At 68.9% G+C, this 57,671-nt stretch carries 40 protein-coding genes (1 of these 40 running past the window's edge); 35 read left to right on the top strand and 5 right to left on the bottom strand.

Annotation, left to right across the window (positions count from 1 at the left end; genetic code table 11):
• The 17 genes from BM252_RS02795 to mbnC form a co-directional block, all read left to right on the top strand.
• A protein-coding gene (locus BM252_RS02795) for a TIGR03087 family PEP-CTERM/XrtA system glycosyltransferase (protein ID WP_342742454.1) crosses the window boundary here: on the top strand, positions 1 to 397 show its end. It extends 893 nt beyond the left edge of the window; only the last 397 of its 1,290 coding nucleotides appear in the window; its start codon lies beyond the left edge, outside the window; its stop codon occupies positions 395 to 397.
• Positions 394 to 1,638, top strand: coding sequence for a TIGR03088 family PEP-CTERM/XrtA system glycosyltransferase (locus BM252_RS02790; protein WP_093383402.1), 1,245 nt, complete (start codon positions 394 to 396; stop codon positions 1,636 to 1,638). The genes BM252_RS02795 and BM252_RS02790 overlap by 4 nt, the downstream gene beginning before the upstream one ends.
• Positions 1,626 to 3,521, top strand: a complete 1,896-nt coding sequence (locus BM252_RS02785) for an XrtA/PEP-CTERM system amidotransferase (RefSeq protein WP_093383400.1) — start codon at positions 1,626 to 1,628, stop codon at positions 3,519 to 3,521. The genes BM252_RS02790 and BM252_RS02785 overlap by 13 nt, the downstream gene beginning before the upstream one ends.
• Positions 3,522 to 3,565: 44 nt before the next feature.
• Positions 3,566 to 4,783 carry a TIGR04063 family PEP-CTERM/XrtA system glycosyltransferase gene (locus BM252_RS02780; protein WP_093384177.1) on the top strand — a complete coding sequence of 406 codons (1,218 nt, stop codon included), beginning with the start codon at positions 3,566 to 3,568 and terminating at the stop codon, positions 4,781 to 4,783.
• Positions 4,780 to 5,889 (top strand): glycosyltransferase family 4 protein, encoded by a 1,110-nt coding sequence (locus BM252_RS31560; protein ID WP_245774058.1) that lies wholly within the window; start codon positions 4,780 to 4,782, stop codon positions 5,887 to 5,889. Before BM252_RS02780 ends, BM252_RS31560 begins: the two co-directional genes overlap by 4 nt.
• Entirely contained in the window at positions 5,886 to 7,304 is a 1,419-nt protein-coding gene (locus BM252_RS31555) for a phenylacetate--CoA ligase family protein (protein ID WP_093383397.1), read from the top strand. The genes BM252_RS31560 and BM252_RS31555 overlap by 4 nt, the downstream gene beginning before the upstream one ends.
• Positions 7,301 to 8,713 carry a putative O-glycosylation ligase, exosortase A system-associated gene (locus BM252_RS02765; protein ID WP_093383394.1) on the top strand — a complete coding sequence of 471 codons (1,413 nt, stop codon included), beginning with the start codon at positions 7,301 to 7,303 and terminating at the stop codon, positions 8,711 to 8,713. Before BM252_RS31555 ends, BM252_RS02765 begins: the two co-directional genes overlap by 4 nt.
• Positions 8,710 to 9,735, top strand: coding sequence for a polysaccharide deacetylase family protein (locus BM252_RS02760; protein ID WP_245774057.1), 1,026 nt, complete (start codon positions 8,710 to 8,712; stop codon positions 9,733 to 9,735). Before BM252_RS02765 ends, BM252_RS02760 begins: the two co-directional genes overlap by 4 nt.
• Positions 9,732 to 11,198, top strand: coding sequence for a lipopolysaccharide biosynthesis protein (locus tag BM252_RS02755; RefSeq protein ID WP_174900397.1), 1,467 nt, complete (start codon positions 9,732 to 9,734; stop codon positions 11,196 to 11,198). The genes BM252_RS02760 and BM252_RS02755 overlap by 4 nt, the downstream gene beginning before the upstream one ends.
• Before the next feature lie 37 nt (positions 11,199 to 11,235).
• Complete coding sequence (locus BM252_RS02750; protein WP_093383388.1) at positions 11,236 to 12,978, top strand: asparagine synthase-related protein; 1,743 nt, start codon at positions 11,236 to 11,238, stop codon at positions 12,976 to 12,978.
• Between the two features lie 64 nt (positions 12,979 to 13,042).
• Positions 13,043 to 13,441 (top strand): DUF2946 domain-containing protein, encoded by a 399-nt coding sequence (locus BM252_RS02745; protein ID WP_093384170.1) that lies wholly within the window; start codon positions 13,043 to 13,045, stop codon positions 13,439 to 13,441.
• 189 nt (positions 13,442 to 13,630) lie between these two features.
• Positions 13,631 to 15,697: a TonB-dependent receptor domain-containing protein gene (locus BM252_RS02740; protein ID WP_093383385.1), complete on the top strand. Its 2,067-nt coding sequence runs from the start codon at positions 13,631 to 13,633 to the stop codon at positions 15,695 to 15,697.
• Between the two features lie 13 nt (positions 15,698 to 15,710).
• Positions 15,711 to 16,556 carry an MbnP family copper-binding protein gene (locus BM252_RS02735; protein ID WP_093383382.1) on the top strand — a complete coding sequence of 282 codons (846 nt, stop codon included), beginning with the start codon at positions 15,711 to 15,713 and terminating at the stop codon, positions 16,554 to 16,556.
• Positions 16,553 to 17,812, top strand: a complete 1,260-nt coding sequence (locus BM252_RS02730) for a methanobactin export MATE transporter MbnM (RefSeq protein ID WP_217429864.1) — start codon at positions 16,553 to 16,555, stop codon at positions 17,810 to 17,812. The genes BM252_RS02735 and BM252_RS02730 overlap by 4 nt, the downstream gene beginning before the upstream one ends.
• Positions 17,813 to 17,873: 61 nt before the next feature.
• Positions 17,874 to 17,963 (top strand): methanobactin, encoded by a 90-nt coding sequence (gene mbnA / locus BM252_RS02725; protein ID WP_093383380.1) that lies wholly within the window; start codon positions 17,874 to 17,876, stop codon positions 17,961 to 17,963.
• Positions 17,964 to 18,044: 81 nt separating this feature from the next.
• Complete coding sequence (gene mbnB / locus BM252_RS02720; RefSeq protein ID WP_093383377.1) at positions 18,045 to 18,878, top strand: methanobactin biosynthesis protein MbnB; 834 nt, start codon at positions 18,045 to 18,047, stop codon at positions 18,876 to 18,878.
• On the top strand, positions 18,875 to 19,474 hold the full coding sequence (gene mbnC / locus BM252_RS02715; RefSeq protein ID WP_093383375.1) for a methanobactin biosynthesis protein MbnC: 600 nt from the start codon (positions 18,875 to 18,877) through the stop codon (positions 19,472 to 19,474). The genes mbnB and mbnC overlap by 4 nt, the downstream gene beginning before the upstream one ends.
• A gap of 10 nt (positions 19,475 to 19,484) precedes the next feature.
• Here mbnC and BM252_RS02710 read toward each other — a convergent pair whose 3' ends face one another.
• From BM252_RS02710 to BM252_RS02700, 3 genes are all read right to left on the bottom strand, one after another.
• A complete protein-coding gene (locus BM252_RS02710) occupies positions 19,485 to 20,843 on the bottom strand; it encodes a 3-oxoacyl-ACP reductase (protein ID WP_093383372.1) in 1,359 nt (452 codons plus the stop codon).
• A 67-nt stretch (positions 20,844 to 20,910) separates the two neighbouring features.
• A complete protein-coding gene (locus BM252_RS02705) occupies positions 20,911 to 22,455 on the bottom strand; it encodes a carboxylesterase/lipase family protein (protein ID WP_093383370.1) in 1,545 nt (514 codons plus the stop codon).
• A gap of 84 nt (positions 22,456 to 22,539) precedes the next feature.
• Positions 22,540 to 23,340, bottom strand: coding sequence for a TetR/AcrR family transcriptional regulator (locus BM252_RS02700; protein ID WP_093383368.1), 801 nt, complete (start codon positions 23,338 to 23,340; stop codon positions 22,540 to 22,542).
• Positions 23,341 to 23,722: 382 nt separating this feature from the next.
• Here BM252_RS02700 and BM252_RS02695 point away from each other — a divergent pair, with 382 nt between their 5' ends.
• Positions 23,723 to 26,602 carry a TonB-dependent receptor domain-containing protein gene (locus BM252_RS02695; protein WP_093383366.1) on the top strand — a complete coding sequence of 960 codons (2,880 nt, stop codon included), beginning with the start codon at positions 23,723 to 23,725 and terminating at the stop codon, positions 26,600 to 26,602.
• A 117-nt stretch (positions 26,603 to 26,719) separates the two neighbouring features.
• Here the strand turns inward: BM252_RS02695 and BM252_RS02690 are convergent, their stop codons facing one another.
• The gene (locus BM252_RS02690) at positions 26,720 to 27,796 is read right to left on the bottom strand and encodes a hypothetical protein (RefSeq protein ID WP_093383364.1); all 1,077 of its coding nucleotides are present in this window, start codon (positions 27,794 to 27,796) and stop codon (positions 26,720 to 26,722) included.
• Positions 27,797 to 27,852: 56 nt separating this feature from the next.
• Positions 27,853 to 29,235, bottom strand: a complete 1,383-nt coding sequence (locus tag BM252_RS02685; RefSeq protein WP_093383361.1) for an amino acid permease — start codon at positions 29,233 to 29,235, stop codon at positions 27,853 to 27,855.
• Positions 29,236 to 29,569: 334 nt separating this feature from the next.
• Here BM252_RS02685 and BM252_RS02680 point away from each other — a divergent pair, with 334 nt between their 5' ends.
• From BM252_RS02680 to BM252_RS02600, 17 genes are all read left to right on the top strand, one after another.
• The gene (locus BM252_RS02680) at positions 29,570 to 30,343 is read left to right on the top strand and encodes a ferredoxin--NADP reductase (protein ID WP_093383359.1); all 774 of its coding nucleotides are present in this window, start codon (positions 29,570 to 29,572) and stop codon (positions 30,341 to 30,343) included.
• 430 nt (positions 30,344 to 30,773) lie between these two features.
• Positions 30,774 to 31,409, top strand: a complete 636-nt coding sequence (locus tag BM252_RS02675) for a Pvc16 family protein (protein WP_093383356.1) — start codon at positions 30,774 to 30,776, stop codon at positions 31,407 to 31,409.
• Positions 31,410 to 31,422: 13 nt separating this feature from the next.
• Positions 31,423 to 32,841, top strand: coding sequence for a phage tail sheath family protein (locus BM252_RS02670; protein WP_093383353.1), 1,419 nt, complete (start codon positions 31,423 to 31,425; stop codon positions 32,839 to 32,841).
• Between the two features lie 38 nt (positions 32,842 to 32,879).
• Positions 32,880 to 33,317, top strand: a complete 438-nt coding sequence (locus BM252_RS02665; RefSeq protein ID WP_093383350.1) for a phage tail protein — start codon at positions 32,880 to 32,882, stop codon at positions 33,315 to 33,317.
• A 13-nt stretch (positions 33,318 to 33,330) separates the two neighbouring features.
• Positions 33,331 to 33,768, top strand: coding sequence for a phage tail protein (locus BM252_RS02660; RefSeq protein WP_093383347.1), 438 nt, complete (start codon positions 33,331 to 33,333; stop codon positions 33,766 to 33,768).
• A gap of 52 nt (positions 33,769 to 33,820) precedes the next feature.
• Positions 33,821 to 34,009 (top strand): DUF5908 family protein, encoded by a 189-nt coding sequence (locus BM252_RS02655; RefSeq protein ID WP_093383344.1) that lies wholly within the window; start codon positions 33,821 to 33,823, stop codon positions 34,007 to 34,009.
• The gene (locus tag BM252_RS02650; protein ID WP_093383341.1) at positions 34,009 to 34,716 is read left to right on the top strand and encodes a CIS tube protein; all 708 of its coding nucleotides are present in this window, start codon (positions 34,009 to 34,011) and stop codon (positions 34,714 to 34,716) included. Before BM252_RS02655 ends, BM252_RS02650 begins: the two co-directional genes overlap by 1 nt.
• Positions 34,713 to 36,479, top strand: coding sequence for a type VI secretion system tip protein VgrG (gene vgrG / locus BM252_RS02645; RefSeq protein ID WP_093383338.1), 1,767 nt, complete (start codon positions 34,713 to 34,715; stop codon positions 36,477 to 36,479). The genes BM252_RS02650 and vgrG overlap by 4 nt, the downstream gene beginning before the upstream one ends.
• 19 nt (positions 36,480 to 36,498) lie before the next feature.
• The gene (locus BM252_RS02640) at positions 36,499 to 36,768 is read left to right on the top strand and encodes a PAAR domain-containing protein (protein ID WP_093383335.1); all 270 of its coding nucleotides are present in this window, start codon (positions 36,499 to 36,501) and stop codon (positions 36,766 to 36,768) included.
• A 2-nt stretch (positions 36,769 to 36,770) separates the two neighbouring features.
• Entirely contained in the window at positions 36,771 to 37,205 is a 435-nt protein-coding gene (locus tag BM252_RS02635) for a GPW/gp25 family protein (RefSeq protein WP_093383332.1), read from the top strand.
• A 13-nt stretch (positions 37,206 to 37,218) separates the two neighbouring features.
• Entirely contained in the window at positions 37,219 to 40,899 is a 3,681-nt protein-coding gene (locus tag BM252_RS02630; protein ID WP_093383329.1) for a baseplate J/gp47 family protein, read from the top strand.
• Entirely contained in the window at positions 40,896 to 44,804 is a 3,909-nt protein-coding gene (locus BM252_RS02625) for a hypothetical protein (protein ID WP_174900396.1), read from the top strand. Before BM252_RS02630 ends, BM252_RS02625 begins: the two co-directional genes overlap by 4 nt.
• Before the next feature lie 62 nt (positions 44,805 to 44,866).
• Positions 44,867 to 48,829 carry a hypothetical protein gene (locus BM252_RS02620; RefSeq protein ID WP_139236254.1) on the top strand — a complete coding sequence of 1,321 codons (3,963 nt, stop codon included), beginning with the start codon at positions 44,867 to 44,869 and terminating at the stop codon, positions 48,827 to 48,829.
• Between the two features lie 6 nt (positions 48,830 to 48,835).
• A complete protein-coding gene (locus BM252_RS02615; protein ID WP_093383324.1) occupies positions 48,836 to 50,362 on the top strand; it encodes a contractile injection system tape measure protein in 1,527 nt (508 codons plus the stop codon).
• 9 nt (positions 50,363 to 50,371) lie between these two features.
• Positions 50,372 to 53,887 carry an eCIS core domain-containing protein gene (locus tag BM252_RS02610; RefSeq protein WP_093383321.1) on the top strand — a complete coding sequence of 1,172 codons (3,516 nt, stop codon included), beginning with the start codon at positions 50,372 to 50,374 and terminating at the stop codon, positions 53,885 to 53,887.
• A gap of 3 nt (positions 53,888 to 53,890) precedes the next feature.
• Positions 53,891 to 55,210 carry an ATP-binding protein gene (locus tag BM252_RS02605; RefSeq protein WP_093383318.1) on the top strand — a complete coding sequence of 440 codons (1,320 nt, stop codon included), beginning with the start codon at positions 53,891 to 53,893 and terminating at the stop codon, positions 55,208 to 55,210.
• A 138-nt stretch (positions 55,211 to 55,348) separates the two neighbouring features.
• Positions 55,349 to 57,424, top strand: coding sequence for a sensor histidine kinase (locus BM252_RS02600; protein ID WP_093383315.1), 2,076 nt, complete (start codon positions 55,349 to 55,351; stop codon positions 57,422 to 57,424).
• Positions 57,425 to 57,671 lie beyond the last annotated feature (247 nt).

Genomic DNA, 57,671 nt, shown 5'->3' with positions numbered 1-57,671 from the left:
CTACCTGCAGCACGCCGAGCTGGCGGTGGCGCCGCTGCGGGTGGCGCGCGGCATCCAGAACAAGGTCCTCGAGGCGATGGCGATGGCGCGCACCGTGGTCGTCACGCCGCAGGCGCTGGAGGGCATCGCCGCGACGCCGGGCAGCGAATTGCTGTTGGCGAGCGACGCGGCGGCCTTCGCCAGCGCCGTCTGCCAGGCGCTGGCCCATCCCCAGGCGGGACTGGGCCGCGCCGCCCGCGCTCGCGTCGAGGCCGACTACGGCTGGAGCGCCAAGCTGGCGCCCCTGCTGGCTCTGCTGGCTGAGGCACCGGCCGCGCCGGCCGCCGCGCGCGATTCTCCCGGCGCCAAAGCGGCTTCGCCCGCTACCACCTTCGCCCTCAGCAAGGAGCCACGATGACGCAGTCCGAGATGCCCGCCGTGCCGCTGGTGGTGCACCTGATCTACCGTTTCGACTGCGGTGGCATGGAGACGCTGCTGGTCGAGCGCATCAACCGCATGCCGGCGGCCAGCTACCGCCACGCCGTCGTCTGCCTGAGCGACTACAGCCCGGCCTTCGCGCAAAGGATCACCCGGCCCGGCGTCGGCCTGCACGCGCTGCACAAGCGGCCCGGCCTGTCGCCGGCCACCCACTTGCATCTGTGGCGTTTGCTGCGCCGGCTGCGCCCGGCCGTGTTCCACAGCTACAACCTGTCGGCCATCGAGTACGCCCCGGTGGCGCTGCTGGCCGGCGTGCCGGTGCGCGTCAACGGCGCCCACGGCCGCGAGCTGGGCGACCTGGACGGCAGCAACCGCAAGCACAACTTCCTGCGCCGCCTGATGCGGCCGTTCTACCACTGCTGCTACGCCAACTCGGCCGCCATGCTGGCCTGGAGCCGCCAAGTGATCGGCGTGCGGCCGGCGCGCAGCCGCCTGCTGGCCAACGGCATCGACACCGAGCGCTTCCGCTCCCGGGCCGTCGCCGCCGGCGAGCCGGTGCTGCGCCAGTTCGACGCCGACTGCATCGTCATCGGCACGGTCGGCCGCATCCAGGACATCAAGGACCATTTCGGCCTGCTGGCCGCCTTCGTGCTGCTGCGCCAGCGCGCGCCGGAACTGGCGCCCCGGCTGCGCCTGGCCATCGTCGGCGACGGCCCGCTGCTGGCGGCGCTGCGCGGCCGCGTCGACGCCGCCGGCCTGGCCGACGTGGTCTGGCTGCCCGGTGCGCGCACCGACGTGCCGGCGCTGTTGCGCGGCTTCGACCTGTTCGCCATCTCATCTTTGGCCGAGGGCACGCCCGGCGCCGCGCTGGAGGCAATGGCCTGCGGCCTGGCAGTGGTCGGCACCCGGGTCGGCGGCATCCCCGAGGTGGTGGAGGAGGGTGTCACCGGCGCGCTGGTGCCGGCCGGCGACCCGATCGCCATGGCGGCCGCGCTGCAACGCTACGCGCTGGCGCCCGAGCTGGCGGCCGCGCACGGCGCCGCCGGCCGCGAGCGCGTGCTGCGCCACTACAGCATGGGCGCGATGGTCTCCGCCTACCAGCAACTCTACGATCAACTGCTACACGTAAAAGGCCACGTTGAAGCTCATACCGACGTCGCGGCCCTTGCCGCCGCCGACCCGGCCGAGAAGAAAAAAGGAATCGAATCATGTGCGGAATAGTAGGCATACTGGACACCCGTGGCAGCCGCAGCATCGACCCGGCGCTGCTGCGCCGGATGAACGAGACGCAGCACCATCGCGGCCCGGACGAGGGCAACGTCTACGTCGAGCCGGGCCTGGGCTTCGGCCACCGCCGCCTGTCGGTGATCGACTTGAGCAGCGGCCTGCAACCGATGGGCAACGAGGACGGCAGCGTCATGGTCTGCTACAACGGCGAGATCTACAACTACCAGGAGCTGATGGCCGAGCTGCAGGGCCTGGGCCACGTCTTCCGCACGCGTTGCGACACCGAGGTCATCGTCCACGCCTGGGAAGAGTGGGGCGCCGCCTGCGTCGACCGCTTCCGTGGCATGTTCGCCTTCGGCCTGTGGGACCGCAACAAGCGCCAGCTGTTCCTGGCGCGCGACCGGCTCGGCGTCAAGCCGCTGTTCTACGCCATGCTGCCGGACGGTATGCTGGCCTTCAGCTCCGAGCTGAAGGCACTGCGCAGCCTGCCCGGCCTGCCGCGCGCCATCGACCCCTGCGCCGTCGAGGAATACTTCGCCTTCGGCTACGTGCCCGAGCCGCGCACCATCTACCAGGGCGCGCTCAAGCTGGCGCCCGGCCACACGCTGCTGCAGCAGGTCGGCGCGCCGCTGGCCCAGCCGCACCGCTACTGGGACGTGCCGTTCAAGCCGCACCACGGCATGACCGCGCGCGACGCCCAGGGCGAGTTGATCGAGCGCCTGCGCGAGGCGGTGCGCATCCGCCTGGTGGCCGAAGTGCCGCTGGGCGCCTTCCTGTCCGGCGGCGTCGACTCCAGCGCCATCGTGGCGATGATGGCCGGCCTCAGCGACCAACCCGTCAACACCTGCTCGATCGCCTTCAACGACAAGGCCTTCGACGAGTCGGCCCACGCCGCCCAGGTGGCCCAGTTGTACCGCACCGCCCACCACGCCGACACCGTCGACACCGACGACTACGGCCTGCTCGACACCCTGGCCGACCTGTACGACGAGCCCTTCGCCGACAGCTCGGCGATTCCCACCTACCGGGTCTGCCAGCTGGCGCGGCGCCGCGTCACGGTGGCGCTGTCGGGCGACGGCGGCGACGAGAACTTCGCCGGCTACCGGCGCTACCGCTATGCCATGGCCGAGCAGGCGGTGCGCGGCCGCATTCCGCTGGCGCTGCGCCGCTCGGTGTTCGGCACCTTGGGGAAATACTATCCGAAGGCCGACTGGGCACCGCGCGTGTTCCGCGCCAAGACCACCTTCGAAGGCTTGGCGCGCGGCCTGGTGGAGGCCTATTTCCACGGCGTCTCGCTGATGAGCGACCAGATGCGCGCCCAGTTGTTCAGCAAGCCCTTCCAACAGAAGCTGCAGGGCTACCGCGCCGTCGAGGTGATGCAGGCCCACGCGCGCCGCTCGCCGACCCAGGACCCGCTGTCGCTGTTGCAGTACCTCGATCTGAAGACCTATCTGCCGGGCGACATCCTGACCAAGGTGGACCGCGCCAGCATGGCCCACGCGCTCGAGGTGCGCGTGCCGCTGCTCGACCACAAGCTGGTCGAATGGGTCTCCGGCCTGCCGCCGGAGATGAAGCTGCACGGCGGCGAGGGCAAGTATGTGTTCAAGAAGAGCCTTGAGGCGCACCTGCCGCAGGAGATCCTGTACCGCAAAAAAATGGGCTTCTCGGTGCCGCTGGCGGCCTGGTTCCGTGGCCCGCTGCGCGAGCGCATGCGCAGCGCGCTGCTCGGCCCGGTGCTGGCCGACGCCGGCATCTTCAACCGCGCCTACCTGAGCGAGATGGTCGAGCACCACGAGTCCGGCCGGCGCGACTACAGCGCGCCGATCTGGAGCCTGCTGATGTTCGAGGCCTTCCTGCGCAAGGAGGCGGCGGCATGAACGCCCATACCACCGCCGCCGTCGGCACCACGGCGCGCGCGCCGCTGCGCATCCTGCACGTGCTCGACCATTCGATCCCGCTGCACAGCGGCTACACCTTCCGCAGCCGCTCCATCCTGCTCGGCCAGCGCGCCCGGGGCTGGGACACCCACCACGTCACCGGCGCCAAGCAGGGCGTCTCGCCGCACGAGTACGAGCTGGTCGAGGGCCTCGGCTTCCACCGCACCGCGCCGGCGCGCGGCTGGCTGGCGCGCCTGCCGGTGCTGCGCCAACTGGCCGTCATCACGGGCCTGGTCGGCAGCCTGCTGCGGGTCGCCCGCGAGGTCAAGCCGGACATCCTGCACGCCCATTCGCCGGCGCTGAACGCGGTGGCGGCGCTGCTGGTCGGCCGCCGCCTCGGCATCCCGGTGGTGTACGAGGTGCGCGGCTTTTGGGAGGACGCCGCCGTCGACCACGGCACCAGCAGCGAATGGGGCCTGCGCTACCGCCTGACCCGCGCCATGGAGACCTGGGCGCTGAAACGGGCGCAGGCCGCCACCACCATCTGCGAGGGCCTGCGCGCCGAGATCGTCGGCCGTGGCATCGCCAGCGCCAAGGTGTCGGTGATCCCCAACGCGGTCGACCTGGGCGACTTCGCCGTCGCCGGCACGGCCGACCAGGCGCTGGCCGCCAGCCTCGGCCTGGACGGCAAGACGGTGCTCGGCTTCATCGGCTCCTTCTATTCCTACGAGGGCCTGGCGCTGCTGCTGCAGGCGCTGCCGGCGCTGCTGCGCGCCCGTCCGGACATCCGCGTGCTGCTGGTCGGCGGCGGCCCGCAGGAGTCGGCGCTGAAGGCGCAGACCCGGGAGCTGGGCCTGGCCGGGCAGGTGGTGTTCACCGGCCGCGTGCCGCACGAGCAGGTCAAGCGCTACTACGATTTGATCGACGTGCTGGTCTACCCGCGCCTGAAGATGCGCCTGACCGACCTGGTCACGCCGCTCAAGCCGCTCGAGGCGATGGCCCAGGGCCGCCTGCTGGTGGCCTCCGACGTCGGCGGCCACCGCGAGTTGATCGAACACGGCCGCACCGGCCTGCTGTTCGCCGCCGGCGACGCCGCCGCGTTGGCGCAGCAGGTGCTGGCGCTGCTGGACAACCCCGGCCAGTGGCCGGAACTGCGCCGGCGCGGCCGGGTGTTCGTCGAGGCGGAGCGCAACTGGGCCGCCAGCGTGGCGCGCTACCAGGCGGTATACGCGCCGCTGTCGCCTGCGGCGGTGGCGCCGTGAACGGCCTGCGCGTCGGCCTGGTCGGGCCGCTGCCGCCGCCCTCGGGCGGCATGGCCAACCAAACCCTGCAACTGGCCGCGCTGTTGCAGGCGGCCGGGCTGGAGGTCGAGACCATCCAGGTCAACGCGCCGTATGTGCCGGCCTGGAGCGCGCGCTTGAAGGGCGTGCGCGCCGTGTTCCGCCTGCTGCCCTACCTGCTGCGCCTGTGGCGCGCGGCCGGCCGGGTCGACTTGTTCCATGTGATGGCCAACTCCGGCTGGTCCTGGCACCTGTACGCCGCGCCGGCCATCTGCATCGCCCGCCTGCGCGGCACGGCGGTGGTGGTCAACTACCGGGGCGGCGAGGCCGAACCCTTCCTGCGCGCCTCGGCCGCCGTGGTGGCGCTGACCCTGCACCGCGCCCAGGCGCTGATCGTCCCGTCCGGCTACCTGGCGGCGGTGTTCGGCGCGCGCGGCTACCAGGCGCTGGTGGTCCCCAACATCATCGACCTGGCGCGCTTCCGCGGCGCGCCCGTGCCGTCGCGGACGGCGGTCAACCGTCTGCACCTGCTGGTGGCGCGCAACCTGGAGGCGATCTACGACAACGCCGGCGCGCTGCGCGCCTTCGCCCTTGTATTGGCGGTCCGGCCCGAGGCGCGCCTGACCATCGCCGGCAGCGGCCCGCTGCGCGCCGAACTGGAGGCGCTGGCGGCCGGGCTGGGCGTGGCCCACGCGGTGCGCTTCAGCGGCCGCGTCGAGCACGCGCAAATGGCGGCGCTGTACCGCCAGGCCGGCGTCCTGCTCAATCCCAGCCTGGTCGACAACATGCCCAACTGCCTGCTCGAGGCGCTGGCCAGCGGCGTGCCCATCGTCAGCACCAACGTCGGCGGCGTCTCCTTCATGGTCGAGGCGGAACGCACCGCGCTGCTGGTGCCGCCGGCCGATCCGCGCGCGCTGGCCGACGCCGTGCTGCGCCTGGCGGCCGAGCCGGCGCTGGCCGAACGCTTGATCCAGAACGGCCTCGACCAGGTGCAGCAGTACTGCTGGCCCAGCGTCAAGCCGGTGCTGTCCCAGGTCTACCGCGACGCGCTGGCCGCGCCGGTCGGCACGCTGGCGGCCAAGTCATGAGCGCGCCCCTGCACCCGCACCTGCCGGCGCCGGCGCGCCGCACCATCTACACCCGGCTGGTGTCCGGCCTGCTGTTTCCGCTGCACGAGCGGCTCAAGCGGCACAGCAGCGTGCGCGTGCGCCGGCAGCTGGAGCAGACCCAGTACTGCACGCCGGAGCAGCTGCGCCAACTACAGCTCGAGCGCCTGCGCCGCCTGCTGCTGCGCGCCGCCAGCCAGGTGCCTTACTACCGCGAGCTGTTCGCCACGCTGGGCTTCGAGCCGCAGCGCGACCTGCGCAGCCTGGACGACCTGGCGCGCCTGCCGCTGAGCGACAAGGCGGTGATGCGCAGCCAGTCGGCCCGCCTGCGCGCCGACGACGCCGGCCCGCTGGCCCGCTTCAACACCGGCGGCTCCAGCGGCGAGCCGCTGGTCTTCTACATCGGCAAGGAGCGGGTCAGCCACGACGTCGGCGCCAAGTGGCGCGCCACGCGCTGGTGGGCGGTCGACATCGGCGACCCCGAGATCGTGGTGTGGGGCTCGCCGATCGAGCTGGGCGCGCAGGACCGCGTGCGCGCGGCGCGCGACGCCGTGCTGCGCACCGAGCTGCTGCCGGCCTTCGACATGTCCGAGGCCAAGCTCGACGGCTTCATCGCCAGCATCCGCCGGCGCCGGCCGCGCATGGTGTTCGGCTACCCGTCGGCGCTGTCGCACATCGCCCGCCACGCCGCCGCCCGTGGCCAGCGCCTGGACGACCTGGGCGTCCGCGTCGCCTTCGTCACCTCCGAGCTGTTGTACGCCGAGCAGCGCGAGCAGATCAGCGCCGCCTTCGGCTGCCCGGTGGCCAACGGCTATGGCGGCCGCGACGCCGGCTTCATCGCCCACCAGTGTCCCGAGGGCGGCATGCACCTGACCGCCGAGGACATCATCGTCGAGATCATCGCGCCGGACGGCCGGCCGCTGCCGGCCGGCCAGTCCGGCGAGATCGTCGTCACCCACCTGGCCAGCGGCGACTACCCCTTCATCCGCTACCGCACCGGCGACGTCGGCACCTTGTCGGACCAGCCCTGCGCCTGCGGCCGGGGCCTGCCGCTGCTCAACGACATCCAGGGCCGCAGCACCGACTTCGTGGTCGCCGCCGACGGCACCGTGATGCACGGCCTGGCGCTGGTCTACGTGCTGCGCGACCAGCCGGAGGTGAAGGCCTTCAAGATCGTCCAGGAGAGCCTGCAACTGACCCGCGTCCAACTGGTGCTGGAGGAAGCGCTGACGCCGGCGCTGCGCGCGCTGCTCGAGCAGGGCCTGCGGCGCCGCCTCGGCGCCGGCGTCAGCATCGAATTGGAGCAGGTCGAGCGCATCCTGCCGGAGAAGTCGGGCAAATTCCGCTACGTCTCCAGCAAGGTCGACGCGGCCCGGGCGGGCGGGGCGGCGCCATGAGGGACTTGCTGGTGACGCTGCTGGTGTTCGGCAGCCTGCCCTATGTGTTCAAGAAGCCCTGGTTCGGCATGGTGCTGTGGGTGTGGATCAGCGTGATGAACCCGCACTCGCAGGGCTGGGGCTTCGCCCGTTCCTTCCCCTTCGCCGCCATCATCGCCGCCACCTGCATGGCCAGCATCGTCATGAGCAAGGAGCGCTTCCGCGTGCCGGTCACGCCGGTGTCGACGGTGTTCATGCTGTTCATCTTCTGGATGTGCGTCAGTTCGCTGTTCGCCATCCACTTCGACCAGGTCGGCACGCAATGGGTCAAGGTGATGAAGATCACCGGCATGACCCTGGTCATGTTCATGCTGGTCAGGGAGCGGCGCCACATCGAATGGATGATCTGGACCATCGTCGTCTCGATCGGCTACTACGGCGTCAAGGGCGGCCTGTTCACGCTGCGCAGCGGCGGCAACTACCGCGTCTGGGGCCCGGCCGGCACCTTCATCGACGACAACAACGCCTTCGCGCTGGCGCTGATCATGGTGATCCCGCTGATGTACTACCTGCTGTCGCTGTTGAAGAACAAGTACGGCCGCTACGCCATGATGGGCGCCATGCTGCTGTGCACCCTGGCCTCGCTGGGCTCCTATTCGCGCGGCGCGGCGGTGGCGATGGCGGCGATGATCCTGTTCTTTTGGGCCAAGAGTAACAACCGCGTCGTCATCGGCGTGCTGTTGGTGTGTGTGATGCCGATCCTGGTGCTGAGCATGCCGAGCCAGTGGCACGAGCGCATCGACACCATCAAGACCTACGAGGAGGACGGCTCGGCCATGGGCCGCATCAACGCCTGGCGCATGGCCACCAACCTGGCGCTGGACCGGCCGCTGGTCGGCGGCGGCTTCGAGATCTACGACCCCGGCGTGTTCCTCATGTACGCGCCGGTGCCGGAGGACGTCCACGCCGCCCACAGCATCTACTTCCAGATCCTCGGCGAGCACGGCTTCGTCGGCCTGCTGCTGTATCTGACGCTGGGCGCGCTGAGTTGGCGCGAAGGCAGCCGCGTCGTGCGCCTGGCGCGCACGCTGCCGCAGCTGGCCTGGGCCAGCAACGCGGCCCGCATGCTGCAGGTCAGCCTGCTCGGCTTCGCCGTCGGCGGCGCCTTCCTCAGCCTGGCCTACTTCGACGTGCCTTACTACCTGATGGTGGCGCTGGCCGCCACCCGCGCCATCGCCGAGCGCGAGAGCCGCGCCGCCATCGCGCTCGAAAACGCCAAGTTGCTCGGCGACGCCGCCGCCGCCGATACTTTACCCCTGCCCGAATCGAGCCCCATGACCACTCCAGCATCCCCGCAGTCGTCGCCTTTGCCCGCGGCGCTCCGCGACGGCGGCCCGGCCTTCGCCTTGTTCCGAAAGACACGCTCATGAGCGGCCTGCGACCGGGCCACATGGCCGGCGCGCTGCTCGGCCGCGCGCTGCTCTCGCCGCTGGCGCGCGGCGGCCAGCAGGGCCTTTCCATCCTGATCTACCACCGCGTGCTGGCGCAGCGCGACGCCCTGTTCCCCGAGCAGATGGAGCAGCAAGAGTTCGATCGCCAACTGGTGCTGCTCAAGTCCTGCTTCAAGGTGCTGCCGCTGATCGACGCCGTGCGCCACCTGCGCGCCGGCACGCTGCCGGCGCGCGCCGCCTGCATCACCTTCGACGACGGCTACGCCGACAACGCCGAGGTGGCGCTGCCGCTGCTGCAGAAGCACCAGATGCCGGCCACCTTCTTCGTCGCCAGCGGCTTCATCGACGGCGGCCGCATGTGGAACGACAGCATCATCGAATTGGTGCGCAACGCGCGCGGCGCCAGCATCGACGCCAGGCCGCTGGGCCTGGCCGACTACGCCATCGCCACGCCGCAGGACCGGCGCGACAGCATCGCCGCCCTGATCGGCAAGCTCAAATACCTGCCGATGGCGCAGCGCCAGGAGCAGGTCGACTGGCTGATCGCCCTGTGCGGCCTGCGACTGCGCGACGATCTGATGATGAGCTCGGCCCAGCTGCGCCAGCTGCACGCCGCCGGCATGGAGATCGGCGCGCACACCGTCAACCATCCGATCCTGGCGCGCCTGCCGACCATGCAGGCGCACGCCGAGATCGAGCAGGGTAAGCTGGCGCTGGAGGCGATGACGGGCGCGCCGGTGCGCCTGCTGGCCTACCCGAACGGCAAACCGGGCGAGGACTACACCGCCGAACACGTCGCCATCGCGCGCGATCTCGGCTTCGAGGGCGCCGTCAGCACCGCCTGGGGCGCCAGCCAGGGCGCGCCGGACCTGTTCCAGCTGCCGCGCTTCACGCCATGGGACCGGCGCGCCGCGCCCTTCCTGTTGCGCCTGGCGCGCAACCTGACGGCGCCGGCCGAGCAGCTGGCCATGCCCTTGTCGGCGCGCCGGGAGCGCGCATGAGTCTCAAGGCGGACGTCCTGCGCGGCCTGAAGTGGACCGCCGGCGCCAAGTTCGGCGGCCAGCTGGTCACCTGGGGCATCACCATCTTCATCATGCGCCTGTTGGCGCCGGCCGACTACGGCCTGCTGGCCATGGCCTCGGTGCTGATCGTCTTCATGAACATGGTGGCCGAGGTCGGCCTGGGGCCGGCGCTGGTGCAGGCCCACGAGGTCGACACGCGCCAACTGCGCCAGGCCTTCGGCATCTTCCTGCTGGTGAACTGGGCGCTGTGCCTGCTGCTCAACCTGCTGGCGCCGGCCATGGCGGTGTTCTACGACGAGCCCCGGCTCGAACTGGTGCTGCGCGTGCTGTCGGTGCAGTTCCTCTTCACGCCGCTGGCGGTGGTGCCGGAGGTGCTGCTGCAACGCCAGCTCGACTACAAGAAGCGCTCGCTGATCGACCTGAGCACCGCCATCTTCACCAGCGTGGCCACGCTGCTGCTGGCGCTGGGCCACTACGGCGTCTGGGCCCTGGTGCTGGGCAACGTCGGCGCCACGGTGTGGCGCACCGTGCTGGTCAACAGCATCGCGCCTTTCCCCCACTGGCCCAGCTTCGCCGTCGGCGGCATGCGCAAACTGCTGTCCTTCGGCGGCAAGGTGACGGTGTCGCGCTTCCTGTGGATGTTCTTCACCCAGATCGACGTGGTCATCGTCGGCCGCGTGCTGGGCAGCGAGGTGCTGGGCATGTACTCGGTGGCGATGCACCTGGCCTCGATGCCGGTGCAGCGCGTCTCCTCCATCCTCAACCAGGTGGCGTTTCCCGCCTTCGCCCGCCACCAGCACGACCGCAGCCTGATCGCCGTCCAGCTGTTGAAGGTGCTGCGCATGCTCGGCTTCGTCGCCTTCCCGGTCCTGTGGGGCATCGCCAGCGTGGCGCCGGAGCTGGTCGCCGTGCTGCTCGGGCCGGGCTGGAGCGGCGCCGTGATGCCGCTGCAGGTGCTGGCCCTGGTCATGCCGCTGCGCGCCATCGTCGGCTTCCTGCCCAGCGTGACCGACGCCGTCGGCCGCCCCGAGGTGGCCATGCACAACGTGCTGGTCGGCTGCGCCGTCATGCCGCTGGCGTTCTGGCTGGGCACGCAGTGGGGCATGGTCGGCGTGGCCTACGCCTGGCTGCTGGCCTACCCGGTGGTCCTGCTGATCAACACGCGGCGCATGGTGGCGGTGGTCGGCCTGACGCTGGCCCAGGTCAGCCGCCATGTCGCGCCGTCGATGCTGTGCGGCGCCGCCATGTTCGGCGCCGTCTGGGCGGTGCAATTGGCGCTGCGCGCCTACCCGGACCGCCGCGTCGTGCTGGCCGTCGAGGTGCTGGTCGGCACCGCCAGCTATCTGCTCAGCGCGTTGGCGCTGAACCGCGCCACCTTGCAGGAGATCGGCGGCGCCATGTTCGGCAAGGCCGGCGTGCCGCAACAGGCCCACGCCGATTAGGCCGCAACCATTCAATCAGGGATCAAGGAACCGCCACATGTCATTTTTCGCCGGAGCGTTTAGTCTCGACCGCAACAAGCCCTTGTCGCCGCAGTTGTGCGCCGATTTGCGCAGCCATATTTCGCGCCATCCGGGCGAGCCGATCGCGCAGGTCGACAGCGGCGCCTTTTTCCTGCTCAAGGGCGACGTCGGCGCCTTCGCCGCGCCGGCCCTGCTGCAGGACGCCGCCGGCAACGTCGACGCCGTCGCCGGCGAGCCGTTGCTGCGCGAGGGCGAGTCGGCGCCGGATTGGAACAGGGCGCGCGACCTGGCCCTGCTGCAGCGCCAGCTTGGCGCCAGCAACTGGGACGCCCTGGCGCAAAGCCGTGGCACCTTCTGCGGCGTCCACTACGAGCGGGAGCGCCATCTGCTGCTGCTGTTCGTCGACAAGGTCGGCGTGCGCCCGCTGTACGTTTGGCACGACGAGCACGTGGTGGTGTTTTCCACCGCTTTGCGGGTGCTGGAGGCGTTGCCGCAGGTCGACAAGACCTTCGACGTGCGCGGCGTGACCGAGATCGCCGCCTTCGGCTACCCGCTTGGCACGCGCACCGGCTACAGCGGCATCCGCATGCTGGCCGGCGCCGAGGTGACGCGCTGCCTGGACGGCGCCGTCAGCCACCACAACTATTGGGATTGGCAGGCCGGCAGCCTGGAGGACGGCGGCGCGCAGGCTGTCGAGCAGTGCCACGGCGCCTTCATGGACGCGTTGCGGCGGCGCCAGCGCGGCAGCCCCAGCGCCACCTGCTTCCTCAGCGGCGGCCTCGACTCGCGCGCCATCGTCGGCGGCCTGGCGCTGATCGTCGGCGAGCTCCACACCGTCAACTTCGCGCCCGACCACACCCAGGACCAGGTGTTCGCCACGCTGGTGGCGGAAAAGCTCAACACCCGCCACGCCCAACTGGTCACCAACGCCGACAACATCGACCAGGGCTACCGCAAGGCCACGCTGACCCGCTGGCTGACGGAGCGCTTCGGCGCCGGCAGCGCCGCACTGATCTGGTCCGGCGACGGCGGCAGCGTCGCGCTCGGCCACGTCTACCTGAGCCGGCCGATAGTGGAGGCGATGCGGCGCGGCGACCGGCGCGAGGCGGTTGGGCTGTTCAACAACGGCCTGCCCAGCGGCGTGGTACGGCCGGCCATGCGCGAGGCCTTGACGGCGCTGTCCTTCCAGGGCGCCGAGGAGGAGCTGGCCGCCATCGCCAGCGCCGATCCGGGCCGCGCCTTCCACCTGTTCCTGCTGCAGAACGACCAGCGCCGCCACCTGGCGCAGCACTTCGAGAACCTCGACAGCGAGCGCATCGAGTTCCAGCTGCCGTTCTTCGACGCCGACTTCCTCGCCACCATCCTGCGCCACCCGTGCGAGCCCTACCTGCAGCACCGCTTCTACATCGACTGGCTGCGCGCCTTCCCCAACGGCCTGGCGACGCTGCCGTGGCAGGCCTATCCCGGCCACGTGCCCTGCGACGTGGCGGCGCCGGCCGGCTTGAAGTACCAGTGGGAGGACTACTTCGACTCCGCCACCGTGCGCCAGATGCGGCGCAACGCGGCGGCGCGCGGCAAGCGCGTGCTGGGCAGCCGCAGCTTCCCGCGCCACCTGATCAGCCGCAACGCGCTGCGCGCGGCGGTGTGGATGACCCGCCTCGGCGTGCGCGACTACGGCTACCTGATCAACACCGCCTATGTCTACGACAAGTACTGGTCGATGTGCGACGGCGGGGCGGGGCGGACGCCGGGCCCCTAGCCGGCAGGGGAGTTCCGCGACACAATAGATGACGCGCGGAAATGTCTTTGTTATAATGTTGATTATGAGTAAATTCCTGAGGCGTACTCGGCTGCATATCTGGATCGCGTGTTTCGCGCTCCTGCTCAATGCGCTCGCCCCCTCGGTATCCCATGCGCTGGCCGCGCTGCGCGGCGCGCCGACCTTGGTGGAGGTTTGCTCTGTGGCCGGCAGCAAGATGGTCGCCGTCGACCAGGCCGCGCCCGACGGCGGCCCGAGCTCGTCCGACTCGGTGCTGCACCACCTCGAACACTGCCCCTTCTGCATGAGCCACGCCGGCTCGGCCATGCCGCCGCCGGCCCTGCCGACGCCGTTCGCGGTGCAGGGTGGCCACGACGTTTTCCCCTCGCTGTTCTACCACGCGCCGACCCCGCTGTTCTCCTGGTCCGCCGCCAACCCGCGCGCCCCTCCCGCCGTCTGCTGATCCATCCCCCGCGCGCAGGCCGCCACACAAGGCGAGTCCGCGCCGACCTTACCGACAACCCAGCCACAACTTGAAGGATTGACGCCGCCGCACGCGCCACGGCAGCCGCACCGGCGCCGTGCCCGATTGCGCGCCTGCGGCCGAGCCGCGCGCGCCCGTCATCACTGAAACAACCGAATTGGATACACCATGGAACAGAACAACTCCGTCGCCGCGATGGGCGCCGCCTTGCGCCTCCACCCGCTCGCCAGCAGCGTCGCTCTGGCGCTCGCGCTGGGCGGCGGCCACGCACCGGCCCGCGCCGGCGAGGACGCCGGCACCGTCGAGACCATCGTCGTCAGCGCGACGCGCACGCCACAGTTGCTGAAGGACGCCGCCGCGCCGGTCAGCAAGATCGACGCCGGCGCCTTCGCCGAGCGCCAGGCGCGCGGCATCGGCGACGCGCTGCAGGACCTGCCCAACGTCGACTTCGGCGGCGGCCCGCGCGGCGCCGGCCGCCAGCCCACGCTGCGCGGCTACAGCGGCAAGGAGGTCACGCTGCTGGTCGACGGCGCCCGCATGAACAGCGCCTCGGGCCTGGGCGCGCCCATCTTCATCGACCCCTGGCTGTTGTCCGGCGCCGAGGTGCTGCGCGGCGCCAGTTCCGCCTTGTACGGCAGCGGCGGCCTGGGCGGCGTGCTGGCGCTGAACACCGTGGCGGCGCGCGATCTGCTGGCGCCCGGCCGCAACTGGGGCGCCGACGCGCGCCTCGGCCGCGACCTCGGCGAGGCCGGCCGCTCGCAGCAGGCCCGCGCCTACACGCGGCAGGGCGGCTTCGACGCGCTGCTGGCGCTGGGCCGGCGCGACTGGGGCGCGATCCGCGAGGGCGGCGGCGGCGAGCTGGCGCCGAACGACGGCCACGCCGGCCAGGGCCTGCTCAAGCTCGGCTACACGCTGCGGCCGGACCTGCGCCTGACCCTGAGCCACCGCGCCTACCAGGAGAGCGCGCTGCGCCCGAACAACCCGCAGTCCGACGCATCCCTCGGCCAGCTCGGCGCCGTGCCGGTGCAGCGCAACTTGATCGACCAGTCGCAAACCACTATCGGGATCGAACACACCGAGGCCGGCGGCGCGCCCACCTTGAGCGCCCAGCTGTACCGCACGCGGCTGGACACCAGCGCCGAGGCCAACCCGGCCCAAAGCCTGGCCGCCAGCAGCAGCTTCACCCGCACCGTGGGCGGCGGCGTGCAGCGCACCACGCGCTGGGGCCGGCACCGCCTCAGCTACGGCATCGACGGCTACCGCGACGAGCAGGACGCGCGCAACGGCGGCCAGCCCAATCCGGTCACGCCGCCCGGCCGGCAGACGGTGGCCGGCGTCTTCGTGCAGGACGAATGGCGCCTGGGCGACGCCTGGCTGCTGACGCCGGCCGCGCGCTACGACCGCTACAGCACCCATGTCGACGGCGGCGCCGGTCCGGACGCGCGGCAGGGCCACCTGTCGCCCAAGCTGACGGCGGCGCTGCGCTTCACGCCGCAATGGCAGGCCTGGGCCAGCGCCGGCGAGTCCTACCGCGCGCCGTCGCTGAGCGAAACGTATATGAACCTGAGCTGCACCGGCTGCCTGTTCAACTTCGCGCCCAACCCGGCGCTGCGCCCCGAGACCGACCGCACGCTGGAGCTCGGCGCCAATTACGACGGGCGCGGCTGGTTCGCCGCCGGCGACCGCGTGCAGATGAAGGGCAGCGTGTTCTACTCCACCGTCGACGACCTGATCGCCACCGCCGTGGTCGGCGCCTACCAGCGCAGCTTCCCCTTCAAGGGACGCGGCCTGGTGTTCCAGAGCCAGAACAAGAGCAACGCGCGGCGCCAAGGCGTCGAGTTGGAATGGGGCTGGCGCAACGGCGCCTGGCGCGCCGACCTGGCCTACAGCCGCTTGCGCGTGCGCGACGCCGACACCGACCAGAACTTGTTCGCCCCGCCCGACAAGCTGGTCGCCAACCTGGGCTGGAAATGGCAGGCGTGGCGCTTGAACTGGCGCAGCCGCCTGGTCGCCGCGCAGTCGCGCGACAGCACGCTGGAGCGCCGCACCGCCGGCTACGCCAGCCACGACCTGTTCGTCAACTGGCGTCCCGATGCCGCGCCGCAGCTGGAACTGTCGGCCGGCATCAGCAACCTGGGCGACCACCGCTACATCGTCTACCAGAGCGAGAACCCGACTTCGCGCGTGGTTGAAATGGGCCGCGCCCTGCAGGCCACGCTGGGTTGGACATTCTAAACAAGGAGAGAACATGAAACGAAGCATACACACCCTGGCCTGCGCCGCCGCGCTGCTCGCCAACACCGCCTGGGCGGCGGAGGTCGCCGAGCAGCGCGTCAGCATTCAATTCGAGCCGCAGCTGGCCGGCCAGCCGGTGCGCTGCGGCCAGCGCTACGAGGGGCAGGGCGCGGCCCAGTCCGGCGTGCTGTTCGGCGACTTGCGCCTGTTCGTCTCCTCGCTCGAGCTGGTCGACGAGGACGGGCGCGGCGTCGCCGTCAAGCTGGAGCAGGACGGCCGCTGGCAGCATCGCGACGTCGCCATGCTCGACTTCGAGAACGGCCAGGCGAGCTGCCGCAACGGCACGCCGGCCACCCACACCGCCTTGACCGGGCAGCTGCCGGCCGGACGCTATCGCGGCCTGCGCTTCACGCTGGGCGTGCCGGCGGCCTTGAACCACGCCGACTCGACCCTGGCCAGCGCGCCGTTGAACCAGACGGCGATGTTTTGGAGCTGGCAGTCCGGCTACCGCTTCATGAAGTTCGAACTGGAGGTGCAGAACGGCGACAAGAAGACCGGCTTCCCCATCCACATCGGCAGCAGCGCCTGCCAGGCGGCGAACCTGCGCACGCCGGCCACCCATTGCCTGCAAGCGAACCGGGTGGCGGTGGCCTTGGAGCAGTTCGACCCGGCCACCGACCGTGTGCTGCTCGACCTGTCGGCGCTGATCGCCCAGACCCGCTTGGACATGCAAACGCCGGGCAGCGCGCCGGGATGCATGGCGGCGTCCGATGATCCCGACTGTTCCGGCGTGTTCGAGGCGCTCGGTTTAAGCGGCGGCGACCGGCAGCGCGTGTTCAGCGTGCTGCGCAAGCCATGAGCGGCGGCCGTCAAGCCATGGCGAGCGCGCTGCTCGTCGCCTGCCTGCTCAGCGGCGGCGCGTTCGACGCGCTTGCGGCGGGGGCGCCGGGAGCGGCGGCGGGAACCACGGCCGGCGGCGGCGCCCACGCCGCCGCCTCGGCCTCCGGGCACGCGGCAGTTGGTACGCCGGCAAGCTACCGTTGGCGCCTGCCGGCATGGGCGCCCGAGCCGCTGGTCCCGGACGACAATCCGATGAGCGAGGCCAAGGTGGCACTCGGACGTGCCCTTTTCTACGACAAGGCCCTGTCGGCCAACCGCACGCAGTCCTGCGCCGGGTGCCACGAGCAGGCGCGCGGCTTCAGCGACGGCCGCAAGCTGGCCCTGGGCAGCACCGGCGTGGTCGGCGCGCGCAACGCCATGCCGCTGGCGAACGTCGCCTATCTGCCCACGCTGACCTGGGCCAACCCCAACCTGACCACGCTGGAGCAGCAGGCGCTGGTGCCGCTGTTCGGCGACCACCCGGTGGAAATGGGCATGGCCGGCCGCGAGGACCTGCTGCTGGGCCGTCTGAAGGCCAAGCCCAGCTATCGGCGCCAGTTCGCCCGTGCCTTCCCCGAGCGCGGCGGCGAGATCTCGCTCTGGTCGGTGACGCGCGCCATCGCCGCCTACGAGCGCAGCCTGTTGTCGATGAACTCGCCCTACGACCGCTACCGCTACGAAGGCAAGGGCGGCGCCATCTCCGCCTCGGCCAAGCGCGGCGAGACGCTGTTCTTCGGCGACCGGCTCGAGTGCTACCACTGCCACGGCGGCCTGCACTTCACCGACAACCAGATCCACCGCCGCCTGCCCGAGGGTGAAACCGGCTACCACAACACCGGCCTGTACAACCTCGATGGCGGGGGCGCCTACCCACCCGGCCAGCAGGGGCTGCGCGAGTTCAGCGGCGAGCCGCAGGACGAGGGCCGCTTCCGTACCCCGAGCCTGCGCAACGTGGCGCAGACCGCGCCGTATATGCACGACGGCTCGGTCGCCACCTTGGACCAGGCGATCCGGAGACACTACGCCGTCAAGGGCCGCGCCGCGCTGGGTGGAACCGGGGCGAACCCCTTGCGCAGCCAGTTCATCGAAGGCTTCGAGCTGAGCGAGCAGGAGGTGGACGATTTGAAGGCCTTCCTGGCCTCGCTCAGCGATGCGGAGTTCTTGCGCGCCAGCCGCCATGCCGATCCGACCGGCGCCGGACGCAAACCAGATTCTTCACAGCGGAAGGGGAGGTGAGCCAACGCGGCACATGTTCAACGCAATCCTGTAGTCCAACTTTCAATCAATAGGAATCAATATGAAAATCGTCATCGTCAAAAAAGTAGAGATCCAAGTGGCAGGTCGTACCGGCATGCGTTGCGCCAGCAGCTGCGGCGCCAAGTCCTAAGCCGGCCTATTCGGCATGACTGCGGCGGTGCTTGCGCCCGCGCCATGGCAAGCGCCGCCGCCCGTTTTGAAGGGAGTATGTATGCGCATTGGATTCAACTTCACACTGGGCGAAACGCTGCCCCTGGTCAGACAGTTGGCGCAAGAGGGCGCCATCGATTACTGCGAACTGCTGATCGATAACTTCATGCAGGTGCCGCCGCAGGAACTGGCCGAGGCCTTCGACGTTCCAGTCGGCTTCCATATCATGTTCTCCCGCTTCATCGAAAGCGACGAGGAGCAACTGCGCGACTTCGCGGCGCGCCTGCGGCCCTACATCGAGGCGCTGCGGCCGCTGTACGTGTCCGACCACATCGCCTACTTCAGCCACCAGGGCCGCGCCCTGTACCATCTCGGCGAGATCGACTACGCCGCCGACTACGAGCGCGTGCGCGCGCGTGCCGCGCTGTGGCAGTCGCTGCTGGGACAAACCATCCACTTCGAGAACTACCCGTCCATCGTCGACGGCGGCCACGCCGCGCCGGCCTTCTTCCAACGCCTGGCCCGGGACACCGGCGCCGGCGTGCTGTTCGACGTCTCCAACGCGGTCTGCGCCTGGCGCAACGACGGCCCGGAGGTGGCGGCGTGGCGCGGTGTGATGGCCGGCGCCAGCCACTTCCACGTGGGCGGATATGCCGGCGCCTTCATCGACGAGGGCGTCACCGTCGACACCCACGACCGCGCGCTGGCGCAGGACACGCTCGACAGCCTGCGGCGCCACCGCGACGTGCTGGACAAGCCCGGCGCCACCATCACCTACGAGCGCGACGAGAACATCGACATCGACGGCGTGCGCGCCGATCTGCTGGCCTTGCGCGCCATCTTCCCGCGTGGCCAGGCGCGCCAGCCTGCGCCGGCGGAAGCGGTGGCGTCATGAACGCGCCGACGACGGCGGCCGCCGGCGCGGCGCCCGGCCGCCAAGTCAAGGACAGCGAGCTGCTGGCGCGCCTGGCCGACCCCGCCGCGCGCGGCGACTTCCCGCCCGGCTGCCGCGCCCACGTGCGCATCGACATCAGCATCCGCGCCTACTGGCACACGCTGTTCGACATCTGCCCCGGTCTGCTCGACATCGCCGACCCCGACGGCATGGCGATCTTCGCGCCCTTCATGGACTGGGCGCGGCGCGAAAACCTCACCATGGGCTGGTCGTTCTATATATGGGTTGGACGCTGGCTAGCGCAATCGCCATGGCGCGAACGCCTCGACGAGGAGTTGACGCAGGCGCTGCTGTCCGCCTCGGCCGCGCGCTGGGCGGTGCTCGACCGCAGCGCCGACGTCGGCGTGGTGCTCGGCCGGCGCGGCAGCGACGATTGGATTATCGGCTGGAAGCCCAACACCTTGGCCGCCGGCCGGCGCGTCGAGCTGGTCTCGCTGGACGGCCAGCTGCCGCGTCCCGCCGAGGACGTGGGCGTGTTCCACCTCGCCGGCTACGAGTTGGACAGCTTCCCAGGCTGGCTGGCGCTGCCGCGCTAGCCGGCAGCGCTCAGGCGCCGATCAGGCCCTGGCCGCAGACCCGGATGGTCTCGCCGCTGACGCCGTAGCAGCCCGGCGTGCAGAGGAAGGCGATCAGCTCGGCGGCGTCGCGCGGCTGGCCGCCCTGTTGCAGGGAGTTGGCGCGGCGCCCGATCTCGCGGCTCAGGAAGGGCATCTGCGCCGTCATCGCCGTTTCGATGAAGCCCGGCGCGATGGCGTTGATGGCGATGCCGCGCGGCGCCAGCAACGGCGCCTGCGCCGCCACATAGCCGATCAGCGCGGCCTTGCTGGTGGCGTAGTTGGTCTGGCCATAGTTGCCGGCCACGCCGCTGATCGACGACAGACAGACCACACGGCCCTCGTCGCGCAGCGCGCCGCCCGCCAGCAGCTCGGCGTCGATCGCCACGATGGCGGCGAAGTTGATGCCGACCACCATGTCCCAGTAGTGTTCCTTCATGTTCGCCAGCGTGCGGTCGCGGGTGATGCCGGCGTTGTGCACGACGATGTCGACGCCGCCGAACTTCTCCTTGAGGAAGGCGGCCAACCGCGCCGGCGCCTCGGCCGTGGCGATATCCAGCGGCAGCGCCGTGGCGCCCATCGCGCCGCACACGCGCGCCAGTTCCTCGGCCGCCGCCGGCACGTCCAGGCAAACCACGTGGGCGCCTTCCTGCGCCAGGCGCTGCGCCGTCGCCAGGCCGATGCCGCGCGCCGCGCCGGTGACCAGCGCCACCTTGCCGGCCAACGCGGCGGTGTGGGGCAGCGCCGCCGGTGCGGCCACGCGCGCCGTCAGCCGCAGCGTCTGGCCGGACACGTAGGTGGTCTGCACGCCGCCGAAGAAGCGCAGCACGCCGGCCAGCCGGTCCACCGCGTCCGGCGCCACATAGGCCAGGTTGACGGTGATGCCTTGTTTGCCCAGCTCCTTGCCCAGCGAGCGGTTGAAGCCCTCGACGCCGCGCGCGGCGGCCGCCGCCACCGGCTCGGCGGCCAGCTCCGGCGGCGCCGCGACGATCAGCACGCGGCCGTTGCGGGCGACGCGGCGCATCAGCGGGTGGAAGCTGTCGTACAGCGCGCGCAGCGCGGCCGGCGTGGCGCAGCCTGTGGCGTCGAGCAGCACGACGTCGATGCGCGCGGCGGCGTCGGCCGGCGCCTGTCGCAGCGGCGTGGCGCCGGCCGCGCCGGCGGCGCCGCTCAGCGCCTCGGCCGCGTAGCCGCCGGCTGCGCCGGCCAGCAGCACCGTTTTGCCGGTGAAGGGCAGGGCGACATAGCCGCCCTCGGCGCGCGCCAGTTCGACCGGGTTGGGCAGGCCGAGCGCCTTGATGAGGGCTGCGCCGGCGCGGTTGCGGCTCATTTTGATGAGTACATCGGACATAGTTTGGCCTTGTCGGTATAGATTTCGTGCTTATGATACTTGGGATGCGGCGCCGCCGTGGCGGCGTTTAGCGCGGCCGGCCGCGCCCGCCACCGACGGCGCGCGCCAGCGTCGCCAACGTGGTCGTCAGCCGACTCTTCAGGGTGAACAGGGCGATGATCCAGCGCATGCGCCGCTCGTGCCAATCCAGTCCCTTGCGCGGCACCGGGCTGATGCGCCCGTGCGGCGCCTGGAACAACATCCATTCGTCGCTGCCGGCGCGATAGCGCGGCCAGCCCTCGCCGGGCACGCCGTGGTGGGCGAAGGCGACCCAGCGGCGGTGCATGTCGAGCGCCAGTTGCCGGTCCGGCGCGCGCGGCGCCACGCCGTCCGGCCGGCTATCCAGGGTCTGGAACACGAAGCCGATCTCGCTGCCGTGGCCGGCACGCGGCGAATCGCCGCCGGCGTCGGCCTGGTCGAACAGGTAGAGGTAGGCCGGGCTGCGCCGGCGCCGGCGCGCCACCCAGCGCGCCGGCGCGACGAAGAGCATGTCGCGGAACAGCAGCCGGGCCGAGCCCTCCGGCGCCAAGCCGTAGCAGGCGCCGGCCTTGGCCAGCAGCGCCGGCTTCAAGCCCTTCAGGTAGCGCTCGAACCCGCCGGGATAGTTGAGTAGCGAGTCCTCGCCGCTGTTGGCGCCGATGATCAGCGGGATATGCGCCGCCGCCTCGCGCGCCAGGGCCGGCGTCAAGTCCTGCGGCAGCAGCCGGCCGTCGATCACCGGCTGGAACTCGCCGGGCACGGCGGCCACCAGCTCGGCCGGCAGGGCACGCAACTGCTCCAGCGTGGCCTGCGCGCCGGGCAGGCCGAGCGTGCTGGCCAGGGCCGCGCCGCGCGCCTCCACCTTCTTGAGTGGATTGGGCGGGAACCAGCCGCCGCCCGATTGCACGATCGCCTGCTGGAACAAGCCTTGGGCGGACGGGCAGGCCATGAGGGCGAGCACGTGGAAGCCGCCCATCGATTCGCCGAACAGGGTGACGCGCCGCGGGTCGCCGCCGAACGCGGCGATGTTGTCGCGCACCCAGCGCAGCGCGGCGATCTGGTCCATGATGCCGAACGAGGCCAGCGGCTCGTCCGGCGCCGCCGCGCGGCGCAGCGCCGGGTGGCCGAAAAAGCCCAGCTGTCCCAGGCGGTAGTTCAGGGTGACCAGCACCACGCCGTCGGCGGCGAAGGCGCCGCCGTCGTAGAACGGCAGGGAGCCGGCGCCCATGCGGCCGGAGCCGCCGTGCAGCCAGACCATGACCGGCGCGCCATGGCGGCACGCCGCCGGCGCGTCGGCACCGCCACCGAGCGCCGGCGCCCAGACGTTGAGCGTCAGGCAGTCCTCGCTGAACGGCGCGCCGGCGCCGCCGATTGTGCGCAGGTCGGCGATGCCTTCCGGGCCGGCCTGGTGGGCCGAGGGGCCGAACTCCAACGCCGCGCGCTCGCCGCTCCACGCTGCCACCGGCTGCGGCGGTCGCCAGCGCAGCTCGCCGACCGGTGGCGCCGCATAGGGAATGCCCTTGTAGACCTGGACACGTCCATCCGACCGGCCGACCAGCGCGCCGTCGGCCGTCATCACTCGAGAGATTTGCATATGCCTTCGCCCGTGGGCGGTGTGGGAGTAGAGGGGGGGGGGCGGGCGGCGCGTCCGGCCTGGCCGGAACGGCCGCCACCCGGCTTAGCCGCGCACGCGGCTCTTGACGCGCTTGCGCGGCAGGGCGTTGAAGCCGGCCGTGTAGACGCCAATGAGGTGTTTGCCGATCGAGCGCATGTCGGTGGACTTGCACAGTCCGCCGGAGAAGCGGTCGATTAGTCCGGTCTGCGCCAGCGACATCGACAGCGCGCCCGACAGCAAATGGTAGTACCAGTACAGGTCCTCCTCGCCGACCCCGGTAGCCAGCCGGCGCAGCATCGGCAGGAACACGCGGATCACCGGGTCGAAGTAGTCGCGCAGGATGTCGCCGCCGCCGCCCCAGGCCGGCAACGTGCCGATCTGCGCCACCAGTGTGCCGAAGGTGCGCCAGCCTTCGCCGCCGTTGCTCATGATGTCGACCACCGGGTCGAGGTAGGCCCCCAGCAGTCCTTCGATCGTCATGTTGTCGCCGGCCGCCGCCTCGTAGTCGCGCAGCACGCGCAGGCGGATCTCGTTGATGACCACCGAGCGGCGCGTCAGCACCGCGTCGAGCAGCGCGCGCTTGTCGTCGTAGTAGTAGCGGATCAGCGCCGTTTGCACCTCGCACTGCTGGGCGATGTCGTTCAGCGTCACACCGTAGAAGCCCAGTTTGGCGAAGTTGGTCTCGGCGCAGTCGAGGATCTTCTGCATCGATTCGGCGCGGCGTTCGGCCTGCTTGCGGCGGGTGCCGCCGGCATCCTTGTCCTTCGCCTCGAGGTCCTTGCTTGGCGCCGCCGCCAGCTTGCCGTCCTTCTTGGTGCCGGTCTTTGTCGCGACTTTCGTGCTTACCTTGCTCGTCGTTGCCATCGTGTTGCCTAGTGTGTGGGTCGAAGTGAAAAATATTTGTATGGATTCTACTTACTTCTTGCCTTGGGAGGAAAGGTTTTTCTAATTCTTGCTTATTTGGCCCATTGAATGCGTAATTCTATGTGTATTTCTTTCTTTTGTAGGAAAGAAGTATTTTTTGACGAGGTATTGACGAGACCGTATATTCGACTCACACGGAAAACATAATTTCCGGCCCCCACTCAAGGAATGCTCGTTGCCGTGCGGTCCGGCCGGCCGTCACGCAGAGCGTGACAGGCGCGGGCGGCGGGGGACCGGACCAGACAAACGACGTCCACGACGACGTCACAAGGAGACCAGCATGCGCAAGGCCGACTCACGTTTCAAAACCAGATTGCGAGTTGTGGCGGGTAACGCCATCGGCGTGGTGTTCGCCACCGCCGCCAGCGCCGCCGGCGCCCAAGGCGCGCCGCCCGGCGGCGAGGGCGAGGGCGGTGCCACCGCCAATACCAAGACGAATGCCGCCAGCGCCAGCGCCAGCGCCGCCGGCAGCATGGCGGTGGTCGAGATCAGCGGCACCCGCACCATGCGCGACGGTTCGCTGGCGCCGACCCCGGTCACCGTGGTGACGGCCGAGCAGCTCAACGCCGCCTCGCCGGGCACCATCGCCAGCGCCTTGTCGATGCTGCCGGTGTTCCGTGGCTCGACCACCCCGGCCAGCGGCAACGTCTCGTCGACCGGCCCCAACTCCGGCGCCTTCCTCAACCTGCGCAACCTGGGCGCGCAGCGCACGTTGGTGCTGATCGACGGCCGCCGCGCCGCACCGTCCGCCGTCAGCGGCGCCACCGACACCAATCTGCTGCCGCAGGAGCTGGTCAAGCGCGTCGACATCGTCACCGGCGGCGCCTCCGCCGCCTACGGTTCGGACGCGGTGGCCGGCGTGGTCAACTTCATCCTCGACACACGCTTCAAGGGTATCAAGGGCAGCGTGCAGGGGGGGCAGTCGAACTACGACGACAACCGCTCGCGCAAATTCACCCTGACCGGCGGCAGTGACTTCAACGGCGGCCGTGGCCGCGTCGTCGCCAGCGCCGCCTACTACCGCGCCGACGGCGTCGACAGCACCTTGTCGCGGCCCTTCGGTGCGCGCGCCGGCGTGGTGCTGCCCGATCCGGCCAATCCCGCCCAAAACATCCTGGTCACCAACTACCACAACACCGTGCTCAGCCCGGGCGGCCTGCTGTTCGGCGGCGCCGGCATCGGCATGGGCACAAGCCAGTTCGGCCCGGCCGGCGCGGTGCGCCCGTTCAGCCCCGGCAGCATCGTCGACGGCGTGCAGGTCGGCGGCGAGGGCCTGACCGGCCAAACCAACCTGATCGCCGGCGTCAAGTCGCACAGCGCCTTCACCCACGTCGAGTACGACCTGGGCGCCGACCTGACGGTGTTCGCCGAGGGCTCGCTCGGCGGCGTCAACAACCGCTACCCGCAAACCTCCAACTTCCAGCTGCCCGGCTATAACTCGCCGACCTTCATGCTCGGCAATCCCTTCATTCCGGCGGCGTTGCAGGCGACCATGCTGGCGAACAAGCAGCCCGGCTTCCAGATCGGCCGCTTCGACCAGGATATGCCGACCAGCACGGCGGACGCCACCAACCGGACCAGCAACTTCGTCACCGGCTTCCGCTGGCGCGCGCCGAACAACTGGAAGGTGGACGGCTACTGGGAGCACGGCAAGAACCGCCAGACCATCAACACCGAGAACAACCTGAACTACGCCCGCTTCTTCGCCGCCACCGACGTGGTGTCCGATCCCGTCGGCGGCGCGCCCGTCTGCCGCGTCGCCTTGACCCATCCCGGCCTGTATCCGGGCTGCGCGCCGCTCAACTTGTTCGGCGCCGGCGCACCGTCGGCCGCCGCCACCGCCTACGTCCAGGGCGTTTCCACGTACACCGCCACGCTCAAGCAGGACGTCGCCGCCTTGACCGTGCGCGGCGCGCCGTTCGAACTGCCGGCCGGCGACGTGCGCGTCGCCAGCGGCGTGGAGTACCGCAAGGAGTCGGTGGCGCAGACCACCGACGCCACCTCGGTGACGCCGGTGGCGCCGACCGGCCTGCGCCAGGTGCCGTCGGCGGTGCTGGGGGGCGCCGGCGGCTGGCAGTTGACCAACCCGCAGCCACTGGGCGGCAGCTACCAGATCCGCGAGGGCTTTGTCGAAGTGGACGCGCCGCTGCTGGCCGAGCGCGCCTTCGCCAAGGAGTTGAACGTCAACGCCGCGCTGCGCTATGCCGACTACAGCACCAGCGGCGGCGTCACCACCAGTAAGATCGGCCTGACCTGGGCGCCGGTGAACGAGCTGCGCCTGCGCGCCGCCAAGTCGCGCGACATCCGCGCGCCCAACGTCTCCGAGCTGTTCTCCGGCTCGGTGCAGGGCCAGGCGACGGTGCGCGACACGATCAACAACGTCGCCGCCAATGCCGTTGTCAGCCAGTTGGGCAATCCCGACCTGCGGCCGGAAAAGGCCAACACCGTCACCTACGGCCTGGTGTATCAGCCATCCTTCGTGTCCGGCCTGTCGCTGGCGCTCGACCATTTCAGCATCGACCTGGGCGGCGTGATCGGCGCGCTGACCCCGCAGGAGACCATCAACAAGTGCGCGGCCGGCGTGCCGGAGCAGTGCGCCAATCTGATCTGGACCAATCCGGCGGCGCGCACGGGACTGATCCGCGTGCTGATGCCGCAGCGGAACCTGTCCTCGCTGAAGACCTCCGGTTACGACGTCGAGTTGAGCTACCGTGCCAAGGCGTCGAAGCTGTGGCCGGCGCTGAACGGCGAACTGACGCTGCGCGCCTTCGCCACCTATCTGGACGCCTACACCACCACCTCGCCGGGCAGCGCCCCGCTGGAGTATGCCGGCGTGGTCGGCACCTCGAACAACCCGCGCCTGACCGCCACCCTCAGCGCCGACTACCGCAACGGCCCGCTCGGCGTGTATCTACAGTTGCGCCACATCGGCCGCGCCAAGTTCCAGGCGGCGACCGAGTACTTCAATCCCGCGCTGGCCGACAATTCGGTGCCGTCGATCCGTTATGTGGACGCGACCTTGAACTACCAACTGCCCGGCAGGCGCGGTGTGCAGCTGTTCGCCACGGTGAACAATCTGTTCAACAAGCAGCCGCCGCTGCTGCCGGTGTATGGCTCGTTCAACCTGATGTACCCGACCAATCCCAGCGTGTATGACGTGGTCGGGCGCTACATCTCGGCCGGCGTGCGCTTCCAGTTCTGATGTCGGCGTCCCGCTGGTGCGTGCTTTTCCATCCTGTAGCCGCGCGGGATGGCGCATGTGGAGGGGCGCGATGTCAGCGCCGCCCACGCCGTCCCCGGCGACAACGGGCTGATCGTGCTATTTCTTCAGCACATTCGTTTTGGCGGCGGTTTGGCGCGCAACAGCCGGTAGAGGCGCCGGTTTTTTCAGGTTCAACGCAGTCGTCAAGGTGTTCCCCAAGCCGCTGTTGCTTAAGTCGAGGATGAGCGTCGCGGAGCAAAACTGATCGACGGCGGCGAGCGCGGTCGTGGCTTGCTCCAACGTCATTGTGCCGGCTCCCCCGACGCTCGCTGTCGTCAATAGCCATTCCCGCAATAGCGCGCCGGTGTTGATGTCGATTGACTGGGTGATTTTGGCCGACTGCTTGCCTGGCGCTGGAGCGGGGTTCCCCAAGTTGGTTTTGACAACATCCAAAATCGCCTGCTGCAAGGTGCAATAGTAGGGTTCCGCCCGGCTGCTGGGCCAGATGGAATAGAGAATGTCCGGCATTTGCGATATGCGTGTTTCTGCCACAAGCCGCTGAAACCGGTTGCGCAATTCGATGAGCTTGCTGAGTTGGAAATGCGGCTCCTGCTTGACGTCGATGGAGTATCCCTCGACCTTGTCCAGAAGCTTCTGCAGGCTTTGTTCGGCGAATTCGGCGACGTCGTTGCGCGTATTGGCGTCGATTTTCTTTCCCCAGTCGGCGGACTGTTCAACTGACAACCTAGCCACGTCGCTTTTATGTTGCAACTTGGCCTGCACGACGATCAGACGGTAGCCTGCCGCTGTTCCGCCCGGTAGGCCCGGCGTGGCGAGGAGCAGCGCGAAATCGGCGCCGATGAGTGATTCGCTTTTCTTGCTGTAGTGAATCCAGCAGAGATCGCCGGGCGGCGGCCCGTCCCACACCCAGCAAGCCGACCACATGCGGGCGGCTCCCGCCAGCGCCGACATGAAGGCGGCCGTGATGGCCTCCTCGTCCAGGCCGCTGCCGAATACGCTGGTTTGCAGTAGGGCGAAGGCTTCCTCCAGGACGACGGTGGCGCGCGGCGCCGGCGCGGGCAGCGGTACAGCTTTGGATTTTTGTACCGCGCCGGCGACGATTTCCGCCAGCGTCTGGCAGGCCAGCGAATACGCCGACGGGGTCTGTGTCGCGTCGCCGGGGTTCGGGCTCATGATGTCCTCGTTAAATCTGCAGAAATGAAAACCCCTCCGTACGGAGGGGCGGTGGTCTAACGTTGCGAACCGGCCAGCGGCGCGGCCGAGCCGGCTCCCTTGCGCTGGCGCACCCAGTAGCCGACGCCCAGCAGGCCCAGCCAAGCCGGGATCAGGTAGACCGACAGGCGCAGGTCCGGCGTCAGGAACATCACCACCAGGATGCCGGCCAGGAAGGCCAGGCACAGGTAGTTGGTCAGCGGATAGCCCAGGCTGCGGAAGGCCGTGCTCTGGCCGGCGGCGCTCTTGGCGGCGCGGAAGCGCAGGTGGATCCAGCTGATCATCGCCCAGTTGATGATCAGGGCGGACACCACCAGGCCCATCAGCATTTCAAACGCCTTGCCCGGCATGAAATAGTTGACCAGCACGCAGATGCCGGTGGCGGTGGCCGACACCGCCAGCGCCGTCAGCGGCACGCCGCGGCCGTTGACCTTGAGCAGCGAACGCGGCGCGTTGCCCTGCATGGCCAGGCCGTACAGCATGCGCGTGTTGCAATAGACGCAGCTGTTGTAGACCGACAACGCGGCCGTCAACACCACCACGTTGAGCACGTTGGCGACCATGTTGCTGTTCAAGGCGTGGAAGATCAGCACGAAGGGGCTGCCGCCGGTGACCACGTTTTGCCACGGATACAAGGACAGCAGGATGCCCAGCGCGCCGATGTAGAAGATCAGAATGCGGTAGATCGCCTGGTTGGTGGCGCTGGGAATGGTTTTGGACGGGTCGTCCGCCTCGGCGGCGGTGATGCCGACCAGTTCCAGCCCGCCGAAGGAGAACATGATGACGGCCATCGCCATCACCAGGCCGCCGAAGCCGTTGGGGAAGAAACCGCCGTGCCGCCACAGGTTGGCGACGCTGGCCTGTGGCCCGGCCTCGCCGGACACCAGCAGGTAGGCGCCGAAACCGATCATGCCGACGATGGCCACCACCTTGATGATGGCAAACCAGAACTCCATCTCGCCGAAGGCCTTGACGTTGCACAGGCTGATGGCGTTGATGACGACGAAAAAGCCCAGCGCCGACACCCACGAGGGGATCGCCGGCCACCAATACTGCACGTAGATGCCGACCGCCGACAGCTCGGCCATGCTGACGAGCACATACAGCACCCAGTAGTTCCAGCCCGACATGAAGCCGGCCAGGTGGCCGCAATACTTGTTGGCGAAGTAGCTGAACGAGCCGGCGACCGGCTCGTCGACCACCATCTCGCCGAGCTGGCGCATGATCAGGAAGGCGATCACGCCGGCCAGCGCGTAGCCCAGCAGCACCGAGGGGCCGGCCATCTTGATCGTCTGCGCGATGCCCAGGAACAGGCCCGTGCCGATCGCCCCGCCCAGCGCAATGAGCTGGATGTGGCGGCTTTTCAAGCCCCGTTTGAGTTCGTTCTTACCATCTACCATCGTGTCCCCTGGATTGTTTGCAGGTTTTTAGGTCAACGCATCGTATGCGCGCCGTGCTTTGAAAGCAGGTGATTTTAATCCATAGTCAAGAAGTAAAGGGGCGAAACCTTGCTTGGTCGGCATCGTTGTGGGCGTGGGGCGACGAATGCAGCCGGCGCGGCGTTCTTGATCGAGCTCAAGAAACTAAATGCCGGCGAGAAATATGTGCAAGTTCCGCCTGCCCTCATCCCCCCTAAAACCCTTGCAGCCAGCATGGTTTGCCCCAGGCCGGCTATGCTGCGGACGGCAGGTCTGGTATGCTTACGCCTTCTAAAATTCTTATGACGACCACACCGTGAGTAATATGAATGAGGAGCGCGTCTTAAGCGTTCACCACTGGACCGACCGTTTGTTCTCTTTCACCACGACGCGCGATCCGGCGTTGCGGTTCTCCAACGGCCACTTTACGATGATCGGCCTGCGCGTCGACGGCAAGCCGCTGCTGCGCGCCTATTCCATCGTCAGCGCCAACTACGAAGACCATCTGGAATTTCTGAGCATCAAGGTGCCGGAAGGTCCGCTGACCTCGCGCCTGCAACACATCAAGGTGGGCGACACCGTCATCGTCGGCCGCAAGCCGACCGGCACCCTGGTGGCCGACTACCTGCTGCCGGGCAAGCGCCTGTACCTGCTGTCGACCGGCACCGGCCTGGCGCCGTTCATGAGCATCGTGCGCGACCCGGAAGTGTATGAAAAGTTCGACCAGATCATCCTGGTGCACGGCGTGCGTCAAGTCGACGAGCTGGCCTACCACGACCTGCTGGTCGAGCACCTGCCGAACCACGAGTTCCTCGGCGACATGGTCACCAGCAAGCTGCGCTACTACCCGACCGTCACCCGCGAAGCCTACCGCAACACCGGCCGTATCACCGACCTGATGGCCAGCGGCAAGCTGTTCGAGGACCTCGGCGTGCCGCCGCTGGACCCGGCCGTCGACCGTATGATGATCTGCGGCAGCGCCTCGATGCTCAAGGAACTGAAGGACATGTTCGAAGAGCGCGGCTTCAAGGAAGGCAACACCTCGACCCCTGGCGACTTCGTCATCGAGCGCGCCTTCGCCGAGAAGTAATCCGCCTGCGCGGTACTGCAATGCCCAGCCCGGCGGCCGCGCCGCCGGGTCTATTCCTCCCCATCCCCCCATCACATAGCGGAACAGCAATTCCTCTTATGTTGCGGTAATAATCCTTTCCCTAGCAATTTATTCTTTCCCGCAACTGGAATTAAATCGAAGAAATTGGATTTTTGGAAATTGAATTGCTCCTCCGTTGCAGTTGGAAACAGCCGGCAAATGTATTGCGCAAACAAGCGCCATTTGGCATGGTTTTTTTCTTGACGCGATAAACATTCCGTTGTAACTTGGTCGCATCGACAACGCTTGAGTCCGCTTACTTCCGGGCTTGCCGTGGTCGACCCGCGCCGGCAATCGGCGGGGGTTTTATTCGCCAATAAAAACTATCCGATATTCCCGATCGAGTTCACTGCTTCCAATAGGAATTGCAATGATATCGCACGCCTTGACCATTATCGTCAACGAGTTGAACCGGCATTTGTTGGCATACGGCCCGGTCGCCACGCCGATGGTCGAGCTGGGCAATATCGCCGAGGGCTTCAAGGCCAGCGCCAGCGGCAGCGGGGTGTCGCGCGAGGTGTTGAATATGCAGCTCGTCAATATCCGGGAAGAGAAATCGCTGAAAAACCTGCCCAATTTCACCCGCGACGAGGTTAATCAACGGGCCCTGTACGAAAATCCGCCGGTGTTCTTGAATTTTCAAATTCTTATTGTCGCCACCCACACCAGTTATACCGGCGCGACCTTGATGTTATCGCGCGCCATACGCTTCTTCCAATTGAATAATACCTTCACGCAAACCAGTGTCGCCCCGGCGTCGATCACCAGCAACGCGCCGCTCAATCCGCTCGACCGCCTGGCCCAATTCAAATTGATATTCGACCTCTATTCGCCGGCCATGGAGGAGGTGAACCACATGTGGGGTACGCTGGGCGGCAAGCAATACCCCTTTGTGCTGTATTTGATGCGCATGCTGGATTTGAAATTCGAGGCGCCGCAAAACGAAGAAAAACTTATCGTCGAAACCCAGTCCAACGTTCATCCGATAAGCCCAATTCCTTTCTGAAAGAGGTGAAGAAATGGCACAGGTCTACAAGACTCCCGGCGTGTATATCGAGGAAATCCCGAAATTTCCGCCCATCATCTCGGCGGTGGAGACGGCGATCCCGGCCTTTATCGGCTACACCGAAACCTCGGTCGACGTGCCCGTCAACAAGCCATTCCGCATCACCTCGATGGTCGAGTACGAGCAGCACTTCGGCAAGCCGCAGCTGGAGACCGCGATGAAGGTGGCCGGCGTCGAGGTCAAGGACGGCGCCGGCAACGTGACCGGGCAGAAGTTCACCGCCACGCTGGCGGCGGCCGACCGCTCCAAGCACATCATGTTCTATGCCGTGCAGATGTTCTTCGCCAACGGCGGCGGCCCCTGCTACATCGTCTCGGTGGGCCTGTACAAGACGCCCTCGGCGCTGCTGCTGGCCGACCTGCAGGCCGGTCTGGCCGCGCTGGAGAAGGTCGACGAGCCGACCCTGATCGTGGTCCCCGAGGCGCAGGCGCTGAGCATCTCCGACTTCAAGGCGATCGAGGAGGCCGCGCTGGCCCAGTGCAACCTGCTCAAGGACCGCTTCGTCATCATGGACGTGCACGGCGACGCCTTGTCGCCGGGCGACCCGAACGCCAACATCCTGACCATCGTCGACACCTTCCGCAACAGCGGCATCGGCATCAACAACCTCAAGTACGGCGCCGCCTACGCGCCCAACCTGGACACGATCCTCGACTTCGTCGTCGACGAGACCACCACGGCGGTCAGCTACTTCATCGCCGGCGTGCCGGGCGGCGCCATGCTCAACACCCTGGCCACCGGCAACAGCCTGATCTACGAGAGCGCCAAGGCGGCCATCCGCGACCTGCCATGCACCTTGCCGCCCAGCTCGACCATGGCCGGCATCTACGCCGCCGTCGACGCCGACCGCGGCGTCTGGAAGGCGCCGGCCAACGTCAGCGTGGCGGCGGTGGTCAAGCCCAGCATCGAGTTCACCAACCGCGACCAGGAGACCATCAACGACGACGCCGTGGCCGGCAAGTCGGTCAACGCGATCCGCCCCTTCACCGGCAAGGGCACGCTGGTGTGGGGCGCGCGCACCCTGGCCGGCAACGACGCCGAGTGGCGCTACGTCAATGTGCGGCGCCTGTTCATCTTCATCGAGGAGTCGGTCAACAAGGCCTGCGGCAGCTTCGTCTTCGAGCCGAACGACGCCAACACCTGGGTCAAGGTGCAGGCCATGATCGAGAACTTCCTCACCGTGCAGTGGCGCCAGGGCGCGCTGCAGGGGGCCAAGCCGGACCAGGCCTTCTTCGTCTCGGTCGGCCTGGGCAAGACGATGACGGCGCAGGATCTGCTGGAGGGCCGCATGATCGTCGAGGTCGGCCTGGCGGCGGTGCGGCCGGCCGAGTTCATCATCCTGCGCTTCTCGCACAAGCTGGCGCAGGCCTGAGCCGGGGCGTTTTTCCACCTTACGACAAGGAGTAGGTCATGGCACAAGACTATCCCATCCCGCGCTTCCACTTCCAGGTCGACTGGGGCGGCGCCAAGATCAGCTTCACCGAGGTCACCGGCCTGGTGATGGAGCGCGAAAAGATCGAATACCGCCACAGCGACAGCAAGGACTTCAACAAGATCGCCATGCCGGGCATGGTCAAGAACGCCAACATCACGCTCAAGCGCGGCAAGTTCGAGGGCGACTTCGACTACAACAAGTGGCTCGACGACATCGCCAACGAGCGTTCCGAGGGCCGCCGCGACGTCACCATCCGCCTGCTCAACGAGAAGCATCTGCCGGTGGCGGCGTGGTCGGCGACGCGCTGCTTCCCGGTCAAGATCAGCGCGCCGGACCTCAAGTCGGACGCCAACGAGACCGCCATCGAGAGCCTGGAGATCGCCCACGAGGGTCTGAAGCTGATGAAGATCTGAGCCGGCGGCCGCGATGAACGACTACTACCCGCCGTGGAGCTTCTACTACAAGGTCGAATTCGGCGTCAGCAAGGACAAGAACGACGCGCGTTTCCAGACCGTGTCCGGGCTGTCCGTCGAATACGACATGGAGGAGTTCAAGGAGGGCGGCGAGAACCGCTTCACCCACAAGCTGCCGGTGCGCACCAAGTACGCCGACCTGGTGCTCAAGCGTGGCATGTTGACCGATTCGGCGGTGATCGCCTGGTTCTTCGACGCCTTCCGCGAGCGCCAGTTCGCGCCGACCGACGTCAACGTGATCTTGATGAACGCCGACGGCGAGCCGCTGCGCAGCTGGAAAATCGCCCAGGCGATCCCGAAGAAGTGGTCGATCAGCGACCTGAACTCGGGCGAGAACAGCGTGGTCATCGAGAGTATGGAGCTGTCCTACCGCTACTTCACCATCCAGTAGCGGCGGCGCGGCGCAACGCAGGGGATGGCGCGCGGCGCCGGGGAAGAGCGAGATGCCGATAGAGATCAGGGAGCTGCACATCAAGGTCGCCGTCACCGGCGGCGGCCCCGGCGCGGGCGGCGGCGCGGCCGCCCAGCCGCCCGGCGCGGCCGACGGCGCCGGCGAACAGGCGCAGCAGGCCCTGGTGGCCGAGTGCGTCGAGCAGGTGCTGCGCATCCTGCAAAACAAAATGGAGCGTTGATGGCCACCCAGGGCAAACTCGAGAAGATGCTGATCCTGGCCTTCGACACGGCCAGCGCGGCCGAGAACGGCGGCAAGCTGGACGCCAAGGGCCGCTTCGAGGCGCTGATCAACCCGGAGACCTACACCCTCGAGTACAAGGTCAAGACGGCCGAGGGCCAGGGCCAGGGCAGCAGCGGGGCGCAGCAAAAGTTCGCCTACACCATGCCGGAGGAGCTCAGTTTCGAGTTCCTGTTCGACAGCACCGGCATCATCGACGGCAAGCCGAGCAAAGACGGCGTGTTCGACCAGGTCGACGCCTTCCGCAAGCTGCTCACCGAGTACCGGCCCGACTCACACGAACCCTTCCACCTCAAGCTCATCTGGGGCAACCTGATCTTCAAGGGCCGCGCCATCGAGCTGGGCATCACCTACAAGCTGTTCAACCCGGACGGCCAGCCGATCCGCGCCCTGGCGCGCGCCAAGTTCAAGGGCAGCATCGAGGAGCAGAAGCGCATCGCCAAGGAGGACCGCCGCTCGCCCGACCTGACCCACATCCGCACCGTGCGCGGCGGCGACAAGCTGCCGCTGATGTGCTTCGCTGTGTATGGCGACGCGCGCCACTACCTCGACGTGGCCCGCGTCAACGGCCTGGCCGACTTCCGCGCCCTGGTGCCGGGCCAGCAGCTGCTGTTCCCGCCGCTGCGCAAGGCCGGGGGCACGCCATGAGCGACGGCGCCGCCACCCCGGGCAGCAGCTCGGCCGACGTCTGCACCTTCGCCGTGCTGGTCGAGGGCAAGGACGTGTCGGGCCAGTTCCATGTGCTGGCGCTGGAGGTGGGGCGCGAGTTGAACCGCATCCCGACGGCGCTGATCGAGCTGCGCGACGGCGACGCCGCGCAGTCCACCTTCCAGGCCAGCGAGGCCGACCAATTCGTCCCCGGCAAACAGATCGAGATCAAGCTGGGCTACCAGGCCAAGAACGACACCGTGTTCAAGGGCGTGATCGTCAAGCACAGCCTGCGCGTGCGCAAGAACTCCAGCCAGTTGCTGATCGACTGCCGCGACGCGGCGGTGAAGATGAGCACCGAGCCGGCCACCCGCCACTTCCAGGCTAAGACCGACAGCGAGATCATCGAACAGCTGGTCGGCGCCTTCGGCCTGCAGCACGACGTCGAGTCGACCGGCGCGGCGCTGGAGGAGCTGGTGCAGTACCAGGCCACCGATTGGGACTTCGTGCTGTGCCGGGCCGAGGCCAACGGCATGGTGGTGCTGGTCGACGACGGCAAGCTCAAGGTGATGAAGCCGGCCACCAGCGCGGCGGCGGCGCTCAGCGTGGCCTTCGGCGCCAGCCTGATCGAGCTGGACGCGGAGATCGACGCGCGCTGCCAGAGCAAGGCGGTGCACGCCAGCAGCTGGAGCGCGGCCGACCAGAAGCTGCTGGTGGCCGAGGCCAGCGAGGGCCAGGCCGGTTCCAGCGGCAACCTGCAGCCGGCCGACCTGGCCAAGGTGGCGGCCGGCAAAGCCCTGCTGCTGCGCCACGGCGGCCAGCTGGGGCAGGGCGAGTTGCAGGCCTGGGCCGACGCCCAGCTGCAGCGCGAGCGCCTGGCCAAGGTGCGCGGGCGCGCCCGCTGCCAGGGCCTGGCGGCGCTCAAGCCGGGCGACCTGATGGAGCTGAAGGGCGTCGGCCGGCGCTTCGAGGGCAAGCTGTACGTGTCCGGCGTGCGCCACAGCGTCGTCGGCGGCAATTGGGAGACCGACGTGCAGTTCGGCCTGGCCGCGCAGCAGTTCGTGGCGGCGGCCAATCTGCGGCCGCTGCCGGCGTCCGGCCTGCTGCCGGCCGTCAGCGGCCTGCAGATCGGCGTGGTCAGCGCGCTGGAGGGCGACCCGGCGCACGAGGAGCGCATCGCCGTGCGCCTGCCCTTCGCCGACAACTCGACCGACGGCGTGTGGAGCCGCATCGCCTGCCTGGACGCCGGCAAGGAGCGCGGCACCTTCTTCCGTCCCGAGGTGGGCGACGAGGTGGTGGTAGGTTTCCTCGACAGCGACCCGCGCCACCCGGTGGTGCTGGGCATGTGCCACAGCAGCGCCAAGGCGGCGCCGGAGCCGATCGCCGACAAGAACGACAAGAAGGGCTACGTCAGCCGCGCCAAGCTGCGCCTGCTGTTCGACGACGACAAGAAGAGCGCGCTGCTGGAGACGCCGGCCGGCAACCGCGTCACCTTGTCGGAGGACGCCAAGGGCATCGTGCTGGAGGACCAGAACGGCAACAAGATCACGCTGGACGACAGCGGCATCAAGATCGAGAGCAGCAAGGATCTGGTGCTGAAGGCGGCCAAGGACATCAAGCTGGACGGCGTCAACGTCGAGCTGAAGGCCAGTGCCGGCTTCAAGGCGGCCGGCACGTCCAGCGCCGAAGTGTCCGGCGCCAGCACCACGGTGAAGGGCAGCGCGACGGTGGTGGTGCAGGGCGGGATGGTGCAGATTAACTGAGCGGACAGGGGAGGGCAGCATGCTGCCAGCAGCGCGGGTAAGCGACATGATCGTCAGCACGGCCACCTTTGGCGCGCCGGTGCCCATCATTCCGCCGGGGGCGCCGACGGTGCTGATCGGCGGCCTGCCGGCGGCGCGCGTGGGCGACAGCTGCGGCGCCGACGCCATCGTCAAGGGTTCGATGACGGTGCTGATCGGCGGCATGCCGGCGGCCCGCCTGGCCGACCTGACCGGCGGCGGCGGCGCGGTGGTCGGCCCCGGCGCGCCCAACGTATTGATCGGAGGCTGAGCATGCGCCGCGATTACCTGGGCCGTGGCTGGAGCTTCCCGCCCACCTTCAAGCGCCAGCGCGGCGGTGTCGACATGCTGGAGGACGAGGCCGACATCGCCTCCAGCCTGGAGATCCTGCTGACCACCGCGCTGGGCGAGCGCACCATGCTGCCGCAGTACGGCTGCAACCTCGACGAGCTGGTGTTCGAGAGCCTGGACACGCGCATGAAGACGCTGATGGCCGACAAGGTGCAGACCGCCATCCTGTACTTCGAGCCGCGCATCGAGATCGAGACGGTGCGGCTGGACGACAGCCGGGAGCTGGAGGGACTGATCCTGATCGAGGTGGTGTACATGGTCAAGGCCACCAACTCGCGCTTCAATTTCGTCTTCCCGTTCTACAAACTGGAAGGCACCGACATCAACCTCACCACCACGGTGAACCTCTTGCCATAGCGCGGGTGCCCGGATGCCGCAAATCGACTGCACGCACAACACCGATCCGCTCAAGCTGGTGCGCGAGGGCCTAAGCCAGGCGCAGCGCCAGTTGGCGGCGCTGGCGCCGGAGTTCGCGCCGGTGGACCAGCACGGCCCGGCGCACCGGATGATCTTCGCCCGCGCCTACTCGGCCTACCTGCGCTTCTTCAACGAGAAGAACCTGGACGCAGGCGACTGGCAGCCGTTCTTCAGCAGCGACGTGTCGGTGCAACTGGCGGTGGCGTCGGTGCAGGACGTCGGCTACTACAAGGCCAACATCAAGGCCAACTTCGACTTCCTCGACAAGCTCGACAACGACGCCGACCTGGCCGGCCTGCGCCTGAACCTGGGCCAGCTGTTCGGCAGCGCCGCCACGCTGGCGGCCCAACTGGACCAGCTGGCGCTGGGCCTACCGCACGAGCTGCCCTTGCAGGCGCAGCTGCAAAACCTGATCCGCCGCCAGTTGGCGCCGGCCCTCAAGTCGCTGCTGTTGTATCACCGCGACGGCCTGCTGGCCGCCTCGCCGCCGCCGGCCGGGCCGTACCTGACCGAGGCGGCGCCGTCGTTCGACATCCTCGGCGCCGCCCACACGCTGCCGCAGGCCTTGCAAACGCCCGGCCGGCCGCTGTCGCTGGACTGGATCGCCGACGATGCCGCCACCACCTGGCCGCAGTACCTGGCCAACCTGGACAATCTGCTGCTGTATCCCGACACCGGCGTCTACGGCAGCGGCAGCACCTTGTTCAGCCGCGTCAACCACATCGCCACGCACAACCTGTTCACCTCGATCTTCGAGCGCTTCCTCAAGGTCTACGCCCGCACGGTGGGCGCGGCGGCCGAGGCGCTGGAGGCCAGCTTCACCGCACGCGACACGCACGAGCCGCACTACGGCCTGTTCCTCGCCTTCCTGCGCCTGTACGAGCGGGTGCGCGCGGAGTCGAACACGCTGACGGCACGCCACTTGGACTTCTACTACCGCGAGGTGTTGCGCTTGAGGGAGAAGGGCGCCCAGCCCGCCCACGCGCACCTGCTGGGCGAGCTGGCCAAGGCGGTGCCGGACCATTTGATGGCCGAGGGCACGCTGATCAAGGCCGGCAAGGACGCCAAGGGCAAGGACGCTTTCTTCGCGCTCAGCCGCGACACGGTGCTCAACCAGGCCAGCGTGGCGGCGATGCAAACGGTGTACCGGCACGACGCCGAGCCGGTCGCCGGCGGCGGCCACGACGCCGGCCGCCTGTACGCCTCGCCGGTGGCCAACTCCCTCGACGGCCTGGGCGCGCCGCTGACGCCGGAACTACCGTCCTGGCACCCCTTCCACAACAAGATCTTCGCCAATGGCGCGCTGGCGCAAATCCGTATGCCGACTGCCACGCTCGGCTTCGCCGTCGCCTCGCACTATCTGCTGCTGGCCGAAGGCGAGCGCAGCATCGACCTGCGCCTGACTTTGGCGGGGCCGGGGCCGGCTGGGGAGTTGAAGGCCGACGCGCTCTGCCTGCTCAGCACCGCCGCCGGCTGGCTGGAAAAGGCGCCGGACGGCTGGCACATGGACGGCGGCGTGCTGCATCTGAGCCTGCACCTGGGCGGCGCCGAGCCGGCCATTGTCGCCTACCAGGAAAAGATCCACGGCGCGCGCTTCGGCGTCCAACTGCCGGTTCTGCAGGTGCTGCTGCGCCAGCGGCCCGACGCCGACTACCCCTATGCCCGGCTGCAGGACGTGGTGCTGCGCCAGTGCGAGCTGACGGTCGACGTGAGCGGCGTGAAGACGCTCAGCGTGTCGAACGACTTCGGCCCGGTCGACACATCCAAGCCATTCCAGCCCTTCGGCGCGCTGCCGGCCGTCGGCAGCAAGCTGCTGATCGGCGCGCGCGAGGTGTTCCAGAAAAGGCTGGACTCGGCCACCCTGCAGTTCGACTGGCAAACCAAGGCCGTCGCCTATACGACGAGTCCCGCGCCGACCTTCGACGTCGACTATCTGGTCGCCGGACAATGGCAGCTCGCCTTGATGGCGGGGATTTCGCTCGGCGTCGACTCGCTGCCCCTGACCGCGGGCCTGAACCTGACGGTGCGCGAGGCGCCCGACCTGTCGCCGCCCGAGTTCTACGGCAACGAGTCGCGCCAGGGCTATCTGCGCCTGCGCATGGGGACAGATCTCGGACTAGCCCTCTACCAGGCGGCGCTGCTCGCCTACCTGCGCCTGCCGCCCACGCCCACCCCCGGGCCGGCGCCGGCGCCGCCGGTGGCGCCGGTGATGGCCGCGCTGAGCATGGACTACACGGCCAGCCAGACCATCGCCCTCGACAGCACCGACGCCGCCGCGTTCGAGCAGCGCCAGGCCCGCTTCTTCCACGTCGCGCCGTTCGGCCAGGCCGAGCAGCATCCGCTGTTGAACGGCGCGCACAAGACCTGGCTGCTGCCGCAGTTCGTCTTCCACAGCCTCGACTCGGGCATCGAAAGCGGCGGCGAGTTCTACGTCGGCGTGGCCGGCCTGAAGCCGCCGCAGAACTTGGCGCTGCTGATGGAGGTGGTGGCCGGCACGGCCGATCCGCAGACACCCAAGCCGCCGCAGCACGTACTGTGGAGCTACTTGCGCCGCAACGAGTGGGTCGCCTTCGCCAGCAACGAGGTGGGCGACGGCACGGCCGGGCTGCTCGCCTCCGGCATCGTCACGCTCAGCGTGCCGCGCGACGCCAACGCCGACAACACGCTGCTCGCGCCCGGCATGCACTGGATACGCGTGGCGGTGGCGACCAAGGTGGACGCCGTCTGCCGCCTGCTGATGGTGGCGGCGCAGGCGATGGAGGCGCAATTCACGGACCAAGGCAACGACCCGGCCTTCGCCGCGACGGTGCTGCCGGCCGGCTCGGTCACCAAGCTGGCCGCGCCGGACGCCGCCGTCAAGCAGCTCAGCCAACCCTTCGCCAGCTTCGGCGGACGCGGCGCCGAGGCGTCCGGCGATTTCCACACCCGTGTCAGCGAGCGTTTGCGCCACAAGGACCGCGCCATCGCGCTGTGGGACTATGAGCATTTGGTGTTGGAGGCCTTCCCGCAGATCTACAAGGTCAAGTGCCTGAACCACACGCAGTACGAGCCGGCACCCGGCCCCGGCGGCATTTACCGCGAGCTGGCGCCCGGCCACGTCACCGTCGTCACGGTGCCGAACCAGCAGTTCCAGAACCTGCGCGACCCGCTGCGGCCCTACACCAGCCTGGACCTGTTGCTGCAGGTGGAAGCCTTCCTGCGCCAGCGCAGCGGCTGTTTCGTCCAACTCCATGTGCGCAATCCCAAGTTCGAGGAGGTCCGCCTGGACTTCAAGGTGCGCCTGCGCGACGGCTTCGACGAGACCTTCTACGTCAAGCAGCTGCGCGAGGAGATCACCCGTTTCCTGTCGCCGTGGGCCTTCCCGGGCGGCGCAGCGCCCTCGTTCGGCGGCAAGGTCTACAAATCGGTGCTGATCAACTTCGTCGAAGAGCGGCCCTACGTCGACTACGTCAGCGACTTCAAGCTGTTCCACGACACCGACGCGGGACCGGGCACGCTCGACCTGGCCATGGTCAGTGGTTCGCTGGCCGTCTCCATCCTGGTGTCGGTGCCGGCGGCGCGCCACGCCATCGAGGTGCTGCACCCGTTGGCACAGGCCGGCGCCGCCGAACACTGCCCTTGTGAGGCATCATGAGCGCCGATCCCATCACCATTCCGGCCCAGCCGGAGCTGACCCCGGCGGCCGATTTCTTCGGCCTGCGCCGCGAGGGCGTCGGCTTCATCGAGCAGATGTCGAGCGCCGTCTGGACCGACTACAACGCCCACGACCCCGGCATCACCATCCTTGAACAGCTGTGCTTCATGCTCACCGAGCTGGCCTACCGCAACGGATGGGACATCAAGGACATTCTGATGCCCGCCACGCCGCCTGCCGATCCGGCGCAGCCGTATCCGCTGCAGACCTTCTTCACGGCGCGGCAGATCCTCACCGTCAACCCGGTCACGCCGGACGACTTCCGGCGCCTGCTGATCGGCCTGGGGCCGGTGCGCAACGCCTGGGTGTTCTGCAAGCAGTGCGCCTGCGACGTGGTGTACTACGCCTGGTGCGAGCTGGGCCAGCAGGTGTTCAGCTTCGCCAAGCCGGCGCCGGGCGCCAAGCCCGCCAGCCGCGTCGACGTCCAAGGCCTGTACGAGGTGCTGCTGGAACTCGAGGCGGACGCCGAGTCCGGCGACCTGAACGACGCCAAGGTGGAACTGAAGGCCGGCGTCAGCGGGCCGGACGCCAAGCCGCACACGCTGGCGCTGGAGCTGCGCTTCCCCGACTGGGAGCTGGCGCGGCCGGCCGACTGGCTGGCCTTCCTGGCGCCGGGGCCGACGGTGGCGGTCACGCTGCTGTCGCTGGGCGCCACCAAGGTCTACGACGTGATGGGCGACCCCGGCCTGGACCAGGACGGGCGCGACCGCTACCTGCGCCAGCACTGGAACGGCGTGTTCTACCTGGGCTTCGAGGTCGAACTGGCCGGCGCAGTGAAGGTGCGCATCGACAGCGTGGCGCTGCACCTGTTCAGCGACAATCCGACCCGTGGCGTGACCACCGTGCTGGCGCTGCGCGAGCTGCTGCAGGACGCCGGCTCCGGCGGCGCTATCGCGCGCTACCGGGCCAAGGTGCGCAAGGCGGCGCTGGCGCTGGCCGACGCCTGGAGCACGCTGGCGCTGTACCGCAACCTGGACGAGGACTACTGCCGCGTCGCCAGCGTCCACATCGAGGACGTGGCGGTGTGCGCCGACATGGAGGTGGCGGCCGACGCCGACATCGAGCTGGTGCAGGCGCAGGCCTGGTTCCTCATCGAGCGGTACTTCAACCCGCCGGTGCTGCACTACAGCCTGCAGGAGATGCGCGACGCCGGCGTGCCGGTGGAGGACATCTTCAACGGCCCGATGCCCGAGGGCGGTTTCCTCAAGCAGGACGAGCTGGCCGCCGCCGGCCTGAAGACGGTGCTGCGCAGCTCCGACATCATCAACCTGCTGATGGACATCGACGGCGTGGTGGCGGTGGGCAGCCTGCTGCTGTCCAAGTACGACGAGGAGGGCGAGCTGGTCAAGGGCGCCGCCGACCCCACCCTCAACAACGGCATGCTGGTGTTCGACCCCAACAAGGGCAGCGCGGCCTGGCAGTTGTATCTGAGCGCGCTGCACCAGCCGCGCCTGTACTTCAAGCGCTCGCGCTTCCTGTTCACCAAGAACGGCTTGCCCTTCCTGCCGCGCGCCGACGAGGCGGCCGACACGCTGCTGCAACTGCAGGGCGAGGCCGAGCGCGGCAAGATCAAGAACGCGCCGCTGGACCTGCCGGTGCCGTCCGGGACCTTCCGCCAGCTCGGCAACTACTACCCGATGCAGTACGGCTTCCCGCAGACCTACGGCATCGGGGCGGCCGGCTTGGTGGCCAGCGCGCCGCCGCTGCGCCAGGCCCAGGCCAAGCAGTTGCAGGCCTACCTGATGGTGTTCGAGCAGCTGCTGGCCAACGCCGGCGCCCAGCTGGAGCACACGGCGGACCTGTTCTCGCTCGATCCCGGGCAGTCGCGCAGCTACTTCGCGCACAAGCTCAGCGGCGCCGTGATCGAATCCTACGACCAGGTGGTGCAGGGCCTGACGCCGGCCAAGTTGAACATGATGACGGAAACGCCGGTCGAGTTCCATGAGCGGCGCAACCGCTTCCTCGACCACCTGCTGGCGCGCTTCGGCGAGAGCTTCGCCGAGTACGCGCTGCTGCTGACCGACGCCAACGGCGTGCGGACCGGCCTGGCGCGGCTGATCGACGACAAGATCGGCTTCCTCGACGGCTATCCGCGCATCAGCCGCGACCGCGCGCGCGCCTTCGACTACACGCGCCAGCCCTGCGCGCCGGACAATGTGGCCGGCATCAAGCTGCGCGTCAGCCTGCTGCTGGGCTACCCCGAGCTGAACTTTGTCTGGACCATGTCGGCGCCGGCCACCGTCAGCGGCTACGCGCTACAGGACCGGCAGGGCCGCAGTTGGTTGGCGGGCAGCTTTGCCGTGCCGTTCACGGCGGCCGACGCGGCAGCCGCGCAGCAGCAGGCCTACGACTTCACGATCTCGCGCCTGTCGCAGCCCGAGGCCTACCATCTGGTCAAACAGGGCGACCAGTTCTTCGTCAAAGTGCGCGATGTGAACGACCAGCCGATGGGCGCCGGGCCGGAATCCTTCGCCACGCTGTCCGGCGCGCGCGGCGTGATGGACGAGCTGCTGTCGTGGAGCAGCAACCGGCGCGCCATCGTGGTCGAGCACCTGCTGCTGCGGCCCAAGTTCCCCGGCGACGGCCTGATCGCCCCCTGCACCGAGGGCAGTTGCACCAGCTGCGACGACGCCGACCCGTATTCCTTCCGCCTCAGCTTCGTCATGCCCGGCTGGACGGCGCCGTTCAACGACAACCTGGCGCTGCGCGGCTTTGCCGACCGCACCATCCAGCAGGAGCTGCCGGCGCATCTGCTGGCCAAGATCTGCTGGGTCGGCAACGACGGCTTCATCCTCAACCTGTGCGAGCCGGTGGTGGCCGAGGTGGCCCTGTTGCTGGAGACCGAGGGCTTGACCGGCGACGGCCAGCGGCCCGGCGGTGTGGCCGCCTGCGCCTGCGCCGAGGCGCTGTACGCCGGTTTTTCGGCCGTGTTCAACACCTGGTACGCCGACAAGACGCTGGACTACTGGCAGCCGGACGCGCTGGACGCGGCCCTGCAGGTGCTGTTCGCGAGCACGCCGGTCCCCGGCGACTTCTCCTGCACCACGGTGCTAGACGCGGCGCTGTTCGCCAAGGTGAAGGCACTGATGCTGGCGCACTTCCACGCGGTGGTGCTCAGCGGCTGGCAGTTCGAGCGCTTCGAGAACGCCTGGTGCGCCTGGTTGGACGCCAACGCACCCTTCAACTGGACCGAGGAGCGCGTGCAGGACCGGGTGCAGGCGATTCTGGCCGGCGGGCTGGACGTGGTGGCCGACGCGGCGACCAAGGAAGCGCTGTGCCACTGCGCCACCGCCATCACCGTCGCCCGGGGGCTGGAGTTCGACGCCTGGATGACGGCCAACATCGCCGCCGGCAAACAGCCGGCCGACTTCAGCGTGTTCGCGCCGACGCCGGTGCAGTTATGCGCCGGGTTGACGTTCAAAGCCGGCACGGCGGCGCTGGTGGAGGCCCTGCTGGGCGACCGCTACGGCGCGTATGTCGAGGTGTCCTACCGCTTGCGTATTTTGCTGGCGCTGCTGGCCAAGCTGCGCAACATCTACCCGGGCGCCACGCTGCACGACTGCGACGACGGCAGCGACCTCAATCCCGTGCGCCTCGGCAGCACGGCACTGGGCCAGCAGCCGCGCCGCCCGGTGGCGCCGACACCCGAGGTGGAAAACGAGGCGGTGCCCGTACCGGCCCCGGCGCCCACGTTGGCTCCTGCTCCAGACCCTGTGCGAACGGCCGGGACGCCGCCCGCGTTGCCGTCAGTTCCTGCGGCGGCGCCTGCAAAGAACGCATCCCCGGCACCGCAAGCCGCACCGCCCGGGAAGAAGCCGCCCAAACGCGGCAAGGGCCCCAAATAGCTATCCCGGCACGACAACCAGTTCGCCAACACATACGCCATTTCCGAAAGACGGTGCTGAACATGAAAACTGTCCAAGACACATATCCTGTTTTCGAGGCCAACCAGGTCTTGTCGAACCTGCACCTGAACCAGCTGTTCGACTACCTGAACGAGCAGGAAAGGCTGACCCGCGCCAACCTGATCGGCGTCGGCATCGCCTGCGGCCTGACGCTCAAGCTCGACGACGCCAGCACCACGCTGCACCTGGCGCCCGGCTGCGGCATCACCACCGAGGGCTATCTGGTCATTGAGGCCGACCCGGTGGCGTTGACCGCCTACCGCGGCTACAACCTGCCGCTCGACGTCGACTACCCGCTGCTGCGCGACAAAAGCCAGACCGGCCAGCCGTCCTATCCGCTGTGGGAGCTGTTTCCGGCCGGCGAGCCGGACACCACGCCGCTAGTCAGTCCGGCCAGCTTCCTCGATAACAAAGCCGTGCTGCTGTTCGTCGAATTGAAGACCGAGGGGCTGCGCAACTGCAGCCCGAACGACTGCAATGATCGCGGTTCGCAGACGGTGGTCACCATCCGCCGCCTGCTGATCGGTGTGGCCGACCTGGCCAAGGTGATCGCCGAAGGCGCGGAGCAGGGGGGCGGCATGACCACCTCCGATCTGGAGGCGCTCATGCTGGCCCGCCTCAACCTGCCCGACCTGGCGCTGCCGCGCTACGACGTGCCCAACACGGCGCCGACCACCTCCGAGCATGTGTTGGCCGCCTACCACGCGGTGTTCCACTCCGCCCAGTTGGCCACCAATACAGGTCTTGCCTTGAGCGCCGCCTACCAGGCCTTCAAGCCGCTGCTGCTGGAACGCTATCCGAGCGACCCTTTCGCCGGCTTCGGCGCCAAGTTCGGTTTCCTCGACAACGCCTTCGGCACGCCGGCGCAGATCGTCTTCCTGCAGTACTACCACGACCTGTTCGACGACCTGCTGCGCGCCTACGACGAAATGCGCTGGAAGGGCGTGGAGCTGGTGTGCGCCTGCGTGCCGTCCGAGCTGCTGTTCCCGCGCCACTTGATGCTGGGCGTGCCGCGCCCGATCGGCATCAACCCCGCCCTGTACCGCCACGGTTTCACGCCGGCCTGCCACGGCGACCTGTTGGTCGACGAGTTCCTGCTGCTGTTCGGCCGTCTGGTTGGCATGCTGGACAGTTTTACCCACCAACCGCCACTGCCGTCGCAGGGTAGCGACCGCTCGCTCGACCCGCAGATCCGCATCACGCCAAGCGCGCTGGGTTGCGCCGCCTTGGAGAAGAAGGCGCTGCCGTACTACTACCGGGTCGACTTGGCGCCGCCGCTGTACCAGCTGTGGAGTCCGATCCGCAGCCGGCGCGGCCGCGCCAATCAAAGCCTGGGCTACCGCAGCGTCGAGTACGTGCCGGCGGCGCCGGCCTTCGTCACCGAGCCGCTGCGCTTCGACCTGGAGCCGCACAACTTCCTGCGCATCGAAGGCCACCTGGGCAAGCAGTTCCAGCCCGTGCTGGCCACGCTGCTGAGCTTGAAGACGCGCCACCGCCTGCCGTTCGAGGTGATCGCCCTGCGCACCGGCGCCTTCGACGAGAACGTGCCGCTGCCGGCCGGCGACACGGCGCGCTTCCCCGACCTGGAAGCCATGTACGACGTGCTGCGCGAGGAGCTGCTGACCAATCTCACCGAGGGCATCCGCTTCCTCTACAGCGTGCAGGCCAACACCGCGCTGCCGGGCGGCGTACCCAAGCATCCGCTGCTCAAGCTGCGCGCGCCGAAGTTCGTCTACGACGCCAACACCGTCGGCGCCTGGTATGAAAAATACCTGGCCGGCTTCCTGGCGCGGCCCTACATCGACGTCGACCAGAACCAGATCGACCCCAACGCCGTGCTGATCGTCTACTGCGCGCTGTTCAGCGGCACTGTCGGGCTGCCCGCCGAGTTCTTCGCCTACGCCGTGTCGGTCTACTACATGACCAAGCTGTCCGAGACGCTGCCGGCCAGCCTGGACGTGCTGGCCTTCGCCGACTTCGAGAACAAGTGCCAGGATCTGCTGGGTCTGACCCACTTCTTCCGCGACCAGCAAAGCGCCGCCGTGTCGACCGACCTGCAGCAGTTCATGCCGAAGGAGGAGCTGATCGACCATTTCGACCAGGTGCTGTACGGCTCCAACCTGGACGCGATGCGGGCGGTGCACGACGAGTTCCTCGCCCGCATGCGCCAGCTCAAGCAGCAGCAGGTGCTGGCCTTCTTCCTGCAAAAGCATCCCGGCATCCAGCACAAGGCCGGCGTGCCGCTGGGCGGCACCTTCCTGCTGGTGTACCACGAGGCGGTGGCCGGGCAGGGCGGCATCGGCAAGGCGTTGCCGGCATCGGCGCTGGCGCTGGCCGCCGCCGAGCGCGGCAAACGACCGCCCGCCGGCAAGACGCCCCGGTCCGCCGCAGCCCGTGCGGACGGTGCCGCCAGCGCCGCCAGCAATGCCGCCGCCGACGCCGCCCGCAGCGCTTCCGGCATCAACAAGGAGGCCTTGAACCGGGCGCTCTCGCGCATCGGCGGCGACATCCGCTTCGCCCAGGATGCCGACGTGCAGGCGCTGATCGGCAGCTTGACGCACGGCGGCGGCATCTTCTTCCCCGGCGACGGCCGCCCGGCCCGCGCCCCCATCGCCGACGCCGTGGCGGCGCTGGCCAACGGCGTGGTGATCGCCGACTTCTTCCTGCCGTACCGCTGCTGCGCCGACGGGCCGTGCATCCAGTACGTGCTGCCGCCGCCGCCGCTGGGGCTAGTCATCACGCTGGGCTGCACCGACGCCACCGGCGTCGCGCTGGCCACCTTGACGCCGGAGGGCGGCCTGGCGCCGATCAGCTACCAACTCGACGGCCAGCCCTTCAAGACGCTGACGCCGACGGTGGCGCTGAGCGTGGGCGAGCACACGCTGGCCATCCGCGACAGCGCCGGCTCGGAGTCGGCGCAGCAGACGGTGGCGGTGCCGTCGATGCTGCAGCTGGGCGAGGCCAGCTTCAGCGACGACGTGACGAACATGACTTACCAGGTCGGGCTGACCGTGTCCGGCGGGGTGATGCCATATTTCACGGAATTCGGCTCAATCAATATCAATCAATATATCAGTCCGCCCGTGCCCAGCGGCGAGACGGCCATGGTGCTGGTGCGCGACGGCGCCGGTTGCGAGGTGATGCAGGACTACAGCCACGTGGTGGTGGTGCCCTGCGATCTGCCCTGCGAGGGGATCGCGCGGCGCGCCGGCTACCGCTTCTGGCTGCCGGACAACGACCCGCAACGGCCGTTCCGCGCCTTCCGGGTCGCGGTGCCGAGCTTCAGTTTCGACTTCAAGGACGGCCAGGTGGTCGACCTGCGCGCCGATGTGCAGCACATCTTCGAGGCGACCACGGTCGACGACCTGAACAAGGACTACGAGGCGGTGGTGCGCGGCTGGGTCCAGCGCATCAACGAGCTGACCACCAAGGCGGTCGGCGACGCCGATTGGCTGCTGCTGGACTACGACACCAAGACCGGCGTGCCGGCGCTGTGGATCGAAGGCTTCGACTGTCTGAGCTTCAATATCCAGATCGCCTCCGAGTTCAGCCGCCCCGGCCAGCAGGGCGGCCTGCTGTTCCAGTACGCGCCGGCCGGCACCACCATCAACATCAACGAGGGCACACTCCAGGTACCGGCCTTCAATCCCAGCCACATCGACAAATGCGATCCGTCTCGGCCGGTCACGCCGGTGTGCGGGCCGCTGGACATCGGCTTCAATTTCGACATTGGCGTCGACAACAACCGGGTCTTCCTCAACGTAGGAATTTCCGGCGGCGTGGAGCTGGAAGTCTTCACTTGGGAGGTGCAGGACTGCTCCCCGTCGATCGTCAACGGACGGTCGGCATCGGTGTCCATCGTCAACAGCGAGCCGCCGGTCAAGAGCGTCCGCCTGTGCGCCTACACCAAGGAAGGCTGCATGGTGGTCGGCTTCACGCAAGTCAACGTCGGCAGCCCGGGCTAGCGCGCCATGCAGCCGAGCGCGCCCCACAGCATCCTGCGCCAGTACGTCGAGGTGCGGATGGCCGGCAGCGAGGCCGAGGCGCTGGCCTTGCAGGGCCGGCTGGCGGGCCTGTGTGCGCAATGGCTGACGCCGGTGATCGAACGCGCGCTGGAACGCTGCTGTCCGCCGCGCGGCGTGCTGCGCATCGAGCGGCTGGAGGTGGACGCCGGCAGCGTCGCGCTGGGGCGGTTGGAGCAGGATCTGCCGGCGCTGCTGGAGCGCTGCCTGGACCAGGCGCTCGGCGTCCATCTGGCCGGTGGCGCGGGAGGCGCCGCCGACGGGCGGGCCGCGCCGCGCCACATCGGCCTGGCGCAGGCGCTGGACGAGGCGCTGGCCCACTTCCTGCGCTACGGCACGCTGCCGGCCGCGTTGCACCTGGCCGCGGGCATGGACTTCGAGGCCACCTTGTTGGCCGCCTGGAGCGCCGACGGCGGCGCGCTGGCGGCGCTGGATTCGGCCGCGACGGCGCCCGCCTGGGCCGCCGCGCCCGGCGCGCCGACGGCCGGGCAGGCGGCGGGGCCCTCCGCACTGGCGAGCGGGCAAGTGGCCGCGCCGCCGGCGCCGACGGCCGACCTGATGGCGGCGCTGCGCGGCTCCAGCGCGCTGCGCCGCCTGTGCGGCCAGTTCTCGACCGGCTTCCAGTTGCTGCTGCTGGCGCGCCTGTCGCCCGCGCTGGCGGCGGCGCTGCAGGCCAGCCTGGCGCAGTTGCGCGCGCGAGCCCAGGGTGCCACGGCCGAGGCGGGCGCGCGGCTGCTGTGCCGCGCCGGGCTGGAGCTGGCGCTGCACGGCCGCGTCGGCGACGCCAGGCTGCCGCTGCATGGCGCGCTGTGGCGCGGCCTGCCCGAGCAGGCCGCGCGCGCCGCGCTGGCCGCCTTGCATCCGGCCGCGCCGCGCGGCGACCGGGGCCGCGCGCCGGCCGTGCTGCGCGCGCCGCCCGGCGAACGCGGGCGCCCGGCGGCCCGGCCGGACGTGGCGCGCGGCGACGAACACCCGGACCGACGCCACGGCATCTACCTCGACAACGCCGGCCTGGTGCTGCTGCATCCCTTCCTGCCGCGCCTGTTCGACGCGCTGGGATTCAGCCAGGAGGGGCGTCTGCTGCGGCCGGGCAGGGCGCTGGCGCTGCTGTACTTCCTCGCCAGCGGGCGGCCCAGCACGCCGGAGTACGCGCTGGCGCTGCCCAAGCTGCTGTGCGCGCTGCCGCTGACGGCCACCGTGGAGGACGGCGTGGTGTTGACCGCCGCCGAGTGCGCCGAGGCCGAGGCGCTGCTGGCGGCGGTGATCGGCCACTGGACGGCGCTGCGCAACACCTCGCCCGACGGCCTGCGCGGCGCCTTCCTGCTGCGTGCCGGCAAGCTGAGCGAGCGCGCCGGCGAGTGGCTGCTGCAGGTCGAGCCGCAGACCGCCGACATCCTGCTGGGCGATCTGCCGTGGGGCATCTCGGCGGTGCGGCTGCCGTGGATGGAGCGCATCCTGTGGGTCGAATGGACTTAGCGGACCGCCATGAAAACCAGCGCAGAGAAATCCACCACATCCACCACCACCACGCCGGCCACGGCACATCGGGCCGGCCAGCAGCCGTTCTTCCAAAAGAGCGGCCTGGACGAGCGCGCCGCGCCGCGCGGCGGCGCGATGCCGGCCAAGGTGGTGCAGGCCAAGCTGAGCGTCAACCAACCGGGCGACCACTTCGAGCGGGAGGCCGAACGCATGGCCGACCACGTGATGAGCGCGCCGACCATCGTCAAGCCCGAGTGGGCCACCGGCCGCGCCAGCGACTGGGCCTCGATGGCCGGCGACCGGCTGCAGAAGAAGGAGGCCGAACGCGTGCAGGGCAAAGACGCCGAAGCGGCGCCGCGCAAGGAGGTCGAACGCATCCAGCGCAAAGACAGCGGGCGCGTGCAGCGCAAGGAGGCCGAGCCGGCACAGCGCAAGGAGGCCGAGCGCATCCAACGCAAAGACGACGAGCGGGTGCAGCGCAAGGAAACCGGTGCCGCGCCGCAGGTCGACGGCGCCACCCAGTCGGCGCTGATGAACCAGATGAGCGGCGGCGAGGCGCTGTCGGCCGAGACGCGCGGCTTCATGGAGCCGCGCTTCGGCGCCGACTTCAGTGGCGTGCGGGTGCACCGCGACAGGGAATCGGCCGGCCTGAGCAACCGCCTCGGCGCCCGCGCCTTCACCCTGCGCAACCACGTCTTCTTCTCGGATAACCAGTTCCAGCCCGGCACGCGCGACGGCAAGCATCTGCTGGCGCACGAGCTGACCCACACCATCCAGCAGGGCCAGTCGGTGCGGCGCAGCGCGCAGCCTGCCGTCGAGCGCGGCGCGCAGCCGGTCGTGCAACGCAGCCCGCAGGTGTCGACCAACAGCGCCACGCCGGCGATCCAGCGCCTGGGCGTGCAGGACGCGCTCGACTACTTCGCCGACAAGGCCTACTACATCCCCGGCTACCGCCTGCTGACCATCGTGCTGGGCTTCAACCCGATCAACCAGCGCAGCGCCGACCGCAGCGCCGCCAACATCCTGCGCGCCCTGGTCGAGTTGATCCCCGGCGGCGCGCTGATCGCCCAGGCGCTGGACAACCACGGCGTGTTCACCCGCGCCGGCGCCTGGGTCGAGCAGCAGCTGGCCACGCTGGGCGACATCGGCGGCGCCATCGTCGCCGGCCTGGCGCGTTTCATCGACTCGCTCAGCTGGCGCGACATCTTCGACCTGGGCGGCGTGTGGGACCGCGCCAAGGCGATCTTCACCAACCCCATCGGCAGGCTGATCTCTTTCGGCGCCGGCGTCGTGACGGGGCTGATGGCCATCGTGCGCGAGGTGGTGCTGCGCCCGCTGGCGGCGCTGGCCGAGGGCACCGCCGGCTACGACCTGCTGAAGGCCGTGCTGGGCCAGGACCCGGTCACCGGCGAGGCGGTGCCGCGCTCGCCGGCCCTGCTGATCGGCGGCTTCATGAAGCTGATCGGCCAGGAGGAGGTGTGGCAGAACATCCAGAAGGGCAACGCCATCGGCCGCGCCTGGGACTGGTTCCAGGGCGCGCTGGAGGGGCTGATGGGATTCGTGCGCGCCATCCCCGGCCAGATCGTGGACACGCTGCGCAGCATCACCTGGCAGGACGTGCTGACCATCACCGGCCTGTTTTCCAAGGTGGGGCGGGCCTTCCTCAACGTCGCCGGGCAGTTCCTCAGCTGGGCCGGGGCGCAGGTCATCACGCTGTTGGAGATCATCTTCTCGGTGGTGGCGCCGCGCGCCGTCCCCTACATCAAGAAGGCGCAGGGCGCCTTCCGCAGCATCATCCAGAACCCGATCGGCTTCGTCGGCAACCTGGTGCGCGCCGGCAAGCTGGGTTTCCAAAACTTCGCCGCCAACATCGGCGCGCATTTGAAGACGGCGCTGATCAAGTGGATCACCGGGCCGCTGGGCGAGGCCGGCGTCTACATTCCCAAGGAGTTCAGCCTGATCGAGATCGTCAAGCTGGTGCTGTCGGTGCTCGGCCTGACCTGGACCAACATCCGCTCCAAGCTGGTCAAGATCATCCCCGACCCGGTGTTGACGGTGCTGGAGAAGACCGCCGGCGTGCTGGTGACCCTGGTGCGCGACGGCCCGGCGGCGGCCTGGCAGGAGATCAAGAACGAACTCAACGAGCTGAAGGACAGCATGATCGCCAAGGTCACCGAGATGGTCACCACCGAGATCGTCAAGGCCGCCGTGACCAAGCTGGTGACCATGCTCAACCCGGCCGGCGCGGTGATCCAGGCGATCATCGCGATCTACAACACGATCAGCTTCTTCATCCAGAAGATCAACCAGATCGCCGCCGTGGTGGCCTCCTTCATCGACTCGATCGCCGCCATCGCCGCCGGCCAGCTCGGCCCCGCCGCCAAGCGCGTCGAGCAGACGCTGGCCAACACGCTGCTCATCGTGATCGGCTTCCTGGCCAAGTTCGCCGGCCTGGGCGGCATACCGGACAAGCTGGTCGGCGTGGTCAAGAAGATCCGTGCGCCGATCGACAAGGGCCTCGACAAGATCGTCGCCTGGCTCGGCGGCCTGCTCAAGAAGATAGGTGCGGCGGCCAAGGCGGGCCTGCGCAAGCTGCTCAACTGGTGGCGCAAGAAGGTGCCGGTCAAGGGCGGCGGCGAAAGCCACACCTTGACCTTCGCCGGCGAGGGCAAGGCGGCCAAGCTGGTGCTGCGCTCCGACCCGGCGCTGCCGTCGGTGTTCCTGACCGCCACGGCGGCGACGCGCCGCCTGGCGAAGGCGAAGAGCGCCAAGCCGATCAGCACGGCGGTGACCCACGAGGAGGCGATCGTGCCGATCCAAAAGGAGCTGCGCGAGCTGGACGACGCCGGCCCCGACTCCACCACCGCCGACACCGCCTCCGGCAAGGCCGCCACCAAGGCCGACAAGCTGTCCAAGCAGCTCGACGGCAAGCTGGCCACGCTGGCGGCCCACGTCGGCGAGACGCTGGAGGACTGGCAGGTGAACGACCCGGAGGTGAAGAAGGACGACATCGCCATCACGCGCGGCAGCTTCAGCTTCCAGCAGAAGGTGCGCGTCGGCGAGCAGCACGCCGACAAGGGCGAGCTGGCCTACGACAGCAAGAACAAGGCCTGGAGCAAGCTGGGCACGCGCGACGGCGCCCGCCTGGGGCGGCGCCACGTGATCTCGGCGCACGACATGTCGACCCACTACAACACCGCGCTGGTCGGCAAGAAGGTCTCCGAGGCCAAGGTGCTGCTGGAGCAGCGCGGTTCGGTGGGCGACGCGCTGACGCCGGTGCCCGACCTGAAGCTGGCCAGCCTGCAGGCCTCCGCCAAGACGCGCTACAACAAGTTCTTTGGCTACGCCCGCAACCTGTTCATCGGCGACCAGCTGGAGAACAGCATGCTGCAGGCGAACATCGACCCCTTCCATCCCGAGATGGCCGGCAATGACAAGAAGCTCGACGAGCACGTGCGCCACATCAAGCGCGGCTGGGCGCTGGACGGCACGCTGAAGGTCACCGGCTTGGACGAAGCCTAGTCTATGTCCGCCGTCAACCTGCAGACCGCCTTGCACTACCTGCGCGCCATCATCCTGGCGCGCCTGCGCGACGCCGCGCCGGACGAGCTGGAACGCTCCGTCAACGACACCGCCTGGTACGACGACGGCTCGCCCTTCGCCCGCTTCGTCGAGCGGCACCAGCCGGCCTTCGAGGAATACATCGTGCTGCTGCTGGCCTTGTCGCCCAACGTGCACCCGACGTTTTTGAACGACGTCATCGCCAGCCACCTGCCGGACGGCGGCGACTTCGCCGCCTTCGGCGGCGTGCGCGTCAACGGCCACCGTGGCGTCATCCCCACCGGCGAGACGGCGCAGTTCATCCTGGCCGGCGACAACCTGGTCAACCGCCTGCAGGTGCAGCGCATGCTGGGCGGCGGCCATTGGTTCGCCCGCCAGCGCGTGCTGTGGCTCGAAGCGGTGCAGGAGGGCGAGCCGGCCATGAGCGGGCGCTTGATCCTGGCGCCGGAGGTGGTCGAACTGCTCACCGTCGGCGCGGTCAGCAAGCCGCGCTTTTCCAGCGCCTTCCCGGCCGAGCTGCTGGAGACGGAAATGGAGTGGGACGACCTGGTGCTGAACCCGGACACGCGGCGGCAGATCCGCGACATCGAGCACTGGACCGTGCACAAGGACACCCTGCTGCGCGACTGGGGCATGGGCCGCAAGATGAAGCCGGGCTACCGCGCCCTGTTCTACGGCCCGCCCGGCACCGGCAAGACGCTGACGGCGAGCCTGCTGGGCAAGCAGACCGGCCTGGACGTCTACCGCATCGACCTGTCGCGGGTGGTGTCGAAGTTCATCGGCGAGACCGAGAAGAACCTGGCCAACCTGTTCGACAAGGCCGAGAACAAGCAGTGGATTCTGTTCTTCGACGAGGCCGACGCGCTGTTCGGCAAGCGCACCGACATCCGCGACGCCCACGACAAATACGCCAACCAGGAGGTGGCCTACCTGCTGCAACGCATCGAGAGCTACAACGGCCTGGTGATCCTGGCCACCAACCAACGCGGCAACATCGACGACGCCTTCGTGCGCCGCTTCCAGGCGATGATCCATTTCCCGCTGCCCGGCGTGGCCGAGCGCGAGGCGATCTGGCGCAAGAGCATGCCGCCGCAGATCGTCCTGGCCGACGACCTGCGCTGGCCGGCGGTGGCGGCCAGCCACGAATTGACCGGCGCCAGCATCCTGAACATTTGTCATTACTGCGCGCTGCAAGTGTTGGCAAATGACAACATTGCATTGTCCGCCGCCGCGCTCGAGGCCGGGGTGATGCGCGAATACGTCAAGGAGGGCAGGGTGGTGTAGCGGCCCAAGGTGGCATAAGCTGCCACAACGGGCCACTTTGTATTTGCAATCCGACGCGCATGTCCTATACAGTGTCAGTCAGAGTGTCAGTGAGCGTGGCGCCCGGCGCCGGCTCGCGGCGCGGGCTGGAGGAGGGACATGTTGGCATCGAACACGCATCCTCCCGCCACCGGGACGGACAGCAAGGCACACGCCGAGGCGCAGCTGCAACTGCTGCGCGAGTACCTGACCGGCTTCGAGCTGGCGCACTTCTCCTCGTCGCTGCATCTGATCCGCCAGATGCCGCTGGCGCCCGGCCAGGCGTTGGAGCTGGAGGCCTTCCAGATCCTGGCGCAGTCGCTGCACGACGACGCGGCGCCCAACGAGTTGCTGCTGCGCGCCAAGAGCCTGCAGATGCAGGCCCAGTCCGAAAACTTCCCCATGGCCCAGGCCGCCGCCTGGCGCGCCCTGCAATGGGTGCAGACCCGCATGCGGCTGTACCACGCCGCGCTCGACAGCGTGGCGCGCGCCGGCGAGCTGTACCAGCGTTGCGGCCAGGACGCCCTGGCCGTGCAGATGCGCGCGATCCGCTGCACCGTGCTGTTCAGCTCGGAGATGTATGTCGAGCTGCGGCAGAACTGCGCCGAGCTGCTCGGCCACCCGGACGGCCTGGCCGCGCCGGTGCGCGCCCTGCTGCTCAACTATTCCGCCTCGGCCGCCTACTACCTGGCCATCGAGGAGGACGACGAGGACAGCGCCGCGCCCCACTGGGACGACTGCCTGGCGCTGCGCCAGCAGGCGCTGGCGCTGGCCTGCGCCGAGGGCCTGCACTACCACGAGGGGCTGGCGCTGCTGAACCTGGCGGTGGTGACGGCCACGCTGGGGCGGGCGGCCGAGAGCCGCGAGTATCTGCGCCAGTTCCACCGGCGGGTCGAGCCGGAGCACGTGCAGCCCTACTGGGTGCTCGGCCTGCGCCTGTGCGAGGTCTTGCTCGGCTGCGTGGAACTGCCGCGCGAGCAGGCCTGGCGCACGCTGCTCGCCTTCGACGCCGAGCTGGCGCTGGAGCCGCCGCACAGCATCGGCTCGCGCGAGATCGTCTCGCACACCATCCGCCGCTACGGCCGCCAGTGGGGCTACCTGGAGCAGACGCTGCAGGCCTGCATCAGCCAGGTGCGGGTCGAGCGGCGCCACAAGCGCGAGATCGCCAACGCGCTAGGCGAGACCATCAACGCCGTCATGGAGCGGCCCCATCTGCAGCACGAGAACGCCCAACTGGCCCAGCACGGCACGGCGCTGGAGAACTCCCTGGCGCAGCGCAACATCGAGCTGAGCAACGCGCTGTGCAAGGTGCAGGCCGAGGTCAGCGTGCGCCAGGCGGCCGAGGCGGCGCTGCGCCGCGCCCACGACGAGCTCGAGGAGCAGGTGCGCGCGCGCACCGGCGAGTTGGAGCTGGCCATGCGCTCGCTGATGCAGCAGGAGAAGCAGCTGGGCATGTCGCGCATGGTGGTGGGCATGGCGCACGAGATGAACACGCCGCTGGGCAACGCCCGCGTCGCCGCCAGCGCCATCGCCGAGCAGGGCGTCGAGCTGCAGCGCAACCTGGCCGGCGGCACGCTGAAGCGCAGCCAGCTGCAGGCGCTGCTGTCCCACGTGGCCGACGGCGGCGCGTTGCTGGAGCGGGCCATCAGCCAGATCAGCGCGCTGGTCGAGCGCTTCAAGGGCTTGTCCAGCCACCCGGAGCAGGAGGCTTGCGGCCGGTTCGACATGGCCGAGCTGCTGCGCATGTGCCAGGGCCACTGGCAGCCGCTGATGGGGCCGCAGTCGGTGCGCATGCGGCTGGAGCTGCCCGAGGAACTATGGCTGAGCGGCTACGGCAACGGCTGCCGCCAGGTGTTCCAGCAACTGTTCGAAAACAGCATCTACCACGGCTTCAAGGGGCGGACGGGCGGCGAGATCGTCGTGGCCGCCAGTCGCGTGGGCGAGGAGCTGTTGATCGAGTGGGCCGACGACGGCAACGGCATCGCCGCCGAGCATCTGGGCAAGGTGTTCGAACCCTTCTTCACCACCCAGCTGGGCCAGAGCGGCGCCGGCCTGGGCCTGGCCAGCGTGCACAGCCTGGTGGTGGACATGATGAAGGGCAGCGTGGCCATCGCCAGCGCGCCGGGGGAGGGCGCGCGGGTGCTGCTGCGGCTGCCGGTGGCGGGCGGCGCGGTAGAGTTGGCCGCCCTTCGATAGCGGCTTGCCTGGACAAAGTATGATAAGGTAATACCTATCACTAAGCGACTGGAGACGCACCATGACAGCCATTGTTGCCCGCCCCATGTCGGTCAAGCTGGACCCGGATACTCGCGCCCGTCTAGAGCACTTGGCGGAGTCCCGCCGCAGAACTAAAGTGGACCCGTCAGTCAAGACACTCTGCCAGTTAATTTAAGCTGTGCCCATTTCCACTTCATCAGCTGCTCGGCGCTGTCCCGTACCACTC

The organism is Rugamonas rubra (assembly GCF_900114705.1).
Classification (GTDB): domain Bacteria; phylum Pseudomonadota; class Gammaproteobacteria; order Burkholderiales; family Burkholderiaceae_D; genus Rugamonas; species Rugamonas rubra.
This window is presented reverse-complemented; position numbering and strand designations above follow the sequence as displayed.

What these genes read in the sequence shown, in the direction of transcription:
- BM252_RS02790 (WP_093383402.1), top strand. Translation starts at nt 394, where the DNA reads ATGACGCAGTCCGAGATGCCCGCCGTGCCGCTGGTGGTGCACCTGATC.
- BM252_RS02785 (WP_093383400.1), top strand. Translation starts at nt 1,626, where the DNA reads ATGTGCGGAATAGTAGGCATACTGGACACCCGTGGCAGCCGCAGCATC.
- BM252_RS31555 (WP_093383397.1), top strand. Translation starts at nt 5,886, where the DNA reads ATGAGCGCGCCCCTGCACCCGCACCTGCCGGCGCCGGCGCGCCGCACC.
- BM252_RS02765 (WP_093383394.1), top strand. Translation starts at nt 7,301, where the DNA reads ATGAGGGACTTGCTGGTGACGCTGCTGGTGTTCGGCAGCCTGCCCTAT.
- BM252_RS02760 (WP_245774057.1), top strand. Translation starts at nt 8,710, where the DNA reads ATGAGCGGCCTGCGACCGGGCCACATGGCCGGCGCGCTGCTCGGCCGC.
- BM252_RS02755 (WP_174900397.1), top strand. Translation starts at nt 9,732, where the DNA reads ATGAGTCTCAAGGCGGACGTCCTGCGCGGCCTGAAGTGGACCGCCGGC.
- BM252_RS02750 (WP_093383388.1), top strand. Translation starts at nt 11,236, where the DNA reads ATGTCATTTTTCGCCGGAGCGTTTAGTCTCGACCGCAACAAGCCCTTG.
- BM252_RS02745 (WP_093384170.1), top strand. Translation starts at nt 13,043, where the DNA reads ATGAGTAAATTCCTGAGGCGTACTCGGCTGCATATCTGGATCGCGTGT.
- BM252_RS02740 (WP_093383385.1), top strand. Translation starts at nt 13,631, where the DNA reads ATGGAACAGAACAACTCCGTCGCCGCGATGGGCGCCGCCTTGCGCCTC.
- BM252_RS02735 (WP_093383382.1), top strand. Translation starts at nt 15,711, where the DNA reads ATGAAACGAAGCATACACACCCTGGCCTGCGCCGCCGCGCTGCTCGCC.
- BM252_RS02730 (WP_217429864.1), top strand. Translation starts at nt 16,553, where the DNA reads ATGAGCGGCGGCCGTCAAGCCATGGCGAGCGCGCTGCTCGTCGCCTGC.
- mbnA (WP_093383380.1), top strand. Translation starts at nt 17,874, where the DNA reads ATGAAAATCGTCATCGTCAAAAAAGTAGAGATCCAAGTGGCAGGTCGT.
- mbnB (WP_093383377.1), top strand. Translation starts at nt 18,045, where the DNA reads ATGCGCATTGGATTCAACTTCACACTGGGCGAAACGCTGCCCCTGGTC.
- mbnC (WP_093383375.1), top strand. Translation starts at nt 18,875, where the DNA reads ATGAACGCGCCGACGACGGCGGCCGCCGGCGCGGCGCCCGGCCGCCAA.
- BM252_RS02710 (WP_093383372.1), bottom strand. Translation starts at nt 20,843, where the DNA reads ATGTCCGATGTACTCATCAAAATGAGCCGCAACCGCGCCGGCGCAGCC.
- BM252_RS02705 (WP_093383370.1), bottom strand. Translation starts at nt 22,455, where the DNA reads ATGCAAATCTCTCGAGTGATGACGGCCGACGGCGCGCTGGTCGGCCGG.
- BM252_RS02700 (WP_093383368.1), bottom strand. Translation starts at nt 23,340, where the DNA reads ATGGCAACGACGAGCAAGGTAAGCACGAAAGTCGCGACAAAGACCGGC.
- BM252_RS02690 (WP_093383364.1), bottom strand. Translation starts at nt 27,796, where the DNA reads ATGAGCCCGAACCCCGGCGACGCGACACAGACCCCGTCGGCGTATTCG.
- BM252_RS02685 (WP_093383361.1), bottom strand. Translation starts at nt 29,235, where the DNA reads ATGGTAGATGGTAAGAACGAACTCAAACGGGGCTTGAAAAGCCGCCAC.
- BM252_RS02675 (WP_093383356.1), top strand. Translation starts at nt 30,774, where the DNA reads ATGATATCGCACGCCTTGACCATTATCGTCAACGAGTTGAACCGGCAT.
- BM252_RS02670 (WP_093383353.1), top strand. Translation starts at nt 31,423, where the DNA reads ATGGCACAGGTCTACAAGACTCCCGGCGTGTATATCGAGGAAATCCCG.
- BM252_RS02665 (WP_093383350.1), top strand. Translation starts at nt 32,880, where the DNA reads ATGGCACAAGACTATCCCATCCCGCGCTTCCACTTCCAGGTCGACTGG.
- BM252_RS02660 (WP_093383347.1), top strand. Translation starts at nt 33,331, where the DNA reads ATGAACGACTACTACCCGCCGTGGAGCTTCTACTACAAGGTCGAATTC.
- BM252_RS02655 (WP_093383344.1), top strand. Translation starts at nt 33,821, where the DNA reads ATGCCGATAGAGATCAGGGAGCTGCACATCAAGGTCGCCGTCACCGGC.
- BM252_RS02650 (WP_093383341.1), top strand. Translation starts at nt 34,009, where the DNA reads ATGGCCACCCAGGGCAAACTCGAGAAGATGCTGATCCTGGCCTTCGAC.
- vgrG (WP_093383338.1), top strand. Translation starts at nt 34,713, where the DNA reads ATGAGCGACGGCGCCGCCACCCCGGGCAGCAGCTCGGCCGACGTCTGC.
- BM252_RS02640 (WP_093383335.1), top strand. Translation starts at nt 36,499, where the DNA reads ATGCTGCCAGCAGCGCGGGTAAGCGACATGATCGTCAGCACGGCCACC.
- BM252_RS02635 (WP_093383332.1), top strand. Translation starts at nt 36,771, where the DNA reads ATGCGCCGCGATTACCTGGGCCGTGGCTGGAGCTTCCCGCCCACCTTC.
- BM252_RS02630 (WP_093383329.1), top strand. Translation starts at nt 37,219, where the DNA reads ATGCCGCAAATCGACTGCACGCACAACACCGATCCGCTCAAGCTGGTG.
- BM252_RS02625 (WP_174900396.1), top strand. Translation starts at nt 40,896, where the DNA reads ATGAGCGCCGATCCCATCACCATTCCGGCCCAGCCGGAGCTGACCCCG.
- BM252_RS02620 (WP_139236254.1), top strand. Translation starts at nt 44,867, where the DNA reads ATGAAAACTGTCCAAGACACATATCCTGTTTTCGAGGCCAACCAGGTC.
- BM252_RS02615 (WP_093383324.1), top strand. Translation starts at nt 48,836, where the DNA reads ATGCAGCCGAGCGCGCCCCACAGCATCCTGCGCCAGTACGTCGAGGTG.
- BM252_RS02610 (WP_093383321.1), top strand. Translation starts at nt 50,372, where the DNA reads ATGAAAACCAGCGCAGAGAAATCCACCACATCCACCACCACCACGCCG.
- BM252_RS02605 (WP_093383318.1), top strand. Translation starts at nt 53,891, where the DNA reads ATGTCCGCCGTCAACCTGCAGACCGCCTTGCACTACCTGCGCGCCATC.
- BM252_RS02600 (WP_093383315.1), top strand. Translation starts at nt 55,349, where the DNA reads ATGTTGGCATCGAACACGCATCCTCCCGCCACCGGGACGGACAGCAAG.